Here is a 57,671-nt window from a genome sequence, read left to right as displayed (position 1 = left end):
TCGATAAGTGAAATTAGCGGCAGACCGACTAATGTATTTGGATCTTTTCCTTCTAGTTTTTCAAAAAGCGCAATACCTAAGCCTTCACTCTTAAAACTACCAGCGCAATAAAATGGCTGTTCTATATCGATATAATGGTTAATAGCCTGTTGGCTAAGCGTTCTAAAGTGGACGACATACGGCTCGACTATAGCCTCTACTTCACCACTTTCAATATTATGTACTGCAAGGCCTGTATAAAAGGTTATTGCCTGGCCACTGGCTTGACTGAGCTGTTCTATTGCAGTTTCACGATTCATTGGCTTACCAATAATCTTATCGTTAATCACGGCAACTTGGTCTGAACCAATAACAACACCTTCTTTGTATTTATCGGCACCAGCTGCGGCTTTAAGTTTTGCCAGCCTAAGGACCAAGTTAACAGGTGTTTCATTTTCTAAAGCTGTTTCATCTACTTCAGGCGAGCAGCAACTAAAAGTCAAATTGAGCTTTTCTAACAATTGTTTTCTAAATGGTGAAGTTGAAGCCAATATAAGCGGCTTTGACATGAATTTGCCTTTCTATAGGTACGTTATAAAAGTTAATTGGGATTTTCGCTAAAAAAAGCAAGTATATGCAAGCGTTATTACGACAAATAGGAACTTGCACCTGAAGTTCATGGTCACTTAAGTAACTAGTGTTGGTCTATTTGTGTCAATATTTACGGGTTAATGATGTATTGGTGTCATAGTCAGCAGTTGTACAGTTTGCACACGCTATTGTGTGGCGGTATTCAACAGCTACATTGGAGATCAATATGTTTAAGTTATGGGTTGCTATTTTAATCATGCTCAGCGTTGTGGTTCACTTAAGTGGAGAGGTTAGCAGACCGTTTTACCCGACCATCTTATTTGCAATGGTATTAGGGGCTGTGGCTAGAGAGGGGATCGCAAAGCTTGATCATACGATTGTTAATTGGGTATCTAATGCTGGTAAAGATGAGCGGAACGTAGTTTAACGATGGTATTGTGAAGCTAGTTTTATCTATCTAGGTTTGGTCGCGTTAGCTTGCGTTAGGCAACCGCTGCAGATTGGCTGATTAAATCGTATGCCTGATAGCTATTACAAAGCCTATGCAGTTGAGTAAATAGCTAAATTCAGCACAAGACTGCCATTGTTATCACAAAAATAGCGTGGCCGACGAATTTACGAACACTTAAACTCACTTCCCGCTGAAATTTAATGTCATGGGCCTTGGGTTTCTTGTACAATGTGGTTACCTAACAACTCACGTTAGCTGAATCTAACAGCTGTTCATCACCTTGGAAGTATAAGGGTGTTGACTTCTGCTAAAATTCACCTAAAATGCGCGCCTTATGCAAACAGTAAAGATACCGGTTTCAATTGATCCCGTTCGCGCTTCCGCCAGTCAACTTTCTTATGAAGGTTTGGTGCCCGGTAAGCAGTTAAAGCGATTAAATGAATTATGTGCCGGCGACTGTTCTGATGTGGCAGTGTCGCTTGAATGTGGCGTAGATATACAGGGGATAGTCTACCTTAACGGGAAGGCTGTGACGGAGCTCACTCTGAATTGTCAACGTTGTATGACACTATTTACCACTGAGGTTACGGTCGAGTTTAGTTTTGGTCTTTGTAAGACTGAAGCTGAAATCGATGAGCTCCCGGATGCGTATGAGCCAATTGAGTGCAATGAAATTGGCGAAGTCCGTCTACATCAATTGATCGAAGATGAATTGATAGTTGCTATGCCTTTGATTGCCATGCATGAGAATGAAAATTGTCATCAAGGTAAACAAGATGTAGTCGTAGGCGTGATTGAACCCGCTCAAGAGGAGCGTCCAAATCCGTTTGCAGTGTTAGAAAAACTGAAGAGCAAGTAATCTAGGAGACAGGTCCCATGGCAGTACAACAGAACAAAAAATCTCGTTCAAAGCGCGGTATGCGTCGTTCACATGATTCTTTGAGCACAGCTCAATTATCAGTGGATGCAACGAGTGGTGAACTTCACCGTCGTCACAACGTGACTGCGGACGGTTTCTACCGTGGTCAAAAGGTTATCAACAAGTAATTTGTTGAGACCCTGATGACAAATCTGACGCTTGCGTTAGATGCGATGGGGGGCGACTTTGGTCCCCGCATCACAGTGCCTGCAACTTTGCAGGCACTTCGCTTAAATCCCCTCTTAAAAGTTATTCTCGTGGGCGATCAAGTCCAGATCGACGAATATCTAGTACCTGCTGAACCAGAAATCAAACGCCGAATTGAGATTAAACATACAACCGAAGTGGTGACTATGTCTGATCGACCTGTTCACGCCTTAAGAAATCGTAAACAAAGCTCAATGCGTATAGCAATAGAGTTAGTGCGGGACGGTAAAGCACAAGCTTGCTTAAGTGCTGGCAATACAGGTGCGTTAATGGCAATGTCTAAAGTATTGCTTAAGACATTACCAGGTATAGACCGGCCTGCGCTAGTTAGCTGCTTACCTGCTGTTAACAATACGCCTGTTTATTTACTCGATTTGGGGGCAAACGTCTCTTGTGATTCTGAAACGTTATTTCAGTTTGCGGTGATGGGTTCGGTACTGAGCGAAACGGTTGATAAAACAGTTTCGCCAAAAGTCGCGTTGCTTAACGTGGGTATTGAAGAGATAAAAGGTAATGACCAGGTTCAACAAGCGGGTCAATTACTGCAACAAATTCCCCAAGTAAACTACACTGGTTTTATTGAAGGCGATGAGATCTATTCTGGTAATGTTGACGTTATTGTTTGTGATGGCTTTGTCGGTAATATTACCCTTAAAACGTCAGAAGGTATTGCAAGGCTGCTTACCCACCAATTGAAAAAAGGTCTGACGGAAGGCTTCTTTGTTCGAATTCTCGCCAAAATAATAGCACCACGTATTCATTCTTTGCTAAATCAGATGAACCCCGACCACTATAATGGAGCAAGTCTGATAGGATTGCGCGGAATTGTAGTAAAAAGTCATGGGTGTGCAGACGAAGCTGCTTTTTTACAAGCGATATGCTTGGCAGTGACGGAAGCACAACGTCGACTCCCACAGATGATCGAAGACCGTCTTGAGTCGATTCTTTTAGACATTAATAGCTGATAAATTCCTTATGCATACAAAAATTCTCGGTACTGGTAGTTATCTACCGGTACAAGTGCGCAGTAATCAAGATCTTGAAAAAATGGTTGAAACCACCGTTCAATGGATAGTCGAGCGCACAGGTATTTCAGAGCGCCGCATTGCAGCTGCTGATGAAACAGTGGCTACAATGGGTTATCAAGCAGCTGTCAAAGCTATTGAAATGGCTGGTATTGATGCAACTGAAATCGATATGATTGTTTGCGGCACAACCAGTGCGAGTAATGCTTTCCCTGCAGCAGCTTGTGAAATTCAAGCAATGCTAGGTATCCATACCATTCCTGCATTTGATATTGCAGCAGCTTGCTCTGGTTTCGTTTATGCACTATCTGTTGCTGATCAATATGTAAAATCAGGTGCGGCGCGTAATGTACTGGTGATTGGCGCTGATGTGTTATCACGCTTATGTGAGCCAGAAGACCGATCAACAATTATATTGTTTGGTGATGGAGCTGGCGCTGCAGTTGTTGGCGCAGCAACTGAGCCAGGTATTATTTCTACACATATCTATGCTGATGGCCGCCAAGGCGATTTGCTGAAGTGTTCTATACCGCCGCGCAAAGGGGAAACCTCTGAAGCTGTGGGTTATATGACAATGAAAGGTAACGATGTGTTTAAAGTTGCTGTTACGCAATTGTCCCATGTCGTGACTGAAACATTACGTCAAAACAACATAGAAAAATCTGATATTGATTGGCTAGTGCCACATCAAGCAAACTTTAGAATTATTAAAGCTACCGCAAAGAAATTGGACATGAGTCTTGATAAAGTTGTACTGACTCTAGCTAAACATGGTAATACGTCCGCTGCCTCTGTGCCTATTGCACTTGATGAGGCCGTAAGAGATGGTCGTATCCAGCGTGGTCAAATGATATTACTCGAAGCCTTTGGTGCAGGATTTGCCTGGGGAAGCGCTTTGGTGAAGTTTTAACTGCCGTATTAACGGCAAGACGTAAATTGGAAGGTATTTGAATATGGAAAACACCGCTTTTGTATTCCCAGGTCAAGGCTCCCAAGCTTTAGGCATGTTAGCTGAATTGGCTGAGTCCCAACCTGTTGTTGCTGAGACATTTGCTCAAGCTAGTCAGGTTCTCGGTTATGATTTATGGGAACTGGTTCAACAAGGCCCCGTTGAGACACTTAACGAAACCGATAAGACACAACCCGCTCTACTCGCGGCAAGTGTCGCTATTTATCGTGCTTATATAGCTTCTGGTAAGACTTTACCAAAAGTAATGGCTGGACATAGCTTAGGTGAGTACTCTGCGCTAGTGTGTGCAGGTGTGATTGACTTTGAAGCGGCAATTAAATTGGTAGAGCTTCGTGGTCAGCTCATGCAGCAGGCGGTACCAGCGGGTACGGGTGCCATGTTTGCAATCATAGGCTTAGACAATGATGCGATTGCTAAAGCGTGTGAAGAAGCTTCACAAGGCGACGTGGTCAGCCCTGTAAATTACAACAGCCCAGGCCAAGTTGTCATAGCGGGTGAAAAAGCAGCAGTAGAACGTGCGGCGGCATTATGTAAAGAAAACGGTGCAAAAATGGCGGTTGCTTTGCCAGTCAGCGTACCGTCTCATTGCCAGCTAATGAAACCTGCTGCAGACAAGCTTGCGATCGCACTTAATGATATTGAGTTCAGCGCTCCTTCAGTAACAGTGTTGAATAATGTTGATGTTGCCAGCCCAGTTGCTGAGCAAGAGATTAAAGATGCATTAGTTCGTCAACTTTATTGCCCAGTAAGATGGTCTGAAACTGTTGAACTGATGGCATCACAAGGTATAACCGATCTGTTTGAAATTGGACCTGGAAAGGTATTAACAGGGCTCAGTAAACGTATAAATCGTTCACTAACAGCAAAAGCAATTAACGATGCTGCGTCTTTCGCTGCATTGACCGAATAAGGAAATCTGATGAGCATAAGTTTTGATTTAACAGGTAAAGTAGCCCTAGTAACAGGCGCTAGCCGTGGTATTGGCCGAGCCGTTGCAGAAACATTAGTGTCTGCTGGTGCTGTAGTTATCGGTACTGCAACCAGTGAGCGCGGCGCAGAAGCGATCCAAGCTTACTTAGGTGATAACGGCCATGGTCTTGTTTTAAACGTGACCGATGGCGACTCTGTTAAAGCCTTGTTCGCAACGATTAAAGAAAAAGCAGGTGATGTTGACATTTTAGTTAATAACGCCGGTATAACTCGTGACAATTTGTTGATGCGAATGAAAGATGATGAGTGGCAAGATATCGTTGACACGAATCTGACTTCATTGTTCCGTACTTCAAAAGCGGTCATGAGACCTATGATGAAAAAACGTCACGGACGCATCATTAATATTGGCTCTGTGGTAGGCACCATGGGCAATGCAGGCCAAACTAACTATGCGGCTGCTAAAGCTGGTTTGATAGGATTTACAAAATCTCTTGCAAGAGAGGTTGCATCTCGTCAAATAACAGTGAATGCTATTGCTCCTGGATTTATCCAGACAGATATGACAGATGAGCTGACAGAAGACCAGCAACAAGCTATTATGTCGCAGGTGCCAATGGAAAGGCTTGGTCAGGCGCAGGAAATTGCTAACGCAGTCCTCTTTTTAGCGTCAGACTCTGCCGCTTACATCACTGGAGAGACTCTTCATGTGAATGGCGGCATGTACATGGTTTAAAGGGAACGACAGGCTATTGCCTCCTTAGGGAGGTGATCTGCATCAATAGTGAGCCAATTTTGTGGTTAGACCACAAAGGTTAAGCTTGCAATGTCTGTCAAATTCAATAAACTACTCGAAATCTTGCGCAAGTGCGTAATTTGAATAGGAAAGAAAACAATGAGCAACATCGAAGAACGTGTAAAGAAAATCATCATCGAGCAACTAGGTGTTAAAGAAGAAGACGTTAAATCAGCAGCATCTTTCGTTGACGATTTAGGTGCAGATTCTCTAGACACTGTTGAATTGGTTATGGCTCTAGAAGAAGAGTTTGATACCGAGATCCCTGATGAAGAAGCAGAAAAGATCACTACTGTTCAAGCAGCGATCGATTACGTTTCTAAGAATCAGTAATCTAGAATTTCTGAAAACAGGCGGCATTTATGCCGCCTGTTTTTGTTTCTGAAAGCCGCTGGTTGATGTAAGTCTTAAAGCAATATTCTCCTCGCTTCCGCTACAATATACCAATCAGGCTAGGCTCATGAAGCTGTTGGTAGTTCAATTCGATAAGTACTATCATAACAATTCATTTTTAATAAGATAAAGGTGATAGCGTGTCTAAACGTCGTGTCGTCGTAACTGGCTTAGGCTTAGTTAGCCCTGTGGGCAATACAGTAGATTCTACCTGGAAGTCTCTTGTTTCAGGTAAAAGTGGGATCGCACCCATTACCAAATTTGATGCTAGCGAGTTCACGACTCGCTTTAGCGGTTCTGTTAAAGACTTCGATGTCGAGCAGTACATGTCACGCAAAGATGCTCGAAAGATGGATCTTTTTATCCAATATGGCATGGCAGCAGGGATCCAAGCGATGGATGACTCTGGTCTAGAGATGGATAAACTGGACCCTACTCGCGTCGGAACCGCTATTGGTGCAGGTATGGGCGGAATGCCTTTGATAGAGCAAAACTATGCAGCATTGATGAAAGGTGGGCCGCGTAAAGTGTCACCATTTTTCGTGCCAAGCACGATTATCAATATGATTTCAGGTCACCTGTCGATTAAATACGGCATGACTGGACCTAACTTTGCGGTGACTACGGCTTGTACCACTGGTGTTCACAATATCGGCTTTGCGGCGCGTACAATCGCTTATGGCGATGCAGATGTTATGGTGGCAGGTGGAGCGGAAGATGTGACTTGCCCATTAGCTGTCGCGGGTTTTGGTTCTGCAAAGGCACTGTCAACTCGCAACGATGATCCACAAGCTGCCAGCCGTCCGTGGGATAAAGACCGCGATGGTTTTGTTATTGGTGACGGTGCGGGTGTGATGGTCATGGAAGAGTATGAGCATGCTAAAGCACGTGGAGCGACCATTTACGGTGAGCTCGTTGGTTTTGGCATGAGCGGTGATGCATTTCATATGACGTCACCACCAAGTGACGGTGCGGGCGCAGCCGCTGCTATGGTCAATGCTATTAATGATGCAAAAATTGCTCGTGAAGCAATTGGCTATATTAATGCCCATGGCACATCAACTCCAGCAGGTGACAAGGCTGAAGCTGCTGCGGTTAAATCAACTTTTGGCGACCATGCCTATGATTTAGTGGTTAGCTCGACTAAATCGATGACAGGGCACCTGCTAGGAGCTGCAGGCTCGCTTGAGGCCATTGTGACGTTATTGGCGCTTAAAGACCAAGTCATTCCGCCTACTTTGAATCTAGATAATCCAGATGAAGGTTGCGATTTAGATTTTGTACCGCATACCGCGCGAGTTCTTAAGTTTGACTATGGTCTGTGTAACTCCTTCGGTTTTGGTGGCACTAACGGCTCACTGTTATTTAAAAAAGTCTAGTCAAAATATGTTAGTTAGAAAGCGCCTTTTAGGCGCTTTTTTTATGCCAAAATCTCTCCCAAGAACCAGAATTATTGAGGTTATACCAATCAGTATAAAGATTTGATCGCTCAGCGAGAGTTTAGCGGTTTTGAGGTAGTGCCTTAAGCATGCTAGGCCATGTGGTTAACAATGAATGACGAGCATAGTGAGACTTGCTTCAAGTTCATTAACGCAGCATCAAAGCCGCTAGAACTCATTGCTAAGGAGCGTTTATGGCTGCCAACTTCTGTGTTGAATAAACTCATAAGGGAACAAGCATTATGTCATTACTCACTTTGGATAGCCTGCCTTGAATTAGTTCGCCAAAAACACTCTGAGTAGATCAACTTCTTATACTGATTAGTATTAGGTTAACAGAGAATATATTGCAGATTAACCTTACTTAACCTTGCAAATTGTTACTGGTATAACCAGTTGGCTAGGTAGATACTGCGCACTTAGATAGCCATACACAATTTAAGGATTCAAATTGATAAACCCACTTGTACTCCCTGTCATGTCGGCATTGGGGATGATGACTGCAAACCTAAATGAACTTGTCAGGGGCGAGAGTGCTCATTGGCACCCTAAGCTCGTTATTGGCGTAAAAACTTTCAATGCCGCAGCAGCTGGTTTTGCTTTTATTTGGTTTGGATTGCTAATCACTGCTATTTCTATTAGCGATGAATATAGCGTGGTATCTGGCGTACTTGTACTGGGGTTATTTTTAGCAGGCATTTTAGCTTATGGGCTGATTAAAGGAGGCAAATTCATAGGCAGCAATGCGCAATTATGGCTTTACCGATTATCGGTACCAATTATGGCTACTGGTTGTTATCTGGTCGCTCAGCTCGGTTAGTATTATCGGTATTCTTTTACTATTTTGAGCTCGGGAACTGCTTAGCTAGTCGTCGCATTGCTGGTTTCAACACTCCATCCAGCATATAAGGATTGCGATAATATAATAGAATTCGATTAATGTGTTGCTAGGTAAAAGGGTGTAAACTGACGGCTTAAATTACTTCCCTATGAGGTCGATATGGCTGGAACTGATAGACTACTCACATTACGATTTTTAGCTGAACCTGCAGATGTAAATTTTGGTGGTAAAGTCCACGGCGGGGCGGTAATGAAGTGGATCGATCTCGCGGGTTACGCCTGTGCGGCTGGCTGGAGTGGTAAGTACTGTATCACCGCTTATGCGGGCGGTATTCGATTTGTAAAGCCTATTTACGTCGGTAACATAGTCGAGGTCACGGCTAAGGTGATTTATACTGGTAGATCATCTATGCATCTCGGCATTGATGTTAAAGCTGGCGATCCAAAGGGATCTGACCGACACCTTACAACACACTGTGTTTTGATTATGGTTGCCGTTGACGATGAAGGAAAACCCACGCAAGTGCCTGAGTGGGTTCCCACTACCGCTGCTGACATAGAGCTACGTGAATCAGCGGTACGATTAATGGAAATGCGTAAGAAAATTGGCGCAGAAATGGAAGCCCACGTCACTTTATAAGCTTTGCTCAATCCGACTAAATAATAAAAGCTAGCATCTTGCTGGCTTTTTTTATTATTGTTTAGAGACTTTTTTGTTTAAGCCAACCACAGTAGAATGCTTTAAAACAATATACAAATATAACTCCCTACAAATAGGAACACTAATGGCTAAAGTTGCATTTATCGGTTTAGGTGTCATGGGCTATCCCATGGCTGGGCATCTCGTTAAGAATGGCCACAAAGTAACGGTATATAATCGAACTGAAGCTAAAGCTAAGGCTTGGAGCGAAGAGTTTTCTGGACAATATTATTCAACCCCAAAAGCAGCAGCACAGGGGCAAGATGTTGTATTTGTTTGTGTTGGAAACGATGATGACTTAAGGCAAGTTACATTGACCGAAGACGGTGTATTAGCTGGTATGAATAGTGGTGCAATTTTAGTTGATCATACCACTGCTTCTGCCGATGTCGCCAGAGAGCTAGGTGCAGCCGCTAGTGAAATGAACATTGGTTTTATCGATGCCCCAGTTTCGGGGGGACAAGCCGGCGCTGAAAACGGTGTGTTAACCGTGATGGCGGGTGGCAACATTGAAGTATTTGAAAAGGTAAAACCTGTAATAGATTCCTATGCTCGCTGCGCTGAGCTTCTTGGAGACGTAGGGGCTGGACAGTTAACCAAAATGGTTAATCAAATCTGTATAGCAGGTGTAGTACAGGGGCTTTCTGAAGGGCTACATTTTGCTCGCAGTGCAGGACTTGATGGCGAGAAAGTGGTTGAAGTGATAAGTAAAGGTGCCGCCCAGTCATGGCAGATGGAAAATCGCTACCAAACCATGTGGCAGGGCGAATACAATTTCGGTTTTGCTATCGACTGGATGCGCAAAGACTTAGGCATTGCGCTGGAAGAAGCGCGTCGTAACGGTTCACATCTTCCGCTTACTGCATTAGTCGATCAATTCTACTCTGAAGTGCAAGCGATGGGAGGAAATCGTTGGGACACCTCTAGCTTACTTGCAAAGCTAGAGAAGAATAGAAGCTAATTTTTAGTTTAATGCAAAAATGGACTGCCTAGGCAGTCCATTTTCAGTTGTAAACTTCAATAAGCAACTATTCAGATTCTACAACAATATGTTCGAGTTCAACTGCGGCAACCGCATGTAATGCATCCATAGTCGCACCCACTAAAGAAACGCTGCCTTTTGAGGATTCTATTAACACTGCGCGGTTTATCTCGCTGAAATCACGGTTATGGCGAGCCATATTGGATAATGCCATTTGCATCGGTAACATCGATGGATTAAACGCTGCATTTTCAGCGTAACGGCCTGAGTAGGTCACCCCATCTTTAGTCTCTAATACCACAGCCGCATAGTTCTTAGTGTAAGGTGCGTAGCTTAGCCCCGCATGATCGACAGCTTCAATTATCATCGGGTCTGAGCTGTCAAGGCTCAGCTCATGCTGCTGCTTGGTTAGCAAGGGCTCTGTGATATTGAGATCGCCTGGACCAAAGGCATAGGGTAGATAGTGTGATAGAGGTTGAGTTTTTTGTTCAGGAAGGTGAATGTTCACCTTCTGGCCTTCAACTAGCTCATTCATAAATTGGCGACAGTGGCCACATGGTGAAAAGTTAACGATGACATCTTCAATTTGGCGTTCGCCACTTAACCAAGCATGGCTAATTGCACTTTGTTCTGCATGAACGGAATGAAATAGTGCCTCACCGGCAAGTTCAAGGTTGGCCCCCATGTAGATATCGCCACTCTTGCCTTTAGCAATAGCGCCTACATAAAATTCACTGATAGGTACTCTTGCAAGCGCTGCAGCTATTGGTAGCAGTGCTAGTAACAAATCTTGCTCTGTTAACTGTGATGCCGTTTTAAGCTCTTCAATTTGCTGTGCATCGAGATGCCCAGCAAAGTCTTTATCTAGCATAGGCACGATAGCCTTCGCTAAAGCTTCTGGTAAATTAGCTATGCTTTTTAGAAAACGGTCTTGCATATGCTACTTCCTTTTATTTAACGCTAATGAAATGTCATTCTAGTAAGCTTATTACATCTAGAATGCGACAGAGATCGCACTTTATCACCTGAAAACCCTAAATGCTTCTAAGATAATGACATAAAGCTTGGAGTAATTTTTGTTTTGACTCATTTTGCTCTGTTTCTTCAATGATATTTTCCAATCTGATCATGTAATCAGGATCATTGAGTCTTGGTTGGCAAAACTCTCGCCAGCGCAATAGCTCTGAGTCATTTAACGTTTCAGGGTAATTTCGAGCACGGTACCTAAATAACATCTCAGGTAGGCGTTCGTCATCAAATGTTAACTCTAATGCTGCAAGGTTCATCGGTTTAGTATTACGGATCATCTCCATCTTCGCTTTGTCAGCCTGACTAAAGAAACCACCGCTGTATAGTTGAAGATCAGGGTCTGCAATTTCACGATCAGATTGCAGATCAAACACTGCTACCAGTTTTTCACGGATTTCTGGGTGCAGCCTTAATTTTTTGTATTGCTCTCTAGCAAATGCTTTATCGATATCTAATCGAGCAGCATTGTCATCGGTGAGTGTTTTGGCTCCAGCAAGAAAAGGACTCTTGTTGATATGGATCTGTTTTAAACCGATTGGTAATTCATCTTCCGCTAAGTCTTCGCGCCGTGTATACATGCGCTCACGGATCTGCTCAGCGGTAAGCTCTATCAATGGCGTGACATCCATCGCTAAATTAACGCAAATAACTGCATTCTTATTGGTGGAGTGATATGCCAGAGGGGCTATTAGCGTTGTACAGCCATTTAGTGCACTGATTTTAGAACTGACATGCACTAAAGGCTTCATTGCTAGTACATCGATTAACTTCGACACTTCTTGCTTTTTGCGCAGGCTAAAGTAGTAATCGAACAGTTTAGGCTGTACTGACTTTATTAGTTTTGCCATGCCAATGGTGGCATAAACATCAGACATCGCATCATGTGCTTTTTCATGGCTAAGACCATTAGCAACAGTCAATTGCTCTAACTTAAAGCTTGGGGAACCATCTTCTTTTTGTGGCCAATTAATCCCATCTGGTCTAAATGCATAGCAAGCTCGAACCAAATCGATAATATCCCAGCGACTATTACCGTTTTGCCACTCCCTTGCATAGGGGTCAAAAAAGTTACGATAAAAGCCGTAACGCGAGACTTCATCATCGAATCGAATAGAGTTATAACCAACGACACAGGTGTTCTCTTGGCTAAACTGCTGGTGAACTTTTGCCATAAACTCGGCTTCTGGCGTACCTTTTTGATTCGCTAATTGCGGAGTGATCCCGGTAATCAATATGGCTTCTGGCGAAGGGAGGTAGTCGTTTGCCAGCTTACAGTAAAAGGTCACTGGCTCATCTATTATATTGAGTTCCATATCCGTTCTAACACCAGCAAATTGCGATGGTCTGTCTTTTGCTGGGTTTGCGCCGAAAGTCTCATAATCGTGCCAGAAGAGGGTGTTTTGTTTTTTCGAAGGCATAAAATAGTGGCTATCAACTTCTATTAAGTGGATTCATCATAGCACCGTGTTAGCGTGATTGTCTTAACTTCAGCATTAGAGTGCTTTACTTGCTTGAATTAACGTCAGTTTGATAACTAGCACCGAAAAGTTAAAGCAAGTACAATATGCACTGGTCTATGAGGTGCTGTATGTTTGAACCGCTGTTAATCCAACCGCAAATTATCGAAATTAGTCATCAATCTAAATTAGTCTTTTCTCTCTCCAAACAATTTGGCGACTTTAGCGCGCTGCAATTGCAGTCGGGCCCGATAGTCGAAGTCGTGGTTGTGGCGGTATCTGCAACGAAAGCATCGTTGATGGTTAGAATACACCCTTACTTGTCATTATCGGTTTATGATTTGAATACAGCGGTTGAGGCTACAGATTGTCTTACTCGTACTGTTGGTCAAGGCTGGAGACTGTTCTCAGCCCTAGGGACATCGCCAAAACTTTGCGCTGCGCAACTTGGAGCTGGATTGACGGTTGCGGTTAAATTTAATGATATGTGCCAATTTAATATTGTTGAGACAGTTAAGTGGAACCTTGTAGCTTTGGAAGCGGATTTTAGAATTGGACATATCGCTAAAGAGATTTTGTTAGCCAAACATATCATTGCTCGCTCGATAGATGTTGAGCACAGCGCTGAAAGCCTGTTGGTTGAAATCAGCGAATTGGAAAGTGTTCGATTTGAGCTCACTCGGGTAAGTAAAGAGTGGGATCAACAAGAGTTCAGTAAACTCGATGCCGAACTTATCAGAAAAAGGCAATTGTTGAGCCGTCAGTATTCGCAGATATCGGAACGACCAAGTTTAAGCCAGCCTGCTAATCAATCTATAGAGCAGGAGCAGTTAATTAGGCAGTTAGCGTATTATCAAGTACTCGCCCCAATTGAACTGAATGAAATAGTAGAACAACTTATGGCAGACGGAACAAACGGTTCCTTTGCATTGGAGAATAAACAATGATTTATCGTTGCCCTATATGTGAACAAGCATTAACACTACAAGACAAAACGTGGTTTTGTGCATCGAATCATCGATTCGATAGAGCAAAAGAGGGTTATGTAAACTTATTGCCAGTGCAGAAGAAAAAGTCGAACGACCCTGGTGATAATAAAGAGATGATGTTTGCTCGAAGAGAGTTTCTCAATAAAGGGTACTATCAAGAGCTGAGTGATAATGTTAACAATCTGGCTAAAACCTTTCTTAAAGAAGCACAGTATGGTCTCGATATTGGTTGTGGAGAGGGGTATTACTCAAGTCGATTGGCAAAAGAGTTGGGTGAAGATTTTGCTTTGTTTGGGTTAGATATTAGTAAGTCTGCACTTAAATATGCTGCAAAACGCTATCCTGATATTGCGTTCAGTGTCGCGAGCTCCTTTGATATGCCATACGCTGATGATAGTTTTGACTTTATGCTAAGGATCTACGCGCCGTCGTTAGAGACTGAATTGAAGCGAGTAATAAAATCTGGTGGAATACTCATTACCGTGTGTGCAGGCCCAAGACACCATTTTGCATTAAAAGAACTGATTTATGATACGCCAAAAGAACATACCCAAGAAGCTTCGAGTATCGAAGGTTTTGAGCTAATCGAGCAAAAGCGGCTAGAAAGTACACTACATTTGTCAGACGAAAATGATATTCGCCATTTTTTGCAGATGACACCCTATAACTGGAAACTAACCGATGAACAAAAACAAACGTTATCGATTACTGGCTTTGAGTGTGAACTCGATTTTAAAATAGAGGTTTTTAGGGCTTTATAGCAGCTATCAGCGTTCATGAGCTGGTTTTGATAGCTTTTGCTGTGTTTGTATGTCGAGCTTGTAGAAAAGATTTAATCACTAAATCTACAACCGCCAGATATTTAAGTAAAAACACTAAAAATATTGTCTAGAAAGTGTGTTGACATCTCCTGAGAATGGTTTATAGTGTTTGCAGCTTGAAGGTTAGGGCTTATTTTTATGTGTTCAATACGACAATGTTCGTCCTGTTAACATTAAGTAAACCGGCATTTTCCAGCTTTACCGCCGTTAAGGCTTTAATTTATATTTACAGGATTCAATATTATGTCTCAAGTTACTGGCGTTGTTAAGTGGTTCAACTCTGATAAAGGTTTCGGATTTATCGAGCAAGAGTCTGGCCCAGATGTATTCGTACATTTCCGCGCTATCAACTCTGACGGTTTCAAAACTCTTGACGAAGGTCAAAAAGTTCAGTTTACTGTTACTCAAGGTCAAAAAGGCCCACAAGCTGAGAACGTAACTGTAGTTTAAGTTACCAGCTTGATTAGCATCTAGCTAATCGCAAAAAGATTTCGAAGAGCCGTGGTTTACCACGGCTCTTTTTTCTTTGTGTCATTTTTAAAATTTTTCAGTCGCCACACTTGGCCTTAACGGTCTATTTAGCTGCCTCAGCTAATGCTCTTACAAAGTCGCTTCTATCGTTTCTAATTTCTTTACTCGTTCCAGTTGTAGCTTCATCCTTGTAGGCTTGTAACACCTTTAGCGAACTGAGCTACATATCAGTTATACCAATTGCATTAAAAGTTTGACCATTCAGCGGGAATTCAAAACGCTGTAGGCAAGTAGTGGAATTTGAGCTAATAGTTATTCTATATCCAAATCCCATAACGAAGCATACAGCGTTTTGAAACCCGCACTACGTGAGCCCCTCAGTCTTTCCACTTCTGCTTTGCATTGGCTTAAAAGGGAATAACCATTTCTTTACCAATGCGTTTTGAATTGAAAAGACTGAGGGGCTCTGAACTGCTCAAATACTTAATGCAATTGGTATTAAAACACCACTCACTGACACCGCGATAAACAGCCAAATTAGCCACTATAAAGTTGTATTACCTGTCAGTATAGAAAGTGGACATACTACGAGCAACTAATACCAGTCAATATAATAAGTTGATCTACTCAGAGTGTTTTGGCGAGCTAATTCAAGGCAGGCTATCCAAGGTGTGTAATGGCACAATGATAATTCACTTATGAGTTTATTTGTTGCTGGAGTAGGCAGTCAAAAACACTCCTTACAGGCGAGTTTTAGCGGCTTTGATGCAGCGCTAATGAAATTGATCCTAGCTTAACTATGTCCTTCATTCATTGCTAACCACATGGTCTAGCATGTTCTGACCTGCTTAAGGCATTCCCTCCTTGGAGGCTTGATATAGGAGATACGAGAGCAAGGATGCTGAAGCTAGAATAATGCAGGTGCGATGATTGAGAGTCTCGCTGGAGCAGTTACCGAGGAGCATTTAATAACCTTATCTTAAACCCGCTAAACTTTCGCTGAGCGATCAAATCTTTATACTGATTGGTATAAATGGTTATCACACGCCGCCAGCGCTAATTGAAATAGGCGTTACGGGATTTATTTTACTGCACTGGATCTGCTTTTTATCGGAGTTTTAGATTGATTAAACAAAGAGGATTGCTGGAGAAAGCATCACTGGCCCAGAGAGCCAGCGATGCAGTGGTGTTTATTTAAGAGAATAGTTTATCTTCTAGAGTGCGACCTTTAAGTATAGCTTTGTATTGCCAACTGTTTTGTTTGAACAAGGTAAATAATGCACTTTCTATAGCATAATCTTCTTCACTATTGTGCTTGATTAAAAACTCGTTATGCTGCTTTTTTTCTATTGAATTTATATCTGCTAGCCCCATAACCCCATCTAGTAATTTTTCGCTATCACACTGCTGCATCGTTAACGTTAGGAACTGGCTTTGTTGGTTGTCATCCATGGACACTGATTGTGTCAGTTGGCCAAGCTCCAAATAGAGCACTTGACCACAAAGTTTTTCAAGCTCATCTAAGTTGTGAGAACTGATGATGAATGTGGTCTTGCCGGAAAGCTCTCTGACTAATTCACGGATTTTTTTTGCATTTGCAGGATCTAGCCCTGCGGTAGGTTCGTCGAGCAATACTATCTCTGGTGAACCAATCAGTGATTGAGCGATAGCGACGCGTTTCGCCATACCATGGCTTAACGACTTTGGTTTTTGAGAAGCGCAGTCCGCTAGGTCCACTAATGATAAAACTCGCAGAGCTTCTAATTTAGCTTCTTTTTTGGATAAGCCCTGTAAAGTACCAAATAATACCAGCTGAGTGAGGATATCAAAGTTAGGATCCAGCGTGGCATCTTGAGGTAACGAAGCCATACGACCGAGAAGAGCGGCGTCACCAGGCTTATGCCCAAGTAAACTCACTTCTCCAGAAGTCGGTGTAATATAGCCGCACAATAAGCTAAACAGCGTTGTTTTTCCGGCACCGTTAGGACCAACTAATGCGATGGGGGTGCCCGCATCTAAGGTTAAATCTACTTGCTTTAATGCTTGTTTACTACCATAAGATTTAGATAAACCTTTACATTCTATGAGTCTCATATCGCGCTCCGTTTAATATAAATACGTCCAAGTATCAGAAGCACTAATGTTTGTAATAAGGCAACTGGCGCATAAGCAAAGCTCCCTAGGCCTTGGGTATTAATCATCAGTGAAATCTGTGAACCAGGTAAGATCCATTTCAGCTCACTAATTATGGGTAGGTAATTGTTGATGATTGCGATCGTTATCGACATGGCCGCCCAGATAAGAATGGCATAGATGGTTGCTTGTCTTGCAGAGTTGGCATAGAGAGATAGTATTGCCATTAATGCTGTATAAGGCAGTAGCACAATGACTAGATTCACTATGACCAAAGCACCACTGCCGATAGCTGGCATTAACAGAGTCGCCTCTCGACTAACGCCTAAAACTATTGTGGCTAATACAGTCAGAGATACCAACATGGTTTGAATGGTCATATGACCAATGAAGCGGCCGAAGAAAATACTCTCTCGACTCGTTCTAAGTGTCAGAAAGCGAAAGGTCCCACGTGCTTTGTCGGATGAAAATTGATCGGCGGCAATAAAGATACTGAACAACGGAAATAGGTATAGCGCTGCAATCCAGTAGATGGCGAGCTCAGCTACTGACCACTTAAATAATTCACTGACAACCTCAGGTCCAAATAAACCTTCGATAAGGGCTTCGTAGTCAGGGCTGATAAGAAACTCTGAGGCTCCGCGGATAGGGTAGAGTAATATAAGTAGCCAAACTAGGGAAAATGCAGCGAGGGCTATAACTCCTCGAGGGTTGAAAAGCATTTTTTTTACTTCGAATTGTGCGAGTAACAACATGTTCCTCATGTTACTGCTTTGCTTACTATTTTCCAAACTAATCCCTTAATCAATGGATTTTAAAATGGCTAACAGGTTAACACCTCAGTGGACGGGCGTTAACCATTAGTTAGTGCTTATGGATTAAATATTATTTAGATCTTTTATTGGCTTTTATTCTGAAACTGCTGAATAAGCGCCTTTAGTTCACCGACTTCAACTTCGAGCTTAGACACCCTATCCTCGAGCTCTGCTCGAGAGGAAGTCTGCGGTTCTGCATCCTTGTGCAGTATTGGATTAGTGGTGAGCTCTAACTCTTCGGTTGTGAACAATTGGCAGTAGCGTGCTTCTCGCTTACCTGGTTGTTTTGCTAAGAGTGCGACGAGAGGAGAATCCCTGCGGGCCAGTTCATCAAGTGCATGCTCAACTTCTCTGACATCGTTAAACTCATGCAGTCGATTACTGCGAGTTCTTAGTTCGCCTGGTGTTTGTGGACCGCGTAATAGCAGTAGGCAAATAGTGGCTAGCTGTGCAGGATTTAATTGAAGGTCGCTAAATTCTGTATTGCAAAAACGGTGCTTATATTTTACTACGCGGCTGCCAAAGCCTGACTGCTCTGAAATTAGACGCTTTTTAGCAAGGCTATCGAGCGTATTTTGCACTTCGGATTCGCTTAAGTTAAGCACGGGTTCTCTGCTCGTTTTCTGATTACAGCCAGAGGTCAAACTATTGAGAGATAAAGGGTACTGCTCGGGGGTGGTGAGTTCTTTTTCCAATAAAACACCGATAACACGTGCTTCATGTTGCGTGAGTTCCATATTGATCCCTTAATAAAAAAGCATGACTTTGTTATAACAGAGCCATGCTTTAATGCAAAGGGGTTGAGCTTCGGTTGCCTATAACTGTGGTATTTATAGCCGTTTAGGTAAACAAAAAGTTACTCGACTAAACGGATCCCGTCTGGAGTGATAGTGATTTGCTGTTTCTTATATAAACCGCCAATACTCTTTTTAAACGCTTTTTTACTCATTGAAAGTTTAGCGTAGATAACTTCAGCATCGGTTTTATCATTGAGAGGTAAAAAGCCGCCAGCTTGTTTTAGTTTAAACATGATGGTCATAGAGTGCTTGTCTAGCTCTTCTTTTACCCCTTTTTGTAGCGAAAGGTCTATTTTCCCATCGCTTCTTACTCGTTTGATAAAGCCTTTAATCTTTTGCCCAAAACTCAAGCGTGTAAACACTTCATTCTTGTACAGTACGCCCCAATGGCTATTATTAACAATTGCTTTGTAGCCAAGATCGGTTGTACCACCAATAATAAGACTGACCTCTTCGCCTTCTGCGTAATTAGGTTCTTCTAAGTCTAAAAATCTATCAATCTTAGAAGAGGCTACTATGCGGTCATCAACGTGACTGGTATAGATATGAACTAAGTAAGACTTTCCTTCCTCAATCTCTCTATGCTGTTCACCGAATGGCAACAGCAGATCCTTGTCTAATCCCCAATCTAAAAATGCACCGTATGGCCCATTAACTTTGGCTTCTAAAAAGGCAAATTGGCCTACTTGGCCAAGAGGTCGGCGCGTAGTGGCAATAATCATGTCTTGTGAATCTAGATAGAGAAATACACTAACCATGTCACCAACATGGCACTCTTTTGGCATTACTTTGCTCGGTAGCAACACTTGGCCTAAGTCTTGTGCATCTAAATAAACGCCAAATTCAACTTCTTTGACGACTTCAAGCCTGCAGCTTTTTCCTATCTCTATCATGTTTATCTCTACTTTTTACTGGGACGACTAACTTCTGCAGCGATTATAGTGGAATTAACTTAAATATGCTTTAGCCACATAGCGATAATAAAGAGAAGATTTGAATTTGGTTAACTGAAAGTGACGACTTAAAGGTCGTGTTTTGACGTATTGGGGGCAGTTTGATGCGATAGTCATTACATCGCTAAGATTCTCAATGTTAAGCTTGATTTCTTGTGCGTCTCAAGGTTTAATTGCGCGCCCTAAAACATGACGCTAATAGACTGATATTCAGTAAGGTTTGTAGGGTGTTTATAAGCACAAACTGTAGAGCCAAAGTTAGAGTGAATTTTAATCATTAGCTGATACATGCTATGTTTATTTGCTAACAAGCGAAACCAAGATGCGTATAGCTAGAGAACGTACAGTGCTCCGCTAATATAAGAGAGTCATTTACTTAATTGAATGACACAGAATCATAAGATAATAAAATGGAGCGATAAGCTCTGTTTAGAATTTCATAGGTTAGATAGGCAGGTTAGGAAAAGTATGAACAATTGGTCTATTGATGATGCAAGAGCGAGCTACAATGTAAACTACTGGAGTCAGGGACTTTATGGGATCAGCGATGAAGGTGAGGTTACCGTTTCCCCCGATCCGAACCGTCCTGATTGCAAGATTGGTTTAAATGAACTTGCGAAAGATATGGTTAAGGCGGGCGTTGCTCTACCTGTTTTAGTTCGATTCCCGCAAATACTGCATCATAGAGTCAATAGCCTGTGTCAGGCGTTTAATCAGGCGATTCAGAAGTATAAATATGAAGCTGATTATCTGTTGGTTTATCCTATTAAGGTGAATCAACAGCAAACTGTTGTCGAAGAGATATTAGCTAGCCAGGTCGAAAAAGAGGTGCCGCAGCTTGGACTAGAAGCGGGTAGTAAACCTGAATTACTTGCAGTATTGGCGATGGCTCAAAAGGCCAGTTCGGTCATTATTTGTAATGGTTACAAAGATAAAGAGTACATTCGTTTAGCATTGATTGGTGAGAAGCTAGGGCACAAAGTTTATATCGTACTTGAGAAAATGTCAGAGCTTAAAGTTGTATTGGAACAAGCTAAAGAGCTTGGGGTTACACCAAGGCTTGGCCTGCGGGTGAGACTGGCGTTTCAAGGTAAAGGGAAATGGCAAGCAAGTGGTGGTGAAAAGTCTAAGTTTGGACTATCTGCTGCTCAGGTACTCAAAGTTATAGAGCTGTTACAGCATGAAGAAATGTTGGACTCCTTAGAATTGCTACATTTTCATTTAGGCTCTCAAATAGCCAACATTCGAGATATTCGTCAAGGCGTGAGTGAAGCTGGGCGGTTTTACTGTGAACTGATGAAGCTCGGCGCACAAGTCAAATGTTTCGATGTGGGTGGTGGACTAGCGGTTGATTACGATGGCACACGTAGCCAAAGCAATAACTCTATGAACTATGGCTTAACTGAATATGCAAATAACATCGTAAGTGTGCTTACTGATATGTGCAAAGAGTATGAACAGCCGATGCCGAGAATTATTTCAGAATCGGGGCGCTATTTAACTGCGCATCATGCCGTGCTGCTGACCGATGTAATTGGCACTGAGTCATATAAGCCTGAAACTATTTTACCGCCAAGCGAAGATGCACCGCTATTGCTGCAGAATATGTGGCAGTCATGGACTGAAGTGAGTGGAAAGGCTGACCAAAGAGCACTGATTGAAATATTTCACGACTGCCAAAGTGACTTAACAGAGGTACATTCTCTTTTCGCTCTCGGGCAATTAAGTTTGGCTGATAGAGCGTGGGCTGAGCAGATTAATTTACGAGTATGTCATGAACTGCAAGGCAGTATGAGCTCAAAATATCGTTATCACAGACCAATCATTGATGAACTAAATGAAAAATTAGCTGACAAGTTCTTCGTTAACTTTTCGTTGTTTCAATCGCTACCCGATGCTTGGGGGATTGATCAGGTATTTCCTGTAATGCCTTTATCTGGGTTAGATAAAGCACCTGAACGCCGTGCGGTGATGCTTGATATTACCTGTGATTCCGATGGTATTGTTGATCAATATGTTGATGGACAAGGCATTGAGACTACGCTGCCGGTACCTGCTTGGACCCAAGAAAGCCCTTATCTTATTGGTTTTTTCCTGGTAGGGGCATATCAAGAGATTTTGGGGGATATGCATAACCTATTTGGTGATACTAATTCTGCAGTCGTTCGAGTTGATGAAAATGGTCGTCGTAATATTGATTCGGTACTGGAAGGGGACACCGTTGCTGATGTGCTTAGATATGTGAACTTGGAAGCAGTTTCTTTTATGAGGACCTATGAAGAGCTAGTTAATAAGCATATCGTTGCAGATGAACGAAGTAATATACTTGAAGAGCTTCAGCTAGGGCTGAAAGGCTATACCTATCTAGAAGATTTCTCCTAGCATAGAGTATGATTGAGTATTGCCAGACCAGTGTTGAGCCCCATCAGCACTGGTCTTATTTTTTATCCTGAGCAGAGTAGTCAGATGTTTTTTGAAGGTTCAGAAAAGAAAATCGAACTTCGAGTCAAGCAGGGCAATGCTTCGCTTCGTGGTTTTAGTCGTGACTTTTGGGAGCAAGGGTTAGCGCTAGCAGGCGCTGATATACTTTCGGTCTTATCAAATGGCGAATGCGATGCTTATGTGTTGAGTGAGTCTAGCCTGTTCGTTTGGGATAGTAAGGTACTGCTGATTACTTGTGGCAACACTAATCTGATCGAGGCGGCAGTATTCCTTATTGATGAGCTTAATGTTGACAATATTGCTTCATTTACTTACCAGCGGAAAAGTGAGTTTCTGTCTCACTTGCAGGCTACTCGATTCGAAGATGATTGCCAGTTGTTAAGATCGAGACTGAACGGCACAGCCTACCGAGTCGGTCATTTAGATGGTCATCATCATTATCTTTTCTGCAGTGAGACGACGGAAATGTTAAGCCGTAGCACTAGCTTACTGATGTACCATATAAAGGGCGATATAGCAGAATACTTACGGCAACCTAATCAAACTAAGGCACAAATATTAGCATTGTTGCAGTTACCTAAGTTACTGCCAGAGTTTGTGTTTGATGATCACTTGTTTGAACCGTGTGGCTACTCAATAAACGGTTTATATGGTGAGCATTTCCTGACCATGCATATTACCCCACAAGAACATAGCGCTTATGTAAGCATAGAAACTAACTTGAATTTTGAACAATCATCGTTCAATATATTCTCCAGCATGTTAAAAATATTGACCCCTTGTAGCTGGGATATCATTAGCGTCAATCAACAATTATCGGCAGATAGCTACCCTCTACATATCGAAGTGGCGTGTTGTGAACTTGCGCTTAATGCAGCTAATTCTTTCAATTATAAACATTATATTCAGCCTGTTAGGGAAGAACTAACGGCTGCAGTAATTAAAGTTTGACCTTTTATGGAGTTTCTATGACCACTATCGCAGATAAACCTGATTACTCGCTTTACTCAAATGCATTTGGCTACTTAAGGCTACCTTTGAATTTTAGCCCGTTAGAGAGTGATGCTGATGTTGTTGTGTTAGGTTTGCCTTTTGATATGGCTACAACCGGGCGTTCGGGAGGCCGTATGGGGCCTGGCGCTATCCGTCAAGCATCAGTGAATCTTGCTTGGGAAGAGTCACGTTGGCCATGGCCGTTTAAACTCAGTGACCATATTAAAGTTGTTGATGCCGGCGATCTTGTTTATGACTGTGGCGACTCCGCTGATTTTACTCAGCGAGTTGAAGATTTTGCGACTGCTATCGTCGACTCAGGCAAAGCGATGCTCAGCTTTGGTGGTGATCATTTCGTGACCTTGCCGCTGCTACGAGCTCACTATAAGAAGCACGGTAAAATGGCGTTGCTTCATTTTGATGCCCACACTGATACTTATAGCCAAGGTAGCAAGTATGACCACGGGACAATGTTTTATCATGCGCCGAAAGAGGGCATTATTGCTGCGGAAAATTCAATACAAGTTGGGATAAGAACTGAGTACGATCAACCCAATCATCTGTTTCAAGTCATTGATGCCGCAGCCGCCAATGAACAAAGTGCCGCCCAAATAATTGCTCAGATTAAAGAGCGAGTCGGTGATATGCCTTTGTATGTTACGTTTGATATCGATTGCTTAGATCCTGCTTTTGCTCCTGGAACTGGCACTCCAGTATGTGGCGGGTTAACCAGCGATAAAGCAATGAAAATTATTCGAGGCTTGAATGGCATGAATATAGTCGGTATGGATGTTGTTGAAGTCGCGCCAGCATACGACAGTGCAGAGATCACTGCTTTAGCTGGGGCAACATTAGGCTTGGAGTTATTACATGTTTGGGCTGATTCTAATGGCAAAGTTAAGTAAACTTACCGCAAGTAACTGAACAGCTTTTTTACAGGTAATATTTAAGGATTGGTCAATGTCAGAGTTAAGTGATATCAGGCGAGAGTACTCTTTAGGAGAGATGCATAGTGAGAACGTTCCTGATGATCCGATGGAGCTTTTTAACTCCTGGCTTGAAGTGGTAAAGGATTCGGAGATAAAAGACCCTACAGCCATGTCAGTGGCTACTGTTGATGAGCACGGCCAACCTTTTCAGCGAATTGTGCTGCTGAAGAGGTTTGGCGATGATGGTTTTGTTTTTTTTACAAACCTAGAAAGCCGAAAAGCTCAACATATCGCCATAAACTCGAAAGTTAGCTTGTTATTCCCATGGCATACTTTAGAGAAACAAGTCGCGATAACCGGTGTCGCTGAGCCCTTGTCAAAAACTGAAGTGTTAAAATATTTTATGTCTCGCCCCAAAGATAGCCAGATAGCTGCTTGGGTATCTAAGCAATCTAGCCCAATCTCAGCTAGAAAAGCGCTAGAAACAAAATTTTCCGAGATGAAAGCGAAGTTTGCTAAAGGTGATGTGCCGCTACCAAAGTTTTGGGGAGGATACATTGTTAAGCCTACCAGTATAGAATTTTGGCAAGGTGGTGAGAACCGTTTGCATGACCGATTTATCTATGAAAGGTCAGCAGATGAGCAATGGGCTAAAAGCCGCTTAGCGCCGTGAAATCGTTTATTTTGTTAACAATGCCACTTTAAAACAGTGGCATTGTTGTTTTAAATTAGGCAAAACTGGCCATTGTACTAGAATAATTTCATGTCATAAGAAATAGATATTACTGCTACTGGATAGTAGCTTGTGCTAAATTAGCGTCAATTGCTGTTTTTGTACATTGATATCTATCACTATTTTCTCTAGAGGGAGCTACACATGAAAAGTGTCATTGCTGGATTATTGCTTATTCCGTTATCGTTTATAACGTCAGCCGCTGATTGGAACGTCGCCAATGATGAGTCGAAGGTCAATTTTGTATCAATTAAAAAAGGCGATATTGCCGAGGTTCATCATTTTAAAACCATTTCAGGCATGCTCAATGAAAAAGGCGAGTTTAAGTTGACGGTATCGCTAGCAAGCGTTGATACCAATATTGAGATAAGAGATGAGCGCATGGGCTCGCTATTGTTTGAAGTAGATAAGTTTCCAAAGCTAACGTTAACGGCTCAAGTCGACACTAAGTTGCTTAAAAAGCTGAGCGTCGGAGACTCCACTATTACCACAGTCGAAGGAGTCGTAGACTTGCATGGAAAAAAGGTGAAGCTTCCCTTTACGGTGAGTATTGCTAAGCTATCTAATAGCAACCTATTGGTTGCTAGTGCTGTGCCTGTTATTGTCAACTCAGACAGTTTTGGCTTGACGCAAGGTATTGAAAAACTGCGTGAGATAGCTGGGTTATCTGCAATCAGTAAAGCGGTACCAGTTTCATTTATTCTGAACCTCAAGAAATAGAGATAGTCGATATCATTTCGCTTTAAACTCAGATAATATTCTTATTCAAAGAATTTTTGCGGCTGCCTTTGAGCCGCTTTGTCATTTATGCTAATTGCATATTTCGGATGTGATATGGTTACCGACAAAGACGGGTATATGCACCTGGTTCAGTATTTGACTGAGCATTTAGGTATATTTGAAAACTCGCAACAACAAGCTGTATCAGAAGATACGGTGATGGAGCTATTTGAAGAGCAACTCGCCGCTCAAATAATTATGGTTTGTGGTCAGAATCCTTCGCTAAGTTTTGCTCAACGGAATTTAGTTATCAGGGAGGTTGATTCAATTGTGTATGATCTAGAAGAGATCTTGGCACGAATTGCTGATCATAAGGCTACAGCTGAGCAAACACTGTTTATTACAGAGTTTTCATGTTTAATTAAAAACTTGTTTGATCAAGAGATTGCCAAGCTAATGGCTGCGTGATTAACCTTGTTTTTATATTTCGTTACAGAATTATCCCCATTGGCTCTTGTTGCTGGTAGCAATAAGGCCTAGTGTTCAATAATGAGTATGGGGAATTCGATGTTTTCAAACGTTAAAAGCTCAATTAATAAGCAGCATTTGATTGTTTATATTTGCTTGTTTGTTTTTTGGTTTTTCCTTCGTTTATTTAGTCAAAATGCTTTCGACTTAGGCTGGGGGTTTTTCCCGCTTGTTATCTCTTTGCCTTTTGTACCATTTATCCTAGTATGGTTAGGGGTACAGTTTTTCCGAAATTTCAATCTCTACAAGCAGAGCTACCATAAACGATGGTATGCTGGTCATTGCGCTTGTACGGCGATATTATTTGCTCTTTTTGTCCTCCATTTCTTTTAATTCCCGCTATATACTCATCCCACTTGAAAATGCTCGTTTCAGAGGTGTTGTGCTAGTTCAATGCTAGGCGCGTTAACGTGGAATGGTTATTCCCTTTTAAGTTGCCGCAACAACGAAGTGGGCTTGCACAAGCCCTTCTTCGATGGGCGTTTCTTATATAAAGAACATGGGATTTACTCTGTGTTATTGATTTTACCGAGGGAGCGACCATTAGCTGCAATCACTGTCTCGCCTACATGGCCTAGTATGTTCCTGACATGCTCAAGGTATTCCCTCCATCCCTGGAGGTCAGATGTAGGTGCTTAGGTTCAGCATGGAGCAATGAACCTGTGACTAAAGCCCATTAAACTCCCACTGATACCAATTGCATTGAGTATTTGACCAATTCAGAGCCCCTCAGCCTTTTCAATTCAAAGCGCATTGGTAAAGAAATGGTTATTCCCTTTTAAGCCAATGCAAAGCAGAAGTGGAAAGGCTGAGGGGCTCACGTAGTGCGGCTGAGGTTAAACAAATTGGCAAACGCTGTATGCTTCGCTATGGGATTTGGATATACGACTAAATGGATTTAGGAGGTACGAGACCAAGGATGGTCGAAGGTAGAATAATGCAGGAGCAATTATCGAGAGCGAAGCAGGATGCCAGAGCCGAGAATAACTATTAGCTCAAACCCCGCTACTTGCCTACAACGTTTTGAATTCCCGCTGAATGGTCAAACTTTTAATACAATTGGTATGAATCCTGCGTTTTCAGCTCGGGTGGGTATATTAACAACAACTTACCGGCTTGATATCATTCTCTGTTCAGGCAACAGTCAGTGTTGAGCTGCTAAGTTTAATGCGCTAACTATTCTATTGTAAAAAATCTAGTCAGCTGATTGGTATTAGGTTGTGCTATTTTTTTCAAAAGAAGAGTGCCGCTTCAAAGATTGATGTTTCTTGCTATGATAACTCTAACGCTCTAGATTTTGACGTAACTATACTTAGGAATTGCAATGCTAAAAAAAATGGGATGGTGCCTGTTGACCCTGATGACTTCATTATCAGTACAAGCTAATGATAAAGCGGTTATTGGCTCGACTGCCAATATGTATGTCAGCCATGCTGAACTGCCTTATGTCGCAAGGATAGATACTGGCGCGGTAAATACTTCTTTGCACGCAATTGATCTTAAAGTTGAAGGTGGCAGTGCTAAAAACATGAAAGATAACATTGGTAAAATGTTGTCATTTACTACTGAAAATGGTCAAGGTCAGACTAAGCGTTTGCAGGCTAAGATCGTTAAAACATCTACCGTAAGTAATTCTCAAGGTACCGAAACGCGTTATATGGTTGACCTTGATGTCGGTTTTAAAGGCAAAGAGCGTAAGGTACGAGTTAACCTTCGTGATAGAAGTCATATGGACTATAAGTTGTTGATTGGCCGAAATTGGCTAAAAGGGCGTTATGTAGTCGATGTGGCAGATAAAAAATACATTGGCCCAGTGGCTCCAATTAGCATTGTTGAAAGCGGCATGATGTTTAAGACCCGTATTGACACAGGTGCGGTAGAAAACTCATTACATGCAGTGGACTTTAAAATTGACAATGAAGACTCTGATATGGAGAAAAATGTCGGCAAGGTGATTCATTTTACAACAGAGAATGAGAAAGGTGAGTCTAAAGTCGTCAAATCTCGTATTGTAGAAACCTCTCTTATTCGTAATGCCCAAGGCAGTGAAGTTCGCTATATGGTCGAACTCAATATTGGTGAGGCGGGTGAAGAGTATAAAGTAAAAGTTAACTTACGAGATAGAAGCAAGATGACTTATAAGTTGCTAATTGGCCGCAACTGGCTGCAAGGGCACTATATTGTCGATGTATCTATGTAGCCTAATTAAAATACATTTATAGCCACTAAAGGCACTCTCCAGGAGTGCCTTCTTCGTGACTGAACGCCATTAGACAACCGTGCTCAAAACGGCGACAAAAGCTGTATAGGCTTCTAAACAAGAGACAAAGAATAACTGATCTGGGTTTTATATTGAGCTTCAGGTTGTAAGCTTCTTATCTGAACTTTACCGTTAAACTCACTTTGTAACCACACTGACAATGTTGTAATAGCACCATTAATCTCACTCTCGTTTATTTGTTGTTGCAACACATCTAACTGATTTGTCGTAAATCCTTTACCATTATCATAAACGGTTATGATCAGCTGATTTTGCTGCTTGGCCAAAATAAGTTTTATGCTTTTATTCGTTTGATGGTGTTCAAAAGCGTCTGCCAAGGTGTTGTTGATAATTCTATAAAACAGTACCAAGTAGTGCCAATGGATCCCATCGACGATAAGGCGGTCGTCACTTTGGATCATGATGTCTATATCTGCGTCGACAAACTTTGGGCGTAAAAGCGCAATAATATGTTCTAACAATTGCACAAGGTCGATGGGTTTTGCGCCGTAATCTTGCGCTGATAGTAGATACTCTAGATGTCTTAATCGTTCGGTTTGTGCCGTTAGCTCTACACCAAAATCGGCGGCATTAAGACTGCCATTAGACAGACGATACGCTTTGGCTGCAAGCTCATCTTGCTGTCTGAATATGGGGCGAACTAAATTGGCCACCAGTGTGGGGTAAAGGGCTTGATTATCCAATTTAACTTTTTCGTAGTTATACTCTTTGTTGATTTGAACTCGGGCCTGTAAAGACTCAAACTCTAGTCGTTTATTTGTCTCTTCAAGCTTCTCGATGAATCGAATATTTTTCGATTTTTCTTGTCTTAGGATCTCAAACTGAGCTTTCTTCTTAAGCTCTAAGCTTTTAGTCTTGCTGATATCGAATGCTATGGTGCCAACTGATACCACTTGCTGTTCGTTATCTAAAATAGGGAATTTGGTGACTAAGTAAGTATGCAATTTTCCTTCACTTGGAAATGTTTGTTCATAACTAAGTTCCTGTTTTTTCTCTATGACGATTCGGTCATTGTCGCTATTTACTTTCGCCACGTCTCTGGCAAGCACCAAATGATCTCTCACACCGATTATATTTTCACGTTCTAAGGCAACAGTTTTGCAAAACTGGTCGTTAACGAGTGTAAGTTCACCCGATATGCTTTTGATGAAAATAAGGTTATGTGCAGAATTAAGAATAAGATTAAGGTGCTCCTTGCTCTCCCTTAAATCAGCTTGGGCAATTTGTTGTACTTCTAACTGTTTCTCTAATGCTAGATTTGTGGCATCTAAGCTGGCGAGTGCGATCTCTAACTGGTGCGTACGACTGCTAAATGCTTTTGCCAACATGCCAATCTCATCTTTTCTGCTATTACTCTCAAGTTCAATCATTGCTGAATTGCTGTTATTAAGCGCATTAACCATTCTACTTATCGGAGAAATAAATAGCTTATTTTGGATGATAAATAGCAGCATGAGAGCGGCTATTTGGATACTCACTAAATAAAGGCCAACAGAATTGGCTATCGATTTTGCACTGCTTTCTATTGCCGTAAGTGGTGTCACCAAAATGACTTTCCAGTAGGTTCCAGGCATCAAAAAGACACTGACGATGACTGGCTCTTTAAATTGTGGATCACTTATCAATTCGAGACTGCTAAGCAGCTGTACTTCTGTTAATTTGCTTTTGGCATTCTGGTTGATTAACGCAGTAAGCTTAGCGCGTTCCTGCAAAGGCACATTAGCGGTAACACTGTTAAGTTGCTCTGGAGTATAGGCACTATCTATATTGGCTTGTTTAATAAACTCCTTATCAATTGTTTCAATGACTTGTAGCAGTGGTTCAAAGGCTGCATGTTGCTGGCTAAAGTCGGAGAAGGGCTGAAATAATTCACTTCGAGCTTCATCATCAGAAATGTTTTGCGGAAGCTTAGGGTAGGAAAGCATTCGATTTTGTTGATCAAGTGCAAAAACATAACCTCTTTGGCCTGAAAGAGCGGTTCTGAAAAAACTATCAATGCTAGACAGTGCGATATCAACCGTAGCGACACCGATGAACTCATGATGTGACCACATAGGAACAGAGGCGGTAATCATCGGGTCTTGTGTGATTGGGTCTATATAGGACTTAGACCAATAACTAGTGTCGGCGGGGTAATATTTAGTTGGAATATACCAGCTCTCTTGGGAGTAGCCTTGAACATTGTCCTGATTGTAGCCATTCACTTTTTGCAACTTGCCACTAGCATTACGGGCCCAAAAATGGCTGTCTTTTTTGTTAGTGAGTTTAGGTTCTGGCCAAACTCCTCCGCCAAGAATAACCTCCTCTTGGCCCAACTGGTCTAATAGCGCGGGTATGCTTCCATCAAGAAGAGAGGGGGAGTGTTGATACAACTCTCCAAGGGAACTAATGGATACCGCGAGGTTTTCTATTTTATTGGTTTTTTGCTGCAAGCTTGCGGTGATCGCTTTACCTACATTAACATTCAGTGTTTGTTGGTTGTCTATTAGTCGATTAATTTCGATAGACTTAATAAACCAAACACTCGTTAGAATGATGATTGTGGCCACAGCGAGTTGGATGAACATGAATTTCATTGGTAAACTTTTGCGCCAGTCGGTCAGCTTTGGTGGACGGTTCTTGCCTTTCATCATGCTAAAGTTATGCTCAAATAGTGAGTAGCTACCCTAATTAGCATCCATACTGTTTAAGGATAAAATTGAAACGATTGCTTAAGTATACAAGCCTAGTTAAATTTTTGTAAAACAATACGCTACTGGCAATGTAACAATTAAGATACTGACATAAAAAAGGGTAGCACTAAAGTGCTACCCTTTGTAAAGCGTGTCGCTAGAACATTATATTTTTAGGCCTAACAGTAAAGTATCTAGTTGCTCTGCAGTTGCATGCAGTTCGTCACAACCTGAAACCGATTGATTGGCTGACTGCTCTACATCATGGGATTGATTACGGATCTCCATGAGATTCGTGGCGATTTCATTTGCGACAGCAGATTGTTCATCTGCAGAAGTAGCAATCAGTACACTCATCTCATAGACCTTGGCGCTATGATGAGCAATGCCTTTTAGATCGTTACCCGTGTCGAGCACATGTTTTTTGCCTTCCTCTGCCTTTTCAACAGTGCGGCTCATCACGTGCTTAAGATTTCTTGAACCTGCTTGGAGCGCTTCGATCATTGATTTTATTTCAACAGTAGCAGCCTGAGTTCGTCCAGCGAGGGTTCTGACTTCATCCGCTACGACAGCGAAACCGCGGCCTTGTTCGCCAGCTCTTGCAGCTTCGATAGCAGCGTTAAGCGCAAGTAAGTTAGTTTGTTCAGAAATGGCGTTAATGGTGGTTACGACTTCATCAATTTTTGCTGCATTCTCATTGAGGTTATTTACCGCATCAGAGGCGTCCGCAATCTCATTACTCAAACCGCCAATAGCATCTACTGTTACAGCAATGTCTCGAGAGCCAGCATCAACTTGATTGTTGGCTTCTTGAGTTTCGGTAGAGGACTGCTCGGCATTGCGAGCAACCTCTTTTACTGCTGCCGTCATCTCTTCCATTGCGGTCGCTAATGAGTCTAAATGTTGTCTTTGGTTCATTGCCAGAGATTGGCCTTCTTGAGCTGTATCTCTAAAAGATTGAACTACGTTGCGGATCTGCTCATTAGCATTGGTCATTTGCGTGACGAGTTTATGCTGTCTATCAACCAAGGTATCGATACTAATAGCCAAAATGCTAAATTCATCTTTGACTTCAAAAAAATTGAGTCGACCAGTGAGGTCTCCATCTGCTGCTTTCTTTAACGCCATAACACTCGTGTAAAGCGCGCCACCGACAAAGCTTGAAATATAGTAACTGGTGATAAAAATGACCATAATCAGTGCGAGCAATGTGCCGTAGACAAAGTATTCGTTACTACTATCTGTCTTCAATTGGATATTAGAAACGGTGATTAAGCCATTGTGACTGCGGCTAACACTCTCGATGCGACTTCCTTGAAGATAAGATTCGCCGCCGGCAATAGCTGAGCTTTGAATATTGCGGCTGGCACTATTTTCATCATGAAGCGTAATATCTCCACTTAATGTACTGATGAACTGTTGTTTGTTTTCTTCGGGAATGAATCGATAGGCTGTTGCTAAAGCTTCATTCATTTTTTGATTATATTGCTCAGCTTGAAGGAGCTGCGACCGTTGTAAGTTTTCATCGAAATGATTGGTTAGTACTAGTGTTAGTCCTATTAAGGTCAATATGGGAATTATTGCCATAACAGCAAATTTTGACTTTAGCGTCATATGGATAAGGTATTTATCGACCCAGCGAAACTTAACTTCTTTCATAATTTTCTCTCAATCCTAGAACTGCGACCCTATTATTTATCGGTTAAAAATCATTTTTCTTAACCAATTAATTACAGATTTATATCTGTTTGTGTTTTTTTGTTCGTTATGTCAGTTAAGTGCTTGAAACCCTTGCGTAGCTTAGTGAATAGCATTTTACTGAATAGCGAGATAGTACATATCATGTAGCTGAATAACCAATTAATATTTAACCTTTAAGATACATATTTTACCGAAAGAGGCTAGGTGAGTGGTTTGTTCTTGGGCAAGGACTAAACAAAATAAGCAGTTAGCCTGTAAAAAGGTGCAATTAACCCTAGTCAAATGGGGATTGCTCACGTAAAATTTGTGTCTTTTTCTATTTTCGCCTAAGAAAATATGTACGCCCGAAGACTCGTAGGTTTGACCTACATGCACTGGAAGAGATGATGTCACAGTTAACAGAGATCGTAGAACAGGCCTTAGCCGCCATCAAAGACGCTACAGATTTAAAAGCGCTTGATGACCTCCGTGTCGATTACCTTGGTAAAAAAGGTAAAATTACCGACATGATGAAGATGATGGGGAAACTGCCTCCTGAAGAGAAGCCGGCCTTTGGTCAAGCTGTGAACCAAGCGAAACAAGCGGTTCAGCAGCAGCTTTCTATACGCATCGATGGATTGAAAGCGGCAGAACTTGAAGCGCAATTGAAAGCAGAAAGTATTGATGTGAGCCTACCAGGGCGTCGTATTGAAAACGGTGGGTTACACCCAGTTACTCGTACCATTGAACGGATTGAGAGTTTCTTTGGCGAGCTTGGGTTTACCGTTAAAGATGGTCCTGAAATCGAAGATGACTTTCATAACTTCGATGCGCTAAACATCTCAGAACATCATCCTGCACGTGCTGATCACGACACTTTCTATTTCAACCCGAAAGTAATGCTGCGTACCCAAACCTCGGGGGTACAGATCCGTACCATGGAGCATGAAAAGCCACCACTTCGTATCATCTCTCCTGGCCGTGTATACCGTAACGATTACGATCAAACACATACGCCTATGTTCCATCAAGTGGAAGGTTTACTTGTGGCTGAGAATGTAAACTTTGCTGAGCTTAAAGGCATATTACATGACTTCTTACGCAATTTCTTTGAAGAGGATCTTGAGGTGCGTTTCCGCCCGTCTTATTTCCCATTCACAGAGCCTTCTGCTGAAGTTGACGTAATGGGTAAAAATGGCAAGTGGTTAGAAGTCCTAGGTTGCGGCATGGTGCACCCGAATGTACTGCGTAGCGTAGGTATCGATCCTGAAAAGTACTCTGGTTTTGCATTTGGTATGGGTGTTGAACGTCTATCTATGTTGCGTTATGGCGTTAACGATTTACGTTCTTTCTTTGAAAATGATCTTCGCTTCCTTAAGCAATTTAAATAAACGGAGCTGTATAGCATGAAATTTAGCGAATCTTGGCTTCGTGAGTGGGTTAACCCAAGTGTTAACCGTGAAGAATTAGCACATCAAATTACCATGGCGGGTTTGGAAGTGGACGGCATTGATGCTGTCGCTGCTGAATTTAGCGGTGTTGTGGTGGGTGAAGTTGTCGAGTGTGGTCAGCACCCTGATGCAGACAAGCTACGAGTGACTAAAATAAATGTCGGTGGCGATGAGCTGATCGACATTGTTTGTGGAGCGCCAAATTGCCGACTAGGTCTTAAAGTCGCTGTTGCAATGGTGGGCGCTGTGCTACCTGGTGATTTTAAAATCAAGAAAGCCAAGCTGCGTGGTCAACCATCTTTCGGCATGCTTTGTTCCTACGGTGAACTCGGCATCGACATCGAAAGTGATGGCATTATTGAACTGCCAGCGGATGCTCCAATTGGTAAAGACGTGCGTGAATATCTGGATCTAAATGATGCCGTTATTGATGTTGATTTAACCGCTAACCGAGCCGATTGCCTAGGCATGGCTGGACTGGCTCGCGAAGTGGGTGTATTGAACCGTCAAACGGTGACTGAGCCTACTTGGGAAGCCGTTACTGCAACCATTAGTGATGCAGTAAAAATCGAGTTACAGGCCGAACAAGAGTGTGCTCGATACTTGGGCCGTGTGATTAAAAACGTAGACGTGAAAGCGGCAACGCCACTTTGGATGCAAGAGAAGTTGCGTCGTAGTGGTATTCGGTCAATTGATCCAATCGTTGATATCACTAACTATGTACTGATTGAATTCGGTCAGCCAATGCATGCATTTGACAATGCTAAATTGGAAGGCGGCATCCAGGTACGTAAGCCAGTTGGCGAAGAGAAGCTAACATTGCTTGATGGCAATGAAATAACTATCCCAGAAGGTATGTTGATCATCGCCGACAGTGTGAAGCCTCTAGCGCTTGCAGGGGTATTTGGTGGTGAACATTCAGGCGTGACCACTGAGACAACAGACATTTTACTGGAGTGTGCATTCTTTGCACCACTGGCTATTTTAGGTAAAGCCCGTAAGATTGGTCTGCATACTGATGCTTCACACCGTTTTGAGCGTGGCGTTGACCCAGAACTTCAACATAAAGTGATGGATCGTGCTAGCCGCTTAGTCCTAGACATCTGTGGTGGTGAAGCTGGTCCTGTTGTTGAAGCTAAATCTGACGACAACCTACCAAAGCCAGTACAAATTGTATTACGTCGCAGTAAGTTAGATCGTACTTTGGGACACCATATCGAAGATAACGATGTAACTGAAATCCTAGAACGACTTGGCTTTGCCGTTGAAGTGACTGAAGGGCAGTGGAGTGTCACAACTGCGACCTATCGCTTTGATATGGCAATCGAAGAAGATTTGATTGAAGAAGTTGCCCGTATTTACGGTTACAACAATATCCCAAATATTGCGCCGATAGCGCAGTTAAGCATGTCTGATCACAATGAGGCCGATATTAGCCTAAAACGTGTTCGTAGCATGTTGGTTGCACGTGGATTCCAAGAAGCAGTAACTTATAGCTTTGTTGATCCTAAGCAGCAAAACCTTATACACCCAAACGCGGAAGCAATGATCTTGCCGAATCCAATTTCGGTTGAGATGTCAGCAATGCGTCTGTCTATGTTTACTGGTTTATTATCGGCTGTGGGTTATAACCAAAGTCGTCAGCAGAACCGCGTTAGATTGTTTGAAACAGGTCTACGTTTTGTGCCAAACGCATCTGTAGACTCAGGTGTAGCTCAAGAGCCAATGTTGGCTGCGGTTATTGCCGGTAACCAGAACGATGAGCATTGGTCAATGGAGTCAAATACAGTTGATTTCTTCGATCTAAAAGGTGATCTCGAAGCCGTCATCGGATTAACCGTTGCAGACAACGAATTTAGCTTTAGAGCAGCAACTCACCCAGCGCTTCATCCGGGGCAATGTGCTGAAATATTAAGAAATGATCGTGTAATTGGCATCATAGGTACGGTTCATCCTACCCTTGAAAAGCCATTTGGCCTAAATGGCAAGACAATTATTTTTGAACTTGAATTGGACGCTTTGTTACATGCTGAATTGCCGCAAGCCCAGACTGTATCTAAGTTTCCAGCGAATCGACGTGACATTGCAATCGTTGTTGATGAAGCTGTTGCAGCCGATGATGTTGTAAAATTGATAAGAAAAGTTGGCGAAAATCAGTTGGTTGGCATAAACTTGTTCGACGTATACCAAGGTAAAGGTGTAGAGGAAGGCAAAAAGAGCCTTGCAATCGCACTCTTATTACAAGACAACACTCGTACACTTGAAGAGAAAGAGATCGCAGAGATGGTTGATGTAGTGGTTTCTGCTCTGAAAGACGAGTTCAACGCATCGTTGAGGGACTAAAAGTATGGCACTTACCAAAGCCGAAATGGCAGAACATCTTTTTGAAACGCTAGGTATCAATAAGAGAGTAGCGAAAGAGATGGTAGAGACGTTTTTCGAAGAGATTCGTCAAGCTCTTGAAAGTGGTGAGCAGGTCAAGCTATCTGGCTTTGGCAACTTTGACCTGAGAGATAAGAATCAAAGACCGGGAAGGAACCCAAAGACGGGAGAAGATATCCCTATTTCAGCGAGACGTGTTGTGACATTTCGTCCAGGACAGAAGCTGAAAAGTCGCGTCGAAGAAGCTAACGCAAAGAAGTAATTGCACTAGCATCGTGATGAAGAGGCCACTCAATAGAGTGGCTTTTTCTGTTATTCATCTGCTAAAGAGGTTTGCGCTTGTCTAGAAAACCGAAGTATTTTGACCGTCGCTTCAGGCTATCGTTATTACATCCGAAATATTGGCTGACATGGTTTGCTATTTTAGTATTGGTGCTGTTTGGCCTTATGCCTGCTTGGTTTAGGGATCCTATTGCTCGTCAGTTATCAAAATTGGTGCTTAAGATTGCCGCTAAACCAATAGCTGTTGCCAGAGCCAACCTAACAACTTGTTTCCCTGAAAAATCGAATGCCGACATAGAGGCTTTGATCCGCGATAACGTTGAAAATTTTGTGATGATTTTACTGGCGCAATCCGAGCTGCTAGTAAAGTCGCGACAGAACATTCGCAATAGAGTGCATCTTGCAGGCTTTGAGCATGTTCAGCAGGCCAGAGCTGCCGGACAGCCAGTGATATTTATCATGCCCCACGTATGGGGGATAGAATATGCAGGTCTGCGGTTAAACTTAGATCTGCCCATGGTATCAATGGCAAAAGCCCATAAAAATGACCTGTTTAATTGGTTTAATAACCGCATGCGCAGCTCCCAAGGCGGTAACATTTATATGCGTGAAGCAGGCATTAGAGCTTTACTGGCCGAACTTAAGCAAGATAATAGTTTTTTCTATCTACCCGACGAAGATTTAGGGCCAGACAAAAGTGTTTTTGCCCCTTTTTTAGGCACGACTAAAGCGACACTACCTGTGGTTGGGCGACTAGCCCAAGCAGGCAATGCACAAGTAATGCCTGTCAAAATCGGTTATGACCAAGTGAAGCGACAATATCAATTATCGGTGATGCCAGCTATTGCCCCTGAAGATATGCAGGGTAAAGAAAATGAAGCTATCGCCCTGAACAAGGCTGTAGAGCAAGTTATTTTGGCTTATCCTGAGCAATATATGTGGTTTCTTAGGGTATTGAAGACGCGCCCTGAGGGCGAAGAATCAATCTATAATTAGCAAGCAGTGCAGATTAAACTAAAAAAGCCGCAATATTCATTGCGGCTTTTTACTAACAAAGAAACATTCTTAAACGATCAGTTGATATTCACTGCGTAAAATATCGATGATTTCTTGCTTAGGGTTCTCGCTAATGTGTAGCTTTTCGCCAATCACTTTTTCTGCAATGCCAACATAAGTGTTAGAGATGTCCATCATCACTGACTCAGGGAGCTTATTGTCTTTTGCTAAGGCAAAGCGTTCTTCCATGCGGTTCTTATTGAGTAAGATGTCTGCATCTGGGAAGTGATTAAGTAACCACTGTCGGAACCCTTCTTTTGATTGCTCAATGATTTTGCCGTCGCGATGAGAACTTCCATCCCATATACGAGAGCTATCAGGCGTGCCAACTTCATCCATATAGATAAGTTTCTCATTACCGGCAGCATCATTAACATAGCCAAATTCAAATTTGGTATCGACAAAAATCTGGTCATGCTCTGCTAATGCATCGCTAATCACATCAAAGCCTTCTTTTAGAAGCTTCTCGTAAAGATCAATATCGCTAAGACTGCTGAAATTAAAGCCATCGACATGACGTTCAATGTCGCTGCGCGATACGTTGACATCATCAGCTTCTGGTACACCTTCAAGACCCGTTAGCACACCTTTAGTCGAAGGAGTAATAAGTAGCTCAGGTAGCTTTTGATCTTTCTCTAGGCCTTCAGGAATGGTGATACCACAGAATTCACGTTCACCTTTAGTGTATGAGCGCCACATTGAACCAGTAATATATTGACGAGCAATCGCTTCAATCATCACTGGACGGGCTTTTTGTACTATCCACACTAAAGGATGTGGGATATCGAGAATATGGCTATCAGCTAAGCCTTTCTCTTTGAATAGCTTAAACCAATGATTTGAGATTGCATTAAGCGCCGTTCCTTTGCCAGGAACACCGTTTAAGCCATTCTCACCTTGCCACACGCAGTCAAACGCAGAGATACGATCACTGATAACCATTATTGCTAATGGTGCGTCAGCGGGAACGTCATAGCCTTTGTCTTTGATTAAGCGAGCACTGTCTTCGGGAGTTAACCAGTAAACACTGCGAACTTTACCAGAATGAACTGGTTTGTCGGTACGAATGGGTAGGTTGTCATTTACGACTAAAACTTTATCTGCAAGATTCATAGGGCACACTTTTATTATTGAGAAGCTTAATTTTAGTGGCGCAGATTGTATCAGAAGTTAGATTTGGCAACACTAGTGTGATCGCTATTTTATGGCGGATAAAAACAGTGTTCTTAATAAAAGAAAATTAACAGCCTCTAGGAATGTTTTACTGATAGTGGTTTAAAATGTCAGTGATTTCGCCATTGGCTTTCATCATTAAGATCTGCATATCTATCCATTCAACCAGCTCGTTTGGTACCCCATCTCCATAACTAAAATGAATGTCAACGGGCGCGATAGTATCGCTGATACCTGTAAACTTGAATAAGCTTGGGTCTATCTGCTGTTGTTTAAGGCTATATAGTACTCGGCTCTTCATTTCGATAAACAGGTCCCCCCTTGAGTTTTTCAGTGCTAGCAACGCGCTCTTATGACTATTTGACTCTAGTACTTTCATTTGGTATTGCTCGATCATAGGTTCTAAACCAGAGTATTTAAAACCTTTAAGTAAAATGACCGTTTTACCTAATAAGGCACTGTTAAATCCGGTTATTTGATCGTTGCCTTTTAAGGTGGCCATTATATGTTTGGCACTGAACAATGATTGATTAGAAAGACGTTTATTCTGAGCCCAATTACCGTCGGCAGAGCGCCATGTCGGTGAGCCATAGCTTATCCAGTTTAGATAGGTTTGTTTTTTAATTTCATATAGGTACCGTTTGAATGGCATGACTTGTGGGTAGATTTCTAACGGTTTTTTTTGTGCGAGGCTAGCGATGATATCAGTGATAACCCCAGTTTGAGCTGCATCATTATTAATTTGAAAAGGCTCAGCTTGGTTGGCGATGATTAAATAGTCTAGTTTTTCAGCCATTGCAGCCTGAACAGTGAGGGCATATGTTATTAAAGTAGTGAACAGCAAATATTTGATAATACCCACCCACTGAATTGGGACTAAAACTGCTTAGAGTATAATGATTTTCCTGTGGTATGTAACTGTAATTGTGAGAAAACTGATTAACCTTCATCTTGGTTGTTCTCATTATTGAGGTTATTACTTAAATTGTTATTCTGGTTAACTATAGCAATGATGAGGATCACTAAAGGTATAGTTAACCAGGTACTTACTCGCATGTTTACTTTGCGTCTTTATGCCTCTTCATTAGGTTGGCAGTGACATCTTCGAGTGAAAGCTCCTGATCTTCGAGCAACACCAGTAAGTGGTATATGAGGTCGGATGCTTCATCAATCAGTTCTGGTTTGTCATTTGTTGCGGCTGCTAATGCAGTTTCAAGCCCCTCTTCACCGACTTTTTGCGCAATACGTTTAGTGCCACGCCCAAACAAGTAAGCTGTGTAGCTTGATTTCGGGTCTTGCCCTTTACGAGAAGCGATCAATGCACTGAGATTGTCAATGAAACTATGGCTATTACCGTCCGTCCAGCAGCTTTCAGTGCCTTTATGGCAGGTAGGGCCATTTGGGATCACTTGAACTAATAAACTGTCATTGTCACAATCCATATCGACAGCAACTAGGTCGAGCGTGTTGCCCGAGGTTTCGCCTTTAGTCCATAAGCGCTGTTTACTGCGGCTAAAAAAGGTGACCTGTCCTGTGGCTAGAGTTTTATCTAATGCTGCCTTGTCCATATAGCCAAGCATCAATACTTTGCCGGTTAAGTGATTCTGTACCACGGCGGGTATTAAACCGTCTGTTTTGGCCCAGTCTAATTGATTCACCAATTCACGGTCTTGCTGATTTGTTTGATAAAGCGATGTCATTTTGCATCCTTAATTCGAACTTATTTATGTGTCGCTAGTTTAAACGCGCACAGCGATTTGATTGTCACGCAGATAACGCTTTAACGCTTGAATATCGATAATGCCTTTGTGGAACACACTGGCAGCAAGTGCAGCATCGACTTTAGCAAGGGCAAAGACATCTTTAAAATGCGCCATAGTGCCCGCGCCACCGGAAGCAATTAGTGGTACGTCACATAGAGAGCGGATCATTGATAACTGTTCAATATCATAGCCTTGACGCACTCCATCTTGGTTCATCACGTTCAGCACTATTTCACCACAGCCGCGCTTTTGTACCTCTTCCACCCAATCTTGGGTATACCATTGGGTGTCTTTAGTGGCTGCCTCATCGCCAGTAAACTGTTTTACTTTATAGCTGTCACTGATGTGGTCGTAGTATGAGTCGATACCGATAACAATACATTGGCGGCCAAACTCTTCTTGTAAACGTTCAATTAAACTTGGATCGGTGAGCGCGGGTGAATTAATTGAAATTTTATCCGCGCCAAAGGCCAGCTTCTCACGAGCTTGTTCGATGGTGCGAATACCACCCGCTACACAAAACGGAATATCGATACGTTCGGCTACTCGGCTTACCCAAGACTTATCAATAACACGGTCATGGGCGCTAGCGGTGATATCATAGAACACCAGTTCATCGGCGCCTTCATCCGCATATCTAGCCGCAAGGGGCACGATATCACCGACGATTTCGTGGTTACGAAACTGTACCCCTTTTACCACTTTACCCTCTTTTACATCGAGGCAGGGGACTATGCGTTTGGCCAACATGTAATAGCCTCCTCAACGGTAAATTGATTGATAAGCAATGCTTTTCCAATAATGATGCCATTAGCGCCACTCTCCTTGACTGCATTGACGTCGGCAAGGGTTGCAATGCCACCAGAGGCTTGCCAGTTAATCTCTGGGTATGCAGTGCTTATCTCCTGATAAAGCTCGGTGTTGGCGCCTTTCAGAGTACCATCGCGGCTAATATCTGTTACTAAGGCGTGTTTAAGGCCGACGGTACTAAACTCAGCCACTAAGGATTCAAGTGTTTTACCACCACCAGACTGCCAACCTGATACCGCCACTATTTTCTCACCTTGATCATTAATGTTCACATCGAGTGCTAAACAGATCGCGTCGCTGCCATATTTTACAAACCAGCTTTTGACGAGTTCTGGTTCTTTGACGGCGAGAGAGCCTATCACCACGCGGCTCACACCTATCTCCAGCAACTCACTTAACTGGGCTTCGGTCCTCACGCCACCGCCCACCTGTATCGGTGTGTCTAGTTCTCGCACTAAGCTGGCGATAAGCTGTGTTTGGCGCTTCATCGGGTCTTTTGCACCCGTTAAATCAACAATGTGCAGCAAATCAGCACCTTGCTCCTGATAACTTTGTAGCTGCTCTAACGGACTTAAATTAAACGTTGTTTTTTGATTGTAGTCGCCTTGGTAAAGACGAACGACTTGACCCTCTATAAGATCAATTGCTGGTATGATCATCTTTACGCCTCACACTGGTTTGAATTGTTGTTTTGATTACAAGTATCTGCCGACATATTGAGGAAATTCTTCAGCATTCTCGCGCCTACCGTTGCACTTTTTTCTGGGTGAAACTGCAAGCCGATAAAGTTGTCTTTGGCTATCGCTGCACTAAATTGCTCACCATGTTCTGCACTGGCAATAGTAAATTCACCTATTGGTGCTCGATAGCTATGGACAAAATACACATAATCACCTTCGCTGATCCCGTCGAAAATAGGGTGTTCAGATGGGGTTATTTGATTCCAGCCCATATGTGGCAGAGGTAAACCGTTGCTATCGAGTTCTTCTATTTCGGTTGGGATCAGCCCTAGACACTGACAGTCTTCAGTTGTCGCACCGCGCTCTTTCGATAATCGGGTTAACATCTGCATGCCTAAACAGACACCTAGCACCGGTTGAGAAAGTGATTTAATTACTTCAACTAAGTTTTTGTTTCGCAGTGATGCCATTGCCGCGCCTGCTGTACCCACACCGGGTAACACGACGCGAGTGGCTGCTTTTATTGCTGCAATATCATCGGTAACGCTGAGGTTTTTGCGCTCATCAGCAGATAACAATCGCTCAAATGCGTAGCGAACGGAACTTAAGTTGGCACAGCCAGTATCGATAATCACCGTTGTGCCGGCGACTGACGCATCACTTGTTAGCTTATCACTCTCTAGCTGGCTCATAGCACACCTTTACTCGATGGCAATGCATCACCTTCAATGGCGACGGCTTGACGTAGCGTACGGCCCAGCACCTTAAACAAGCTCTCTACTTTGTGGTGATCGTTATCGCCTAAGGTTTTAAGGTGCAAAGTACAGCGCAGCCCGTCTGAGAATGAACGGAAAAAGTGTGGCACCATTTCGGTGGCCATCGCACCGACCATTTCACGTTCAAATTCCGCTGAGAATTTAATGAACGGGCGGCCCGATAGATCCAGTAAACATTCGGCGCTGGCTTCATCCATTGGAATAGCTTGCTCAAATGCATTACCAAAGCGCGCAATCCCGCGTTTATCGCCTAATGCTTGGCGCAGAGCATCGCCTATAGCGAGCGCTGTATCTTCAACGCTATGGTGATCATCAATCTCTAAATCGCCATCAACGTTAACATCCATCTTAAAATTACCATGGGTCGATATCTGCTCTAGCATGTGATCAAAAAAACCAATGCCAGTATTGATGGAGCCTTTAACGCCAGAATCTAAATCGATGGTGACTTTAATGTCGGTCTCTTTAGTGGTGCGTACGACTGTCGCGACACGATTTTTGCTGAGTAGTTTTTCAGCTATGTCGTTCCAAGTTAGGCTGTGTGGGTTGTATTGCAGCCCTTGAATGCCCATTGAGTCAGCCAGTCCCATATCAGTTTCACGGTCGCCAATAACCGCTGACTGGGTGAAATCGATGCGGCCAGTAGTCAAGTACTCTTTGACTAGCCCCAATTTGGGTTTACGGCAGCTGCAGTTTTCATCATCGAAGTGCGGGCAGATAAGGACATCGTCAAATTTTACCCCTTGGCTACTCAATATTTGCATCATCATATCTTGCGGTGCATCGAAGTCATCTTTTGGAAAAGACGGTGTGCCCAATCCATCTTGATTACTGACCATCACCAGGCGATAACCGGCAGTTTGCAGCTTCAATAGTGCTGGAATGACATTGGGCTCAAATACCAGTTTGGCTAACGTATCGACCTGTTTATCGGTCACAGGCTCTTCGATAATGGTGCCGTCACGATCAATAAAGAGAATTTTCTGTTTCATAGCGGTAATACCTTTCAGATTTTTTAATTTTTTGGACTGGGCGTTTACCATAATTGCCAAGCCATGATTATTTTTATTCATTCGGCGCCGAAAAAAGGCCAATTAAGTAGTCGGTTTGCGCCTGATTGGAAAAGCTGAAGCGAATACAGTTTGCTAAGCGTTTGTCGTTATAACTTCGTGCAATAACGCCAGCTAGAGTTAACTTTTGTTGAACAGTTTGCTTGTCATTAAACTGCGCCAATACGTAGTTGCCGTGCGCTTTTTCCACTTTGGCACCATAGGCCTGCAACGCTTGTGTTAATCGTTGACCTTGTTGATTCATCTCATCAACCTGGGCTTGCATGGTTGCTAAACCATCGGGACTAAGAGCTTGTACCGCAAGTTCACTGACTGGTAGTGGTACAGGGTAGGGAGCGATGACTCGCATGCACATATCGATAATGTCAGGGTTTGCCAATAAAAAACCGCAGCGAGCGCCTGCCAGTGCAAATGCTTTTGAAAGGGTACGCAGCACCACCAAATTGCTTTTATTTGCGACTAAATCTGCCACAGAATACTCAGGACTGAATTCGATATAAGCTTCATCGATTACCACTAGCTGCTGGGGATTACTATCGATGACTTTAATTAATTCATCTCTTGCAATCACACTACCGGTTGGGTTATTCGGATTGCAGATGAACACAATCTTGCTGTTTAACCCCTTATCAATCTGTGCCATATAATCAGTAGGTAGCTGAAAATCATCCGTCAGTTGTAAAGCATTGACTGCAACATTGGCTGTTTTGGCACTAATGGCATACATGCCATAGGTCGGCCCAAAAGTTGTGATGGTATCGATACCTGGACTGCAAAATGTACGTATGAGGATCTCAATCGCTTCATCTGCGCCGCGACCGGTCAAGATACAGTTATTTGGCACCTTGCTATAGCGGCTATAAGCATCGATTAATGCTGGTGGCTGGCATTCTGGGTAGCGATTTACGCCCACTAAATCTGTGTTATTAAATGGTGATTCATTTGCATTTATCCAAATATCACCTTGACCGCCAATACGCCTTGCAGATTGATAGACTTCCAAATCTAAAAGCTCTGGTCTAGCTAAGCGTTGTGCAAGAGCATTCATGATGCCTCCGAAGTATCGTTGTTAGCGATATTAAGCGATGCAAGACGCAGCGCCACTGCATTTTTGTGAGCATCGAGTTGTTCTGCAGCGGCGAGTGTCATCACGGCATTGCCTATGCTCGCGAGGCCGTCCGCAGTTAGCTCTTGTACCGTAAAACGGCGGCTAAAATCTGCTAGCGACAAACTTGACACCGTTTTGCTGTAGCCATATGTCGGCAATACGTGGTTAGTTCCACTGGCGTAATCTCCAACTGACTCCGGCGTATAAGCCCCTAGAAATACTGAGCCCGCAGCACGAATATTCGCTAATACGGCCCTTGGCTGCTCGGTTTGGATAATCAGGTGTTCAGGCCCGTATAGGTTAGAGACCTGTGCTGCCTCCGTCATATCATTGACCAGCAGCGTACGGCTACAGCTTAGTGCCGTAGTGGCAACTTCAGCGCGTGAAAGCTCAGACAGTTGCTGCTCTAATGCTTGATTAACCTTATTGGCAACTTCGATAGAGTCTGTCACTAACATCACTTGCGAGTCAGGTCCGTGCTCGGCTTGAGATAGCAGGTCAGCTGCCACAAAGCTGGCATTGGCTTTTGCATCTGCTATGACTAGCACCTCTGAAGGGCCTGCTGGCATATCGATACTGACCGTTGCACGGCTATCTTGGCTAACTGCACGTTTAGCTTCAGTGACAAAACGGTTACCTGGACCGAATATTTTATCAACTTGAGGCACTGAATCAGTGCCAAAGGCAAGGGCTGCAATCGCTTGTGCACCGCCAACTTGATAGATCTCAGTGATGCCACAAGCATCTGCTGCATAGACGATAGCATTATTAATAGGTGGAGGACTGACTAAAATGCGTTTGCTACAACCAGCAATTTTGGCCGGTAGTGCCAACATTAAAACCGTCGAAATTAACGGCGCTGTGCCGCCGGGTATATAGAGGCCGACTTTCTCAATTGGCTCACTTCTTAGCTCGCAGCGAATACCTATCTGGGTTTCAACATCAACAGGGCTAGAGACCTGCGCTTGGTGAAAGCTATCTATATTGGCTCTAGCTTGAGCTATCGCTTGTTTAAGCTCCGCTGGTACAGCTTGGCAAGCTTGAGCTATTTGCTCCTTTGATAGCTTAAGGTTCTCGATATTAACGCCGTCAAACTGTTTGGCAAAATTGCGCAATGCATTGTCGCCATCAGTCACTACCTCATCGATAATGTTAGCAACAGTTTGTTCAAGGTTTGAGTCGCCGATGAGCGGCGATCTTGCCAGTGCGTCTTGTTTAGCCGTTGCCGTTAACGTTTGCCAATTGAGAATGTCCATCAACTTACCCCATCATTTTTTCAATAGGCATGACAAGAATTGAACTTGCACCTAGCTGGGTGAGCTGTTCCATGGTGTCCCAGAACAGGTCTTCGGTGCTAACGGCGTGGATTGCAACGCGATTGGTATCATCATTGAGTGGTAATACCGTTGGGTTTTCAGCGCCGGGAAGTAACGCGACAATTTGTTCTAGCGTTTCAGTTGGTGCGTGTAGCAAAATGTACTTACTCTCTTTTGCACGTACTACGCCGTTGATGCGAGACAGGATTTTGTTAATAAGCGCTTGCTTATCATCTGGCTGACTAGTGGTTGATTGGATAAGGCAAGCGGTAGATTGGTATATAACCTCTGTTTCATACAGGCCGTTAGCTTCCAGAGTGGCGCCGGTTGATACTAAATCGCAAATGGCATCAGACAGCCCAGCTCTTGGAGCCACTTCAACAGAGCCTTTTAACATACAGTCATTGTAGCTAATGCCTTTTTGCTGCATATAACGACGTAGAATGTTGGGGTATGAGGTTGCAATGCGCACCCCTTCTAACGAGCTGGCATCTTGGTAATTAAATTCGTTTGGTACAGCAAGTGATAAACGACATGCGCCGAAATCAAGCTCTCGTAGTTTGATGCACTCAGATGGCTTGTTTAGTGATTGACGTTCAATCTGTTCCTCTTCCAACACGTTTTCGCCAATAAAACCTAAGTCGACAACACCGTCCATTACAAGGCCTGGAATATCATCATCACGGACGCGAAGTAGATCGATAGGCATGTTGTCAGAGTGGGCAATAAGGCGCTGTTCATTGATATTAAACTTCACGCCACAGCTCTTTAGTAATTTCAGAGACTCTTTTGATAGACGACCTGATTTTTGGATAGCGATTCTTAATCTGTTTGACTCTGACATGGATACTTCCTTTAAGTTGATTCAAAAATTCATATAAAACAAATTGTTAAGTTAAAACCAAAAAACCCCTGGAATTCCTTCCAGGGGTTTTTGATATTTTGAATCAACCGCCAGAAGGAATCAGTCCTTCGGCAGTGAGCTTCCGAAGGCTACCGCATATGGTGATGATGATGGATAGTGTTCAGAAGCTGTATCATATTCTTTTTCTCTACTCTTAATATTCTGTTGGGCCTGATGGCCATAATATCTGCAACTGAGATAACTCTTCGTTGCCGATGCATTTAAATTAATCAGTTTTATAACTGATTGCAACCATTAATTTTGGCAGATGAGTAATGTTCATCTAAATGTCACTCTTTCACTTTAGGCAAGGCGAGTATGCACATTGTTTCTAGAAGAGAACAATTGATAGCTAGCAGCTTTCGACATTTTTTGGTGTTATTCGAGTATGAAGCGCTATAAGCCTAAAGCAGCATACGTTACACTCTAGCGGTATCCCTTTTAATGACAAAGATGTTGGCCACTAAGACCACTAAGAACAGGTGATTTTGAGCGCGAGATTAACACAACAGGTTTTAGCGACATTTTCAGCTGATGGTGCATTAGCTAAAGCAATTAAAGGTTTTAGTCTGCGTTTAGTACAACAACAAATGGCAGAAGCGGTTAGTCAATCTATATCAAGTAGTCAAAACCTTGTGGTTGAGGCGGGCACTGGCGTTGGTAAAACCTTTGCTTATCTTATCCCCGCGCTACTTAGTCATAAGCAAATTATTGTCAGCACAGGCAGTAAGAACCTGCAAGAGCAGCTGTTCTACAAAGACCTACCCGCATTACTGTTAATGCTAGGATTGTCACCTAAAGTGGCTTTATTGAAAGGTCGCAATAACTACCTCTGTCAATATTTGATGGACAAAGAGCTGTCGGGTGCGAGTTCAATGGACTCTAAAATTCTTGACGATCTATTGAGGATTAATCAATGGGCGGGTCAAACAACCGATGGTGATCTTGGTGGTTTAGCTGCTGTATCTGAAAGCTCACAGGCGCTGCCATTGGTAAGCAGTGCTAAGGAAACCTGTATAGGTCAACGCTGTGAACACTACGATGTTTGCTTCACTCGGAAAGCCCGAAATCGAGCCATGGACGCCCAGATTATCGTGGTGAATCACCACTTATTTCTAGCTGATAAAATTATTAAAGAAACAGGCTTTGCGGAGTTGTTGCCAGATCCCGATGTGGTTATTTTTGATGAAGCTCATCTGCTGCCAGATATTGCAGTGACCTATTTTGGACAGCAATGCTCAACTAGAGTGATTGCGGATTTACTGCAACAATTTGCTGATATTTATCGCACAGAACTTCGCGATGCTAAGCAGATAGAACTGCTAAGCGCCCGTTGCTTAACTTTGCTCAATGATTGGCAGCAAGCACTTTTCGAAAAGGGTGAGACTGACTGGCGAAGAATGTTAAGTAACAAAGCGCTATCAACACTATCTTGGTCTTTGTTAAAAGAGTTAACCACGTTAAAAAGTGTATTACAGGGCCATGTCGGTCGCAGTGATAATTTAGATGATGCACTCGAAAAGTTGGATGCTCAAACCGCTAAACTCGAACTGTTTTTTTTGTGTGAGAACAATCAAGCAGCCTATAGTATTGACTATGGGCATCGTTACTTGATGTTAAGGATTGCACCAATCGATGTCGCAAAAGAGTGCAAAAAGCTATTTGATGAAAAAGTCGCGTGGATTTTCACTTCTGCTACGCTACAGATTAATCAAGATCTGAGTCTGTTCACCAAGCAGCTCGGGATAGGAAATTGTAACCAGTTACTGCTACAAAGCCCCTTTGACTACGCCAACAATGCCCTGTTTTGCGTGCCACGCCATCTGGCTAGCGTGAGTAATCACAGTACGATATTACCTCAGTTTGTTGACGTTTGCGTGCAAGCGATTGAAGCGGCTCAGGGACGAACTTTTATCCTTTTAACTAGCCATCGAATGTTGAATCAAGTTGCTGTCGCTCTGCAGCGTCGAGTTTCATATCCACTACTAGTACAAGGGCAAGCTAATAAGCAAAGCTTGCTGAAAAAATACCGCCAATTGGGTAATGCAGTACTATTAGGAACAGGTGCGTTTTGGGAGGGGGTAGACGTACGAGGAAAGCTACTTAGCTGCGTAATCATTGATAAGCTGCCGTTTGTTTCACCCGAGGATAATCTTTATCGTGCTCGTAGCGAGAGTGTCGCCAGAGAGGGCAAAGACCCTTTTACCGAGATCTCGCTGCCACAAGCGGTTATTTCACTCAATCAGGGCGTTGGGCGCTTAATTCGTGATGAGAAAGATAAAGGGGTATTAATCTTATGTGATAACAGAATTGTTCATCGCCCCTATGGTCAAGCATTTTTAAATTCATTGCCACCGATGGCAAGAACTCGAGAACTAAATAATGCCGTTAAATTTTTACAGCAGATTAAGTGATTAAAATGATGACCAAGTAGATGAGCACCAGTAGCAGCAGCGCCAAAATACAGCGCCGTCGATACAAAAGTCCCTGAGAGTTAAGCAAGCTGGGGAATAACAGAAAGTTTAGCGGGTTAAATAGGGTTTTATAAGTAATAATTCCTACTCCTTCTTGCCTGCCACGATAGAGCATTTTCGAAAAATAATACATAAACCGGAATAAAAGCACTGGGAAACTGATATAGATAAACAGGGTTAAGCTTAATTCCAAAGAGATTTCTAACTCTTCAAATGTCAGCATTAGCCCTTTATGCCAGGCTTCCTCAAGACTTGCTGAAAAGTAGAGCAGCATAAAAGCTGTCACTATCAGGCTAAAGACAATGAACAGTAATGAATAGCGAAATAGTCGAAACCAATCTAAGGTGATCTGGCGCATATCCCTCCTATATGAATAGCGGGTACCATTTTTTAACAATAAAGACTTTGTTTAAATCTAGTCCATAAATGACCTATAGGTTGGTGTTTTACTCCATCTTAATGGATTTATTTGACTGCTGCTCCCGCATCACAACCCCTTGGCTGATACCTGCGAATATAATCATCAGAGCACCAATAAGCTGAATCGAAACAAGAGTTTCGTCAAATAAAAACCAAGCAAATATAACGACGGCGACTGGCTCAAAGTAAGCGAGAGTGCCAAAGGAAATAGCAGGCAAGACTCGAAGTGCTTTAACTGCGAAGAGTATTGCTAAAAAGCCCGGTAGTACACCAATCGCGATCAACCAGCCCCACTGGTTTAGTGAAGGAATAATCGGTGACTGAAGAACGAAAGGCAGTAGGCAGATAGCACCAACACTGAGTTGTATCAAGGTACTTTGGTAGGGGGTTGATTGACTTGGCTTACGGTTAATTAGCATAAAGCCTGAATAACTGAGCATCGCCAAAGTAGCGTAAAGGTAGCCAAGCGTTTGTTGCTGGTTATCACTGTCTAGATTATTGGGCAGCATGAGGCCAAAGCCTAAAAGTGCGAGCACTATAAGGGCGCAATTTATCTGCGTGAGCCTCTCTTTATAAACAAAGTGAGCAAAGGCTGCGGAAGTTAAAGGCGCGAGGTAGATAAGCATTACCGCGTTGGCCATACTGATATAGCTGATGGCCTGCACATAAAACACCATAAAACCCGCTAACATTACGCCGTTGATAATAGTGCGTTTGCTAGGTTTGTGTTTTACTTGCACCGCTTTTCCACTTAACAGCATAAACGCAAGCATACAGGCTGCACCAATCACTAAGCGGTAGAAAGTGATATGTTCAGCGGGCAGGGCTGCGTAACGCGCAAACACACCTATGGTCGCCATTAATACCGCAGACATTACCGCAAGCAACATAAAGGCGAGCGAGTGCTGGCTACTCATAGTGTCTTAGCTGCTTGGCGTTGTTGATATTGGGCCTTAGCAGCCTGATTGTATTTTTCAAGCAAACTCGGTTGCGGGGCGATTGTATCACCGTGATGCTTATCGCTTGAAAGCTGCAATAGATCAATTTTTAGCTGACCATGAGAATCAAACTGGCTGGCAAAAGTGCCCATGCTGGTAAGATCTAATTTCCAGTGGGTTAAACGCCCTAAAACGTAATTACCATATTGGAAAGCTTCATATTCATTCAGTAGGGTTAAAAAGTCGCTAAAGCCAAAACCTGTTAATGATTTCTGGGCATTAAAAGCTGCCACGTACCCTGAAGCCAATAGTACATCCTCTTCTTTCTTTTGAGCTATCTGTCCTAATTGGAATTGATAAGAATGCCGAGTTTCGTGGATCAAAAACGCCAAACTCGCAAATTTATCTTGAGTGGCTAGTTTCTCAGGGTTTAAATAAACTGTGCCCGTTTTGAGCTGATTGGTGTCTGCCACTAATGGTGAGAAATCTAATGGATTAAAATCAAAGTAAACCATCTTATTAGGGTAACTATGATTATCTATGACAAGTTTTGGCTTTTTTATCCCCATTGAGCGGTATTCGAGTGCAAAGACTTTACGCAGATGAGGGATCTGCTGGTCGATAGAAAGTTGGCGCCAGTTAGAAAGGGCGGATACTAAGTCATCATCGGCGAGGATGAGTTCAACTAGTTTATTGGCATCTTCAATCGTTTTAGCTTGTGCTGTTTCCACAAAGGCTTGCGCTTCGGGCTGAAGTGCAAATGCTTGTGGATACTGAGATTGCAATTCTTGCGTCGCATAAAAAGAAGAAGCAGCTTGTGCTAAAGGAGCCACACTGAGCAGTACTACGGCAAACAACGATGAGCTAGATTGAAAAATGGATTTTAATGTAAATGATGACATGGCATTGTTCACGGCTTCTGCAAAGCAGGAGCGCCCTATATTTATTATTATTCTTAATTAGAGCGCTACCATAATCGGTTAGGCTGTTTAGGTCAAAATCAATTTATACGCAGTAGAATTCAGCGGCTGAATATGCTTTAGATAGGTAGCACAAAGCCTAGATAAGTGCTCTAGGCTCTGGAAAATCTAACTCGCTTAGGAGCTAAGCGAGTCTGTTGACTGATATCAGGCTGCGGGGCTCGCCGAAATATCGCTACTTGGTCTATGATCCTGTGCTAAGAAGGTATAGACCGTTGGCAATACAAATAGCGTGAACATGGTGCCAATTGACATTCCCACGGTAATAACCAAGCCAATAGCAAAACGGCTCTGGGCGCCAGCGCCTACTGCGATAAGTAGCGGTACTACACCAATAACCATAGCCGCGGTTGTCATTAGTACAGGCCTAAGTCTTACTGCAGCAGCTTTTATAGCAGCTTCGCGTTTACTGTAACCTTTTTCTGCTTGCAGTTGGTTAGCAAACTCCACAATCAAAATCCCGTGTTTACTAATTAGACCTATCAAGGTAACTAAACCGACTTCGGTGTAGATATTGAGCGTATCAATACCAAAGTACAGCGGAAGCATGGCTCCAAAAATAGACAAGGGTACACTGGTTAAAACAATAAGAGGGTCTCTAAAACTCTCAAACTGCGCAGCCAAAACCAAGTAAATGATGATAATGGCAAGAAAGAACGTGGCGATTAGCGATGAACCTTCTTCTAAAAACTGACGCAATTGACCTGAGGCATCGGTACTGTATGCCTTGGGTAATATTTGCTCTGCAGCTTCAGCCATAACGCTATAAGCTTCACCAATACTGACGCCTGGCATCATTTTCGCTTCTATCATTGCGCTGTTTAATTGCTGAAATTGATCAACAGCTGATGGTTGAACGCTCTTAGTGATGGTAACCAGTGAGGCTAACGGCACCATTTGACCATTGGCTGACTTTACGTAGTACTGTTTTAAATCTTTTGCAATACGACGGTCATCTTGTGGCACTTGAGTGATCACTTGATAACTGCGTTCGTTTAACGCGAAGTAATTGACAAACCCTTCACTTAAGTAGCGTGATAACACTAATCCTATTTGCTGGGTATCAACATTCATTAAGGCGGCTTTATCGCGGTTAATATTCACTTCGACCTGTGGTTTGCTAAAGTCTAAATCGTTTTGAACGTAGATAAATTTGCCGCTTTTTATCGCATAGTCTTTAACTTTTTCTGCGAATTGATATAGATCTTCATAGCTACCAGTCGGTGTCTTTATCACCATTTGGAACGGTAAACCTTGAGCTGTGCCTGGTAAGTCGGGAGGTGAAAAAGTGTACACTTGCAGCCCTGGTAGAGTGCTAATGTCACTTTGGAAACGCTTCATGATCTCTTTGCTTGAAGCATCTCGCTCACTCCAATCCTTGAGAACGGCTAACCCGAAGAAAGTTTGATCATTTTGATAGCCATTAACCATCATATCCATATCTTTCTCTGGATAAGCGTTTACAATCTTGGTCAATGGCTGAGTAAAGTGATTAAGATAATCAGTATTCGCTGTTGTTGGACCTTTACCCATCATGATCATGACGCCCTGATCTTCTTGTGGCGCTAGTTCTGAAGCGGTATGGGTAAACATAAATATCAATGCCACCAAAATTGTAGCGGCGAAGGGCCATACAAGCTTTCTGTTTTCTAGGAGCAAGGTCAACATGTGCGTATAATGGCGAGTAATGACGGCAATGCTGGCATCGATTTTTTTGACGAGCTTGCCTTCAAGGGTACTTTTGTTCAACACTTTTGAACACATCATTGGCGTTAATGTGAGCGCCAAAAAGCCAGAAATGAGCACCGCGCCGACTAAGGTAAACGCGAATTCGGTAAATAACTTACCCGTTAATCCCCCCATAAATCCAATAGGTGCATACACTGCCGCTAAGGTTATGGTCATGGCGACAACAGGCCCAGCAATTTCACGGGCACTTATAATCGCTGCATTTACAGGGTCAACTCCGTCCTCTAAGTGACGAAAGGTATTTTCAACCACGACAATTGCGTCATCAACAACCAGTGAAATCGCCAGTACCATTGCTAACAGTGTCAAAATATTAATACTGAAGCCCATTGCCAACATGAAGAACATCGCACCTATCAACGACAGTGGAATGGTAACAAGTGGCAGCATCATAGCGCGCATAGAACCTAAGAAAGCAAAGATAACTATAATTACAATAATTGCTGCTTCTATGAGTGTTTTGGCCACTTCATCAATTGATGTTTGAATATATTTGGTTGAGTCATAGGTGACGTTTGCATCGATACCTTCAGGCAAACTATCGATAATGCCTGGTAACACCTTGTAAACATCTGCTGCTACATTGAGCGGATTTGAATTTGAGGTATTACTTATAGCAGTCAATACCGCCGGTTTGCTGTTGAAGTTTACTAGGGCATCGTAACTATTGGCGCCAAGCTCAACAGTGGCGATATCCTGCATATGGATAATGCGGCCATCACTGGCTTTTAGTGCTATCTGCTTAAACGCTTCCACTGAGGCCGCGTCAGTATGGGCGTTTATGTCTACTTCAATATATTTGTCTTTTATTTTTCCTGCAGCACTGACAGCATTATTACCTTTTATTGCATTTTGTACATCGGCTGCAACAATGCCAAAAGCTGCCATTTTTGTTGGGTTTAACCAGATTCTCATTGCAAAATCGCGTTGCCCTAACAGATCAATTTTTGACACGCCGCTAACTGTTGAGATGGTGGGTTTGACTACGCGACTGATATAGTCGGAGATCTGCTCAGTTGACAAGGTGTCACTCGAGAACGATAGGTACAAAATTGGTGATTGTGATGTTGATTTTAAAATACTTGGATCGAGAACGCCTGCTGGTAGGCGGTATTTAACTTGTTGTACTAAAGATAGAATTTCAGTCAATGCTTTATCTGACGGATAATCTAGCTTGAGGTTTACCGTAATCAGTGAAGTCCCTAAGCTACTTTCTGAAGTCATATAGTCTATACCCGCAGTCTGCGCAATTTGAGCTTGTAGAGGCTGGGTGACATAGCCTTGCACACTGGACGCACTGGCGCCAGGATATTGAGTGGTAATGGTTATGACACCAGTCTCTAGTTCAGGGTACTGTCTAATTTGCAGCATCCCAAAAGCCTTAAGACCTAGCACCAATAAAAACAGGCTAAGCACAGTTGCAAGAACAGGGCGTTTGATAAATAGATCGGTAAAATTCATCTTACTACTTCTCTGCTTTATTTTTGTTAAGCGTAGATGCTTGGTTAATAGATCGACTGTTATTGACAAGTACAGTGGCGCCATCTTTCAAACTTTGAGTATTAGAGGTGATGACCTGCTCACCTGCTGCCAACCCTGACGTTACGCCTACCCAAGCATTATGTTCATCTGCTGTCGTAATCGCGCGGCGTTCGATACGGTACTCAAACAGCCCTTTATGATTAGTGCTGGCGACTTTAGAGTCAGCCTTTAGTACGTAGACCGAATCACCATAAAGTGAGTAGGTAATTGCAATATTGGGGACAGGGATCAGAGAGACTTCTAAAGCCGTATCAATAATCGCTTCCACATACATACCTGAAATAAAAGAAACTTTATTTAATTTTGCGCTTTGCTCTACTTTTGCACGGATATCTAAGTTATGTGACTGGCTATCAACAGAAGGTTGAATTGCTACAATGTGAGCAACAAAATTTTGGCCATTATAGGTGTCAGTTGTGAATGTCACCCTTTGACCTATTTTGACGTTCGCTAGTTGTATTTCCGGAATGGAGAAGTCAATGTATTGCTCGGTTAGGTTTTGTAGTTCTACTATTGTAGTGCCTGGTTGTATATAGTCCCCCTTGTTGACTTTCCGGATCCCAACTTTTCCTGAGAAAGGTGCTTTAACCTGCATGAAGTCAATTTGAGTTTTAATATATTCAACATCAGCTTGGCTAGTTGCTAACGTTGCTGCAGCAGTATCTACCGAATCCTGAGATGTGCTATTTGTTTTCAATAGCTTTAATTGGCGTTGATATTCAATTTTCGATAGTTTTAAATTAGCCATGTTAGTTTTTTTATTAGCTTGGAGTAATCGATCATCTAATTGAACAAGTATGCTACCCTGTTTTACAATATCACCAGACTTAAATGAAATGCTGCGTACCTGGCCAGATAACTGCGGCGTAATATTAACTTGTTGGTCAGCTGATATATGGCCAACAGCACTAATAGTTTTTTTCCAGTTGCTGTTTTTAACGGTAACAGATGTTACTGCTGCAGGAGCTGGTTTATAGGCTGCTAGTTTTGTTTTAATCATATTCTGCTTAAATGTATTAAAGCCAAATACAACGACAAGAATAGTTAACATTGATATTGCACCTATGAGGGTAGCTTTCTTAGACATTTTTTTCTCGCTTAGATAAAGATGTTGATAATGATTCTGTTCATTTCCAGAACTCATAACTTGGGGGAGAGATTAATGGAATGGCAGAAGAAAAAAATTAGTAAAAAATAACAGTTTAATAAAAGATATGTTGGTTCATGTTTTAGATTGTTATTGGTCTTTATCAGTTTTATATTTACATTTTTGTTCTTATAGTGTGGCTTGTGTTTAAGTTCTTTTAATACAGCAACTTGATATATAAATCGCAGAATTTATTTTTTGGTTATGCTTCTTTGATGTATTAAAGTGCTAGTGGCGTAGAATTGTCGATAAACTAACAACTGGTTAGTCATTTACTTTAACAGGAAACATTATGAGAAAGCTTAATCCTCGTACTTTTACATTGAAAAGTGCTGCATTACTATTAGTTGCCATAACTTCATTGTCTGCTAACGCTGCAAGTATTGATAATGATAAAGGTGATATAAAAATTTTCAATAAAGAGATGAATCAACTTGAGCAGGTTGAAATAAACGACAATATATATATTGCAACAGTATCTGATTCTTTTAACGATATAACAGAAGAAACAGACTATATGTCTGAGTATACAATTATCAAGAGAGTTACTGATAAAGAGGCTGTTGAATTAGACTTACATGAAGCCAAGTCGTATTACATATACAGCATTAATGGATTGAAAGACTTGACTGATAATGTTGAAAAGCACCTAAATAATAATCATCCTGCATATTTTTCAACAACATTACTAAAAGGCGATAAATACTATCATGGCTTTAGTGAGTATATTGCCAAGGTCACTGAATATAGCCTCTAATCGTTATTCAGGTATTGACGGTATTCAACACTAACATACTGAATGCTGCAACTATTTTTATTTTGGATGTTTTATGAAAAAATCTATATTTATATGTAGCGCTATGCTTATTGTTTTTAGCTCCTCAAGTTTTGCTGGTTGTCGATGGGTCAATGGCAGTCGATATTGTGGAAATAACAATACTGTTGTTGTTAACAATCATCATAACGCCGTAGTGGTTTCACCTGG

53 protein-coding genes (2 of these 53 cut by a window edge) are annotated in these 57,671 nt (G+C 42.5%); 29 read left to right on the top strand and 24 right to left on the bottom strand.

The window, feature by feature from the left end:
* On the bottom strand, nt 1–548 hold the 5' portion of the coding sequence (locus tag SWP_RS13680; RefSeq protein WP_020913121.1) for a Maf family protein. 34 nt of this gene lie to the left of the window's left edge; only the first 548 of its 582 coding nucleotides appear in the window; its start codon is at nt 546–548; the stop codon falls past the left edge of the window.
* Nucleotides 549–796: 248 nt separating this feature from the next.
* On the opposite strand from SWP_RS13680, the gene SWP_RS13675 reads away from it, so the two are divergent.
* The 12 genes from SWP_RS13675 (at nt 797) to SWP_RS13620 (ending at nt 10,201) form a co-directional block, all read left to right on the top strand.
* Nucleotides 797–997, top strand: a complete 201-nt coding sequence (locus tag SWP_RS13675; RefSeq protein WP_044555927.1) for a hypothetical protein — start codon at nt 797–799, stop codon at nt 995–997.
* Between the two features lie 358 nt (nt 998–1,355).
* Nucleotides 1,356–1,880: a 23S rRNA accumulation protein YceD gene (gene yceD, locus SWP_RS13670; protein WP_020913119.1), complete on the top strand. Its 525-nt coding sequence runs from the start codon at nt 1,356–1,358 to the stop codon at nt 1,878–1,880.
* Nucleotides 1,881–1,897: 17 nt separating this feature from the next.
* A complete protein-coding gene (rpmF, locus tag SWP_RS13665; protein WP_020913118.1) occupies nt 1,898–2,068 on the top strand; it encodes a 50S ribosomal protein L32 in 171 nt (56 codons plus the stop codon).
* Nucleotides 2,069–2,083: 15 nt separating this feature from the next.
* Nucleotides 2,084–3,112 (top strand): phosphate acyltransferase PlsX, encoded by a 1,029-nt coding sequence (gene plsX, locus SWP_RS13660; protein ID WP_020913117.1) that lies wholly within the window; start codon nt 2,084–2,086, stop codon nt 3,110–3,112.
* Nucleotides 3,113–3,122: 10 nt separating this feature from the next.
* The gene (locus SWP_RS13655; protein ID WP_020913116.1) at nt 3,123–4,082 is read left to right on the top strand and encodes a beta-ketoacyl-ACP synthase III; all 960 of its coding nucleotides are present in this window, start codon (nt 3,123–3,125) and stop codon (nt 4,080–4,082) included.
* A 43-nt stretch (nt 4,083–4,125) separates the two neighbouring features.
* Entirely contained in the window at nt 4,126–5,052 is a 927-nt protein-coding gene (fabD, locus tag SWP_RS13650; RefSeq protein WP_020913115.1) for an ACP S-malonyltransferase, read from the top strand.
* A gap of 9 nt (nt 5,053–5,061) precedes the next feature.
* Nucleotides 5,062–5,808, top strand: a complete 747-nt coding sequence (gene fabG, locus SWP_RS13645) for a 3-oxoacyl-ACP reductase FabG (protein ID WP_020913114.1) — start codon at nt 5,062–5,064, stop codon at nt 5,806–5,808.
* Nucleotides 5,809–5,967: 159 nt separating this feature from the next.
* Entirely contained in the window at nt 5,968–6,201 is a 234-nt protein-coding gene (gene acpP / locus SWP_RS13640) for an acyl carrier protein (RefSeq protein ID WP_011496723.1), read from the top strand.
* 200 nt (nt 6,202–6,401) lie between these two features.
* Nucleotides 6,402–7,640 (top strand): beta-ketoacyl-ACP synthase II, encoded by a 1,239-nt coding sequence (fabF, locus tag SWP_RS13635; protein WP_020913112.1) that lies wholly within the window; start codon nt 6,402–6,404, stop codon nt 7,638–7,640.
* Between the two features lie 511 nt (nt 7,641–8,151).
* The gene (locus SWP_RS13630; RefSeq protein ID WP_020913110.1) at nt 8,152–8,520 is read left to right on the top strand and encodes a hypothetical protein; all 369 of its coding nucleotides are present in this window, start codon (nt 8,152–8,154) and stop codon (nt 8,518–8,520) included.
* Between the two features lie 180 nt (nt 8,521–8,700).
* Complete coding sequence (locus SWP_RS13625) at nt 8,701–9,180, top strand: acyl-CoA thioesterase (RefSeq protein WP_020913109.1); 480 nt, start codon at nt 8,701–8,703, stop codon at nt 9,178–9,180.
* A gap of 145 nt (nt 9,181–9,325) precedes the next feature.
* Complete coding sequence (locus SWP_RS13620; protein WP_020913108.1) at nt 9,326–10,201, top strand: NAD(P)-dependent oxidoreductase; 876 nt, start codon at nt 9,326–9,328, stop codon at nt 10,199–10,201.
* 67 nt (nt 10,202–10,268) lie between these two features.
* Here SWP_RS13620 and cdd read toward each other — a convergent pair whose 3' ends face one another.
* Both cdd and sbcB read right to left on the bottom strand, forming a co-directional pair.
* Complete coding sequence (cdd, locus tag SWP_RS13615; protein ID WP_020913107.1) at nt 10,269–11,159, bottom strand: cytidine deaminase; 891 nt, start codon at nt 11,157–11,159, stop codon at nt 10,269–10,271.
* A gap of 97 nt (nt 11,160–11,256) precedes the next feature.
* Nucleotides 11,257–12,669, bottom strand: coding sequence for an exodeoxyribonuclease I (gene sbcB, locus SWP_RS13610; RefSeq protein ID WP_020913106.1), 1,413 nt, complete (start codon nt 12,667–12,669; stop codon nt 11,257–11,259).
* A gap of 170 nt (nt 12,670–12,839) precedes the next feature.
* On the opposite strand from sbcB, the gene SWP_RS13605 reads away from it, so the two are divergent.
* The 3 genes from SWP_RS13605 to SWP_RS13595 all read left to right on the top strand — a co-directional run bounded on the left by SWP_RS13605 (nt 12,840) and on the right by SWP_RS13595 (nt 14,968).
* The gene (locus tag SWP_RS13605; protein ID WP_020913105.1) at nt 12,840–13,655 is read left to right on the top strand and encodes a hypothetical protein; all 816 of its coding nucleotides are present in this window, start codon (nt 12,840–12,842) and stop codon (nt 13,653–13,655) included.
* Complete coding sequence (gene rlmA / locus SWP_RS13600) at nt 13,652–14,458, top strand: 23S rRNA (guanine(745)-N(1))-methyltransferase (protein ID WP_020913104.1); 807 nt, start codon at nt 13,652–13,654, stop codon at nt 14,456–14,458. The genes SWP_RS13605 and rlmA overlap by 4 nt, the downstream gene beginning before the upstream one ends.
* Before the next feature lie 303 nt (nt 14,459–14,761).
* Nucleotides 14,762–14,968 carry a cold-shock protein gene (locus SWP_RS13595; protein WP_012155714.1) on the top strand — a complete coding sequence of 69 codons (207 nt, stop codon included), beginning with the start codon at nt 14,762–14,764 and terminating at the stop codon, nt 14,966–14,968.
* A gap of 1,215 nt (nt 14,969–16,183) precedes the next feature.
* Here the strand turns inward: SWP_RS13595 and SWP_RS13590 are convergent.
* From SWP_RS13590 to SWP_RS13575, 4 genes are all read right to left on the bottom strand, one after another.
* A complete protein-coding gene (locus SWP_RS13590; protein WP_020913100.1) occupies nt 16,184–17,083 on the bottom strand; it encodes an ABC transporter ATP-binding protein in 900 nt (299 codons plus the stop codon).
* Nucleotides 17,080–17,886, bottom strand: a complete 807-nt coding sequence (locus SWP_RS13585) for an ABC transporter permease subunit (RefSeq protein WP_020913099.1) — start codon at nt 17,884–17,886, stop codon at nt 17,080–17,082. The genes SWP_RS13590 and SWP_RS13585 overlap by 4 nt, the downstream gene beginning before the upstream one ends.
* A gap of 134 nt (nt 17,887–18,020) precedes the next feature.
* Nucleotides 18,021–18,674 (bottom strand): YceH family protein, encoded by a 654-nt coding sequence (locus SWP_RS13580; RefSeq protein ID WP_020913098.1) that lies wholly within the window; start codon nt 18,672–18,674, stop codon nt 18,021–18,023.
* A 119-nt stretch (nt 18,675–18,793) separates the two neighbouring features.
* Entirely contained in the window at nt 18,794–19,627 is an 834-nt protein-coding gene (locus tag SWP_RS13575) for a CvfB family protein (RefSeq protein ID WP_020913097.1), read from the bottom strand.
* 528 nt (nt 19,628–20,155) lie between these two features.
* Here SWP_RS13575 and speA point away from each other — a divergent pair.
* The 7 genes from speA (at nt 20,156) to SWP_RS13535 (ending at nt 28,232) form a co-directional block, all read left to right on the top strand.
* Nucleotides 20,156–22,069, top strand: coding sequence for a biosynthetic arginine decarboxylase (speA, locus tag SWP_RS13570; protein WP_020913095.1), 1,914 nt, complete (start codon nt 20,156–20,158; stop codon nt 22,067–22,069).
* 12 nt (nt 22,070–22,081) lie between these two features.
* A complete protein-coding gene (locus tag SWP_RS13565; RefSeq protein WP_228371065.1) occupies nt 22,082–23,080 on the top strand; it encodes an S-adenosylmethionine decarboxylase proenzyme in 999 nt (332 codons plus the stop codon).
* Nucleotides 23,081–23,097: 17 nt separating this feature from the next.
* Nucleotides 23,098–24,027, top strand: coding sequence for an agmatinase (gene speB, locus SWP_RS13560; protein WP_020913093.1), 930 nt, complete (start codon nt 23,098–23,100; stop codon nt 24,025–24,027).
* A gap of 55 nt (nt 24,028–24,082) precedes the next feature.
* The gene (gene pdxH, locus SWP_RS13555; RefSeq protein WP_044555924.1) at nt 24,083–24,724 is read left to right on the top strand and encodes a pyridoxamine 5'-phosphate oxidase; all 642 of its coding nucleotides are present in this window, start codon (nt 24,083–24,085) and stop codon (nt 24,722–24,724) included.
* Nucleotides 24,725–24,928: 204 nt separating this feature from the next.
* Nucleotides 24,929–25,504: a YceI family protein gene (locus SWP_RS13550; protein WP_020913091.1), complete on the top strand. Its 576-nt coding sequence runs from the start codon at nt 24,929–24,931 to the stop codon at nt 25,502–25,504.
* Nucleotides 25,505–25,618: 114 nt separating this feature from the next.
* The gene (locus SWP_RS13545; protein WP_044555923.1) at nt 25,619–25,972 is read left to right on the top strand and encodes a DUF3802 family protein; all 354 of its coding nucleotides are present in this window, start codon (nt 25,619–25,621) and stop codon (nt 25,970–25,972) included.
* A gap of 1,384 nt (nt 25,973–27,356) precedes the next feature.
* The gene (locus SWP_RS13535; RefSeq protein ID WP_020913089.1) at nt 27,357–28,232 is read left to right on the top strand and encodes a putative ATP-dependent zinc protease; all 876 of its coding nucleotides are present in this window, start codon (nt 27,357–27,359) and stop codon (nt 28,230–28,232) included.
* Nucleotides 28,233–28,345: 113 nt separating this feature from the next.
* Here SWP_RS13535 and SWP_RS13530 read toward each other — a convergent pair whose 3' ends face one another.
* Complete coding sequence (locus SWP_RS13530; protein WP_020913088.1) at nt 28,346–30,946, bottom strand: cache domain-containing protein; 2,601 nt, start codon at nt 30,944–30,946, stop codon at nt 28,346–28,348.
* 204 nt (nt 30,947–31,150) lie between these two features.
* Nucleotides 31,151–32,644, bottom strand: a complete 1,494-nt coding sequence (locus SWP_RS13525; protein WP_020913087.1) for a methyl-accepting chemotaxis protein — start codon at nt 32,642–32,644, stop codon at nt 31,151–31,153.
* Between the two features lie 428 nt (nt 32,645–33,072).
* Between SWP_RS13525 and pheS the strand changes: the two genes are divergently transcribed.
* From pheS to lpxM, 4 genes are all read left to right on the top strand, one after another.
* A complete protein-coding gene (pheS, locus tag SWP_RS13520; protein WP_044555921.1) occupies nt 33,073–34,056 on the top strand; it encodes a phenylalanine--tRNA ligase subunit alpha in 984 nt (327 codons plus the stop codon).
* Nucleotides 34,057–34,071: 15 nt separating this feature from the next.
* Nucleotides 34,072–36,459 (top strand): phenylalanine--tRNA ligase subunit beta, encoded by a 2,388-nt coding sequence (gene pheT / locus SWP_RS13515; protein ID WP_020913085.1) that lies wholly within the window; start codon nt 34,072–34,074, stop codon nt 36,457–36,459.
* 4 nt (nt 36,460–36,463) lie between these two features.
* Nucleotides 36,464–36,760: an integration host factor subunit alpha gene (ihfA, locus tag SWP_RS13510; RefSeq protein WP_012142935.1), complete on the top strand. Its 297-nt coding sequence runs from the start codon at nt 36,464–36,466 to the stop codon at nt 36,758–36,760.
* Nucleotides 36,761–36,837: 77 nt separating this feature from the next.
* Complete coding sequence (gene lpxM / locus SWP_RS13505) at nt 36,838–37,776, top strand: lauroyl-Kdo(2)-lipid IV(A) myristoyltransferase (RefSeq protein ID WP_020913084.1); 939 nt, start codon at nt 36,838–36,840, stop codon at nt 37,774–37,776.
* 69 nt (nt 37,777–37,845) lie between these two features.
* Here the strand turns inward: lpxM and SWP_RS13500 are convergent, their stop codons facing one another.
* The 10 genes from SWP_RS13500 to hisG all read right to left on the bottom strand — a co-directional run bounded on the left by SWP_RS13500 (nt 37,846) and on the right by hisG (nt 47,376).
* On the bottom strand, nt 37,846–38,949 hold the full coding sequence (locus SWP_RS13500) for a phosphoribosylaminoimidazolesuccinocarboxamide synthase (RefSeq protein ID WP_020913083.1): 1,104 nt from the start codon (nt 38,947–38,949) through the stop codon (nt 37,846–37,848).
* Between the two features lie 148 nt (nt 38,950–39,097).
* Complete coding sequence (locus tag SWP_RS13495; protein ID WP_044555920.1) at nt 39,098–39,805, bottom strand: type 2 periplasmic-binding domain-containing protein; 708 nt, start codon at nt 39,803–39,805, stop codon at nt 39,098–39,100.
* Nucleotides 39,806–40,067: 262 nt separating this feature from the next.
* The gene (hisIE, locus tag SWP_RS13490) at nt 40,068–40,709 is read right to left on the bottom strand and encodes a bifunctional phosphoribosyl-AMP cyclohydrolase/phosphoribosyl-ATP diphosphatase HisIE (protein WP_020913081.1); all 642 of its coding nucleotides are present in this window, start codon (nt 40,707–40,709) and stop codon (nt 40,068–40,070) included.
* A gap of 39 nt (nt 40,710–40,748) precedes the next feature.
* Complete coding sequence (gene hisF / locus SWP_RS13485; RefSeq protein WP_020913080.1) at nt 40,749–41,522, bottom strand: imidazole glycerol phosphate synthase subunit HisF; 774 nt, start codon at nt 41,520–41,522, stop codon at nt 40,749–40,751.
* On the bottom strand, nt 41,504–42,241 hold the full coding sequence (gene hisA / locus SWP_RS13480; protein ID WP_020913079.1) for a 1-(5-phosphoribosyl)-5-[(5-phosphoribosylamino)methylideneamino]imidazole-4-carboxamide isomerase: 738 nt from the start codon (nt 42,239–42,241) through the stop codon (nt 41,504–41,506). Before hisA ends, hisF begins: the two co-directional genes overlap by 19 nt.
* A 2-nt stretch (nt 42,242–42,243) precedes the next feature.
* Nucleotides 42,244–42,954, bottom strand: a complete 711-nt coding sequence (hisH, locus tag SWP_RS13475; protein ID WP_020913078.1) for an imidazole glycerol phosphate synthase subunit HisH — start codon at nt 42,952–42,954, stop codon at nt 42,244–42,246.
* Nucleotides 42,951–44,030: a bifunctional histidinol-phosphatase/imidazoleglycerol-phosphate dehydratase HisB gene (gene hisB / locus SWP_RS13470; RefSeq protein ID WP_044556448.1), complete on the bottom strand. Its 1,080-nt coding sequence runs from the start codon at nt 44,028–44,030 to the stop codon at nt 42,951–42,953. Before hisB ends, hisH begins: the two co-directional genes overlap by 4 nt.
* Nucleotides 44,031–44,103: 73 nt before the next feature.
* Nucleotides 44,104–45,156: a histidinol-phosphate transaminase gene (gene hisC / locus SWP_RS13465; protein WP_020913076.1), complete on the bottom strand. Its 1,053-nt coding sequence runs from the start codon at nt 45,154–45,156 to the stop codon at nt 44,104–44,106.
* A complete protein-coding gene (gene hisD, locus SWP_RS13460) occupies nt 45,153–46,472 on the bottom strand; it encodes a histidinol dehydrogenase (protein WP_020913075.1) in 1,320 nt (439 codons plus the stop codon). Before hisD ends, hisC begins: the two co-directional genes overlap by 4 nt.
* A gap of 4 nt (nt 46,473–46,476) precedes the next feature.
* Nucleotides 46,477–47,376, bottom strand: coding sequence for an ATP phosphoribosyltransferase (gene hisG / locus SWP_RS13455; protein WP_020913074.1), 900 nt, complete (start codon nt 47,374–47,376; stop codon nt 46,477–46,479).
* 548 nt (nt 47,377–47,924) lie between these two features.
* On the opposite strand from hisG, the gene SWP_RS13450 reads away from it, so the two are divergent.
* The gene (locus tag SWP_RS13450) at nt 47,925–49,850 is read left to right on the top strand and encodes a DNA repair helicase YoaA (protein ID WP_020913073.1); all 1,926 of its coding nucleotides are present in this window, start codon (nt 47,925–47,927) and stop codon (nt 49,848–49,850) included.
* Here the strand turns inward: SWP_RS13450 and SWP_RS13445 are convergent.
* From SWP_RS13445 to SWP_RS13425, 5 genes are all read right to left on the bottom strand, one after another.
* A complete protein-coding gene (locus tag SWP_RS13445; RefSeq protein WP_044555919.1) occupies nt 49,843–50,268 on the bottom strand; it encodes a hypothetical protein in 426 nt (141 codons plus the stop codon). The genes SWP_RS13450 and SWP_RS13445 overlap by 8 nt on opposite strands.
* Nucleotides 50,269–50,356: 88 nt before the next feature.
* Nucleotides 50,357–51,247: a DMT family transporter gene (locus SWP_RS13440; RefSeq protein WP_020913072.1), complete on the bottom strand. Its 891-nt coding sequence runs from the start codon at nt 51,245–51,247 to the stop codon at nt 50,357–50,359.
* Nucleotides 51,244–52,170 (bottom strand): hypothetical protein, encoded by a 927-nt coding sequence (locus SWP_RS13435; protein ID WP_020913071.1) that lies wholly within the window; start codon nt 52,168–52,170, stop codon nt 51,244–51,246. Before SWP_RS13435 ends, SWP_RS13440 begins: the two co-directional genes overlap by 4 nt.
* A 225-nt stretch (nt 52,171–52,395) precedes the next feature.
* Nucleotides 52,396–55,458 (bottom strand): efflux RND transporter permease subunit, encoded by a 3,063-nt coding sequence (locus SWP_RS13430; protein ID WP_020913070.1) that lies wholly within the window; start codon nt 55,456–55,458, stop codon nt 52,396–52,398.
* A 4-nt stretch (nt 55,459–55,462) separates the two neighbouring features.
* On the bottom strand, nt 55,463–56,626 hold the full coding sequence (locus SWP_RS13425; RefSeq protein WP_187148500.1) for an efflux RND transporter periplasmic adaptor subunit: 1,164 nt from the start codon (nt 56,624–56,626) through the stop codon (nt 55,463–55,465).
* A 352-nt stretch (nt 56,627–56,978) separates the two neighbouring features.
* Between SWP_RS13425 and SWP_RS13420 the strand changes: the two genes are divergently transcribed.
* A complete protein-coding gene (locus tag SWP_RS13420; RefSeq protein WP_020913068.1) occupies nt 56,979–57,443 on the top strand; it encodes a hypothetical protein in 465 nt (154 codons plus the stop codon).
* Between the two features lie 73 nt (nt 57,444–57,516).
* Nucleotides 57,517–57,671: the start of a hypothetical protein gene (locus SWP_RS13415; RefSeq protein ID WP_020913067.1), read on the top strand. The gene runs 190 nt beyond the window's last position; 155 of the gene's 345 nt are visible here — the first part of the coding sequence; its start codon is at nt 57,517–57,519; its stop codon lies beyond the right edge, outside the window.

It is taken from the genome of Shewanella piezotolerans WP3, from assembly GCF_000014885.1.
In the GTDB taxonomy this organism is placed as follows: Bacteria; Pseudomonadota; Gammaproteobacteria; order Enterobacterales; family Shewanellaceae; genus Shewanella; species Shewanella piezotolerans.
This window is presented reverse-complemented; position numbering and strand designations above follow the sequence as displayed.

Bases quoted from the DNA above. Each gene is read 5' to 3' on its own strand.
- SWP_RS13675 (WP_044555927.1), top strand. From the start codon at position 797: ATGTTTAAGTTATGGGTTGCTATTTTAATCATGCTCAGCGTTGTGGTT.
- yceD (WP_020913119.1), top strand. From the start codon at position 1,356: ATGCAAACAGTAAAGATACCGGTTTCAATTGATCCCGTTCGCGCTTCC.
- rpmF (WP_020913118.1), top strand. From the start codon at position 1,898: ATGGCAGTACAACAGAACAAAAAATCTCGTTCAAAGCGCGGTATGCGT.
- plsX (WP_020913117.1), top strand. From the start codon at position 2,084: ATGACAAATCTGACGCTTGCGTTAGATGCGATGGGGGGCGACTTTGGT.
- SWP_RS13655 (WP_020913116.1), top strand. From the start codon at position 3,123: ATGCATACAAAAATTCTCGGTACTGGTAGTTATCTACCGGTACAAGTG.
- fabD (WP_020913115.1), top strand. From the start codon at position 4,126: ATGGAAAACACCGCTTTTGTATTCCCAGGTCAAGGCTCCCAAGCTTTA.
- fabG (WP_020913114.1), top strand. From the start codon at position 5,062: ATGAGCATAAGTTTTGATTTAACAGGTAAAGTAGCCCTAGTAACAGGC.
- acpP (WP_011496723.1), top strand. From the start codon at position 5,968: ATGAGCAACATCGAAGAACGTGTAAAGAAAATCATCATCGAGCAACTA.
- SWP_RS13625 (WP_020913109.1), top strand. From the start codon at position 8,701: ATGGCTGGAACTGATAGACTACTCACATTACGATTTTTAGCTGAACCT.
- SWP_RS13620 (WP_020913108.1), top strand. From the start codon at position 9,326: ATGGCTAAAGTTGCATTTATCGGTTTAGGTGTCATGGGCTATCCCATG.
- cdd (WP_020913107.1), bottom strand. From the start codon at position 11,159: ATGCAAGACCGTTTTCTAAAAAGCATAGCTAATTTACCAGAAGCTTTA.
- sbcB (WP_020913106.1), bottom strand. From the start codon at position 12,669: ATGCCTTCGAAAAAACAAAACACCCTCTTCTGGCACGATTATGAGACT.
- SWP_RS13605 (WP_020913105.1), top strand. From the start codon at position 12,840: ATGTTTGAACCGCTGTTAATCCAACCGCAAATTATCGAAATTAGTCAT.
- rlmA (WP_020913104.1), top strand. From the start codon at position 13,652: ATGATTTATCGTTGCCCTATATGTGAACAAGCATTAACACTACAAGAC.
- SWP_RS13595 (WP_012155714.1), top strand. From the start codon at position 14,762: ATGTCTCAAGTTACTGGCGTTGTTAAGTGGTTCAACTCTGATAAAGGT.
- SWP_RS13590 (WP_020913100.1), bottom strand. From the start codon at position 17,083: ATGAGACTCATAGAATGTAAAGGTTTATCTAAATCTTATGGTAGTAAA.
- SWP_RS13585 (WP_020913099.1), bottom strand. From the start codon at position 17,886: ATGAGGAACATGTTGTTACTCGCACAATTCGAAGTAAAAAAAATGCTT.
- SWP_RS13580 (WP_020913098.1), bottom strand. From the start codon at position 18,674: ATGGAACTCACGCAACATGAAGCACGTGTTATCGGTGTTTTATTGGAA.
- SWP_RS13575 (WP_020913097.1), bottom strand. From the start codon at position 19,627: ATGATAGAGATAGGAAAAAGCTGCAGGCTTGAAGTCGTCAAAGAAGTT.
- speA (WP_020913095.1), top strand. From the start codon at position 20,156: ATGAACAATTGGTCTATTGATGATGCAAGAGCGAGCTACAATGTAAAC.
- speB (WP_020913093.1), top strand. From the start codon at position 23,098: ATGACCACTATCGCAGATAAACCTGATTACTCGCTTTACTCAAATGCA.
- pdxH (WP_044555924.1), top strand. From the start codon at position 24,083: ATGTCAGAGTTAAGTGATATCAGGCGAGAGTACTCTTTAGGAGAGATG.
- SWP_RS13550 (WP_020913091.1), top strand. From the start codon at position 24,929: ATGAAAAGTGTCATTGCTGGATTATTGCTTATTCCGTTATCGTTTATA.
- SWP_RS13545 (WP_044555923.1), top strand. From the start codon at position 25,619: ATGGTTACCGACAAAGACGGGTATATGCACCTGGTTCAGTATTTGACT.
- SWP_RS13535 (WP_020913089.1), top strand. From the start codon at position 27,357: ATGCTAAAAAAAATGGGATGGTGCCTGTTGACCCTGATGACTTCATTA.
- SWP_RS13530 (WP_020913088.1), bottom strand. From the start codon at position 30,946: ATGATGAAAGGCAAGAACCGTCCACCAAAGCTGACCGACTGGCGCAAA.
- SWP_RS13525 (WP_020913087.1), bottom strand. From the start codon at position 32,644: ATGAAAGAAGTTAAGTTTCGCTGGGTCGATAAATACCTTATCCATATG.
- pheS (WP_044555921.1), top strand. From the start codon at position 33,073: ATGTCACAGTTAACAGAGATCGTAGAACAGGCCTTAGCCGCCATCAAA.
- pheT (WP_020913085.1), top strand. From the start codon at position 34,072: ATGAAATTTAGCGAATCTTGGCTTCGTGAGTGGGTTAACCCAAGTGTT.
- ihfA (WP_012142935.1), top strand. From the start codon at position 36,464: ATGGCACTTACCAAAGCCGAAATGGCAGAACATCTTTTTGAAACGCTA.
- SWP_RS13500 (WP_020913083.1), bottom strand. From the start codon at position 38,949: ATGAATCTTGCAGATAAAGTTTTAGTCGTAAATGACAACCTACCCATT.
- SWP_RS13495 (WP_044555920.1), bottom strand. From the start codon at position 39,805: ATGGCTGAAAAACTAGACTATTTAATCATCGCCAACCAAGCTGAGCCT.
- hisIE (WP_020913081.1), bottom strand. From the start codon at position 40,709: ATGACATCGCTTTATCAAACAAATCAGCAAGACCGTGAATTGGTGAAT.
- hisF (WP_020913080.1), bottom strand. From the start codon at position 41,522: ATGTTGGCCAAACGCATAGTCCCCTGCCTCGATGTAAAAGAGGGTAAA.
- hisA (WP_020913079.1), bottom strand. From the start codon at position 42,241: ATGATCATACCAGCAATTGATCTTATAGAGGGTCAAGTCGTTCGTCTT.
- hisH (WP_020913078.1), bottom strand. From the start codon at position 42,954: ATGAGCCAGCTAGAGAGTGATAAGCTAACAAGTGATGCGTCAGTCGCC.
- hisB (WP_044556448.1), bottom strand. From the start codon at position 44,030: ATGAAACAGAAAATTCTCTTTATTGATCGTGACGGCACCATTATCGAA.
- hisC (WP_020913076.1), bottom strand. From the start codon at position 45,156: ATGAATGCTCTTGCACAACGCTTAGCTAGACCAGAGCTTTTAGATTTG.
- hisD (WP_020913075.1), bottom strand. From the start codon at position 46,472: ATGGACATTCTCAATTGGCAAACGTTAACGGCAACGGCTAAACAAGAC.
- hisG (WP_020913074.1), bottom strand. From the start codon at position 47,376: ATGTCAGAGTCAAACAGATTAAGAATCGCTATCCAAAAATCAGGTCGT.
- SWP_RS13445 (WP_044555919.1), bottom strand. From the start codon at position 50,268: ATGCGCCAGATCACCTTAGATTGGTTTCGACTATTTCGCTATTCATTA.
- SWP_RS13440 (WP_020913072.1), bottom strand. From the start codon at position 51,247: ATGAGTAGCCAGCACTCGCTCGCCTTTATGTTGCTTGCGGTAATGTCT.
- SWP_RS13435 (WP_020913071.1), bottom strand. From the start codon at position 52,170: ATGTCATCATTTACATTAAAATCCATTTTTCAATCTAGCTCATCGTTG.
- SWP_RS13430 (WP_020913070.1), bottom strand. From the start codon at position 55,458: ATGAATTTTACCGATCTATTTATCAAACGCCCTGTTCTTGCAACTGTG.
- SWP_RS13425 (WP_187148500.1), bottom strand. From the start codon at position 56,626: ATGTCTAAGAAAGCTACCCTCATAGGTGCAATATCAATGTTAACTATT.
- SWP_RS13420 (WP_020913068.1), top strand. From the start codon at position 56,979: ATGAGAAAGCTTAATCCTCGTACTTTTACATTGAAAAGTGCTGCATTA.